The following is a 57,671-nucleotide window of genomic DNA, read 5'->3' on the forward strand; positions in this document are numbered from 1 at the left end:
CCGCCCAGCGCCAGGCCGAGGTCACCGCCGGTCCGTTGTGGACCAAGCTGTCCGCGGTCGCGGCCGGCCGGGTGTACACCGTGAACGACGAGATCTGGATGACCGGCATCGGCGTCACCGCGGCCAACAAGATCCTCGACGACCTCACCGCCCGCCTGGCGGCGTGACCCCCGGTCAGTCCGCCCAGGTGTGGACGGGGTCGTTGGAGTGCATGTGGTCGACGTACCGGGCGAGCATCGCCCGGAGGGCGTCGTGGCGGTCGAGGTTGTGGTCGTGTTCGAACCGCGCGACCTGGGTCACCTGCCAGGCGGATCCGTTCCGGCCGGTCAGGCAGCGCTGTTCGATCACGCCCAGTAGGCGGTCCCGCTCGGCCGGGGTGACGCCCCAGCGGTCCAGGCCTTCGTGGGCCAGCGGGAGCAGGCGGCGCAGCACCAGCTCGGCCGCGGGCACGAAGCCGAGGCCGGGCCAGTAGATCTGGGCTTCCATGCCGTTGCGGGCGCCGCTGTGGAAGTTCTCCTCGGCCGCGCTGAACGACATCTGGGACCAGAGTGGACGGTCGGCTTCGGCCAGCATCCGGACCGTACCGAAGTAGAACGCCGCGTTGGCCAAGGTGTCCACCACGGTCGGGCCGGCCGGCAGCACCCGGTTCTCCACGCGCAGGTGCGGGCGGCCGTCGACGACGTCGTACACCGGCCGGTTCCAGCGGTAGATCGTGCCGTTGTGCAGGCGGAGTTCGCCCAGCGCCGGGGTATCACCGCGGGCCAGGACCTCGAAGGGGTCCTCGTCGTCCAGGATCGGCAGTAACGCGGGGTACAGCCGGACGTTCTCCTCGAACAGGTCGAACACGCTGGTGATCCACTGTTCGCCGAACCACACCCGGGGCCGCACACCCTGCGCTTTCAGTTCCTCCGGCCGGGTGTCCGTGGCCTGCTCGAACAGGGGAACCCGGGTCTCCTGCCACAGGTGCTTGCCGAACAGGAACGGCGAGTTCGCCGCCAACGCCAGTTGCACCCCGGCGATCGACTGGGCCGCGTTCCAGTAGGCCGCGAACTGGGACGGGCTGACCTGCAGGTGCAGTTGGGCGCTCGTGCACGCGCTCTCCGGGGCGATCGAGTCGCACGTGGTGTGCAGGCGCTCCACGCCGTCGATCGCGATGTGCAGGTCCTCGCCCCTGGCCGCGAAGATCTGGTCGTTGAGCAGGGCGTACCTGGGGTTGTCGGACAGCGCCTCACGGGTCACGTCGGCGGCCCGGAGGGTCGGCAGGATGCCCACCATCACCATGTGGGCGCCTTGCTGGCGGGCTTTGCCCTCGGCCGCGTTCAGGCTGGCCCGGACCTGGTCCTCGAACTGGGTGATGCCGCCGTCGGCCAGGCGCCGGGGCTGCACGTTGATCTCGATGTTGAACTGGCCGAGTTCGGTCACGAAGTCCGGGTCCGCGATCGCGCTGAGCACCGCCACGTTCCGCATGGCCGGCTCGGTCCTGGCGTTGACCAGGTTCAACTCGATCTCCAGCCCGGTCATCGGGCGTTCGAAGTCGAACCGCGACTCCTGCAGCATCTTGGCGAACGCGTCCAGGCAACGGCGGACCTTGTGCCGGTACCGGGTCCTGTCCTCGCGGGTGAATGTCCGCCGCTCGACGTCCTGGCCCATCCGGCACCGCCCTTTCGCCCGGGGTTTCATCCTCCAACAGGGGTGCCACGTGCGGCTAGTCCGGCACGGTTTGCGAGGGCGAATGTCGGGTAGTCCAATGAGCAGTGGAGGACTGACCAACCCGTGGTAGTACGAGGAAGGCAGGAGTTTCCTATGCGAGTACGACGGCTTGTGCTGGCCGCGATCGCGCCACTGGCCCTGTTCGCTGGGACGGCGTTGCTGCTGCCCGCGACCGCCGAGGCGGCCCAGGCGACACCGTGCGGGCCGGCGGCGAAGGCGTGCCTGAGCCTGTCCGGCCACCAGGCGTGGCTGATGGACAACGGCAACGTCCTCTACGGCCCGGTGCCGGTGACCACGGGCAAGAGGGGCTTCGAGACGCCGCCGGGCACCTTCCACGTGACGTTCAAGGACCGCAACCACCGCAGCAGGGAGTTCCACAACGCGCCCATGCCGTTCTCGGTCTTCTTCAACGGCGGGATGGCGTTCCACCAAGGCAGCCTGCGAGCCCAGTCGCACGGCTGCGTGCACCTGTCGCGGGCCGCCGCGCAGGCGTTCTTCAACACGCTGCGGGTCGGTGACGTCGTCCAAGTCGTGCGGTGACATGACAACGAGCCTGGCCGGCCTCGAAAGGCCGGCCAGGATTGTCGGTGGTGTGCCGTAGTGTTTGTTTTGGGGGACCCCCTCCGGGTTACCTCCGTCGCGGCGTGGGTGCCGTTGTTGTGTGTTGGCCCGGCTGTGTTGGGTCGGCGGTTTGGGCCGGGCGGCGTCGGTGCCGGAGCGGGTGTGCCTGCCCGGGTGATTGGCAGGCGCTGTCAGGCGACGGTGGCTGTGTCCCGTTGGGCGAGCAGGCTCTGGTGGGTCGGCGCGTCGGGCACCGCCGCCGGCCGGTCCTTCGCGAATTCCTTGCGCAGCACCGGGATGACGTGTTCGCCCAGCAGGTCGATCTGGTCGAGAACCGTCTTGCGTGGCAGGCCGGCGTGGTCGACCAGGAACATCTGTCGCTGGTAGTCACCGAAGTGCTCGCGGAACTTCAGGGTCCGCTCGATCACCTGGTCGGGGGTGCCCACGGTCAGCGGTGTCTCGGCCATGAAGTCCTCCAACGACGGGCCGTGTCCGTAGACGGGCGCGTTGTCGAAGTACGGCCGGAACTCGTTCACCGCGTCCTGCGAGTTCTTGCGCATGAACACGTGCCCGCCGAGGCCGACGATCGCCTGGTCCGCGGTGCCGTGGCCGTAGTACTCGAACCGTTCCCGGTACAGGCCGATCAGCCGCATGTAGTGCTCCTTCGGCCAGAAGATGTTGTTGGCGAAGAAGCCGTCGCCGTAGTACGCGGCCTGTTCGGCGATCTCCGGGCTGCGGATCGAGCCGTGCCACACGAACGGCGGCACCCCGTCCAGCGGCCGCGGCGTGGACGTGAAACCGTTCAGCGGGGTGCGGAACCGGCCTTCCCAGTCCACCACGTCCTTGCGCCACAGTTCGTGCAGCAACGAGTAGTTCTCGATGGCGAGGCTGATGCCCTGCCGGATGTCCTTGCCGAACCACGGGTACACCGGGCCGGTGTTGCCGCGGCCGAGCATCACGTCGACGCGGCCGTCGGCGAGGTGCTGCAGCATGGCGAAGTCCTCGGCGATCTTCACCGGGTCGTTGGTCGTGATCAGCGTGGTCGCGGTCGACAGGATCAGCTTGTCGGTCTTCGCCGCGACGTAGCCGAGCATGGTGGTCGGCGACGACGGCACGAACGGCGGGTTGTGGTGCTCGCCGGTCGCGAACACGTCCATGCCCACCTCCTCGGTGTGCACGGCGATCTCGACCATCTGCTTGATCCGCTCGTGCTCGCTCAGCGTCCGGCCGGTGGTCGGATCCTGGGTGACGTCACCCACGCTGAAGATCCCGAACTGCACCGTTCTCACCCTCTCACCACGAAGTAGTTGAACACTCAACCTTCGTAACCGCCGACCGTCCAGGGGTATTCCCCGAGAAAGAAACGATCCGTGATAGTCACTAAAGTTGACTATATGGACCACGGGTTCGGACATGCAACGCCAGGTGGGACATAACACAGGTTTTGGTTCGGCGTGAAAGGTCTGGGCCGGTCCGAACGGCCGTGGCTACCTTGGCCCGATGAGACTCTCTCGACTCGTTCCAGCGCTGGTGTTCGCCCTGGTCGCGGCCCTTCCGGCGACCGCGGACGCGGCCCAGTTCAAGCCCGAGCCGTGGCGGCCGTTCCATTCCACCCCGGTGACCCTGCCCGGCGGCCTGTACTGCGCCTTCGACCTGAACCTGGACATCGTCGCGGACGACGAGCAGATCCGCGTCGACTCGCGCTACCCGGACGGGACCGTGCACGTCAACGAGTACCGGGGCAAGCTCATCGTCAACTTCGTCGGGAACGGCAAGTCGGCCGAACGCGACCTGTCCGGCACCGGGTGGGAGGAGCTGTACCCGGACGGCGTGAACCGCAAGTCGTTCACCGTGGTGGGGCCGTTCGGCGCCCGGTTCAAGACCGGTGACGACTATCCGCAGGGGTACTACCGGTTCGACGGGTTCACGGTGATCACGTTCGACCCGGACGGCCGCCGGCACGTGCCCGTCCATGTCGGATCCCGTGAGGACATGTGTCACACGCTGAGCTGACCGAACGCGACCGCGCTCTGTCTGGGGGTCGGAGCGCGGTCGTGCGGGCGGTCACCGGATGGCGTTGTGCGGCAGGACCGCGTGGACACCCCAGGTCTCGTTGGCGATCTGGGTGACCCGCAGGTCCACGGTCGAACTGGCCAGCGCCAGGGCCGGCGACTTGGCCAGGCCGTAGCGGGACTGCATCCAGACGAGCATCGCGTCCAAGGCGTCGGCGGTGGCCGCGTTGAGGTCTTCGTCGAAGCCGAACGTGATCCGGCCGCTCGGCGTCACCGCGTGCACCCCGGGGATTTCGGCGGCGACGAGGTCAAGGGTCACTTCGGTGGTCATCGGGCATTCGATGGCGGTTCCGGAGACCTCGCCGTCGCCTTGGGCCGCGTGGCCGTCGCCGAGGTGCAGCAGCGCGCCCGGCACGTTCACCGGTAAGTAGAGGGTGGAACCGGCGACCAGGTCCCGGCAGTCGATGTTGCCGCCGCTGGACGGGCGGGGCGGGACCGTGGAGTGCTCGCCGGGTTCCGCCGGCGCCACCCCGGTCACGCCGAGAAACGGTGCCAAGTGGACAGTGTGGCCGAGGTTGTTGGTGGCCGTGTCGCCGTCGATGTCCCACAACAGCCAGGACACGTCTCCGGCCACGCCCAGGCGTCGGGTCAGCGCGTTGTCCTTGGCGCCCGCGATGGTCCAGCCCCAACTGCCCGGGGTCAGCGAGGTCATCCGCACGGCCAGCGTGTCCCCGGGTTCCGCGCCCCGCACCGCGATCGGGCCGGTCAGGCAGTGGCCGCGCCGGTCCGGGAACATGATCGGCGGCCGCTCGCCTGGTGCCCGCATCGGCTCCAGGTGCCCGCCGGAGTCCAAAGAGGACACGACGACCGTGTCACCCGGATCGACGGTCAGCACGGGTGGGGTGTCCCGGCTGAAGTAGTTGATCGCGGTGTCCCGGGTGACGGGCAGGGTGTGGTCGGCCATTCAGGGGCGCTCCTTGTCGTTGGCCACCGCCCACTGCGCCAGGCGGAGCCGGGACGTGATGGTCAGCTTCCGGTAGCTGTTGCGAAGATGCGACTCCACGGTCCGTTCGCTCAGGAACAGCCGGGCCGCGATGTCCGCATTGGACAGTCCGTGGCCGACCAGCCGGACGATCTCGTGTTCGCGTTGGGTGAGGTCACCGCTCGTCCTGGCGATGGCGACGGTGACGTTGTGCTTGCGCGCCAGGCTGCGCGCCCGGTCCAGCCACGGTGTCGTGCCGGCGTCCTGGAATCGGCGCAGGCACCGCACGATCACGTCCTGGTCCGGGTCCAGTTCGCTGGCCTCCAGGTCGGCCTGGGCGGACAGCAGCGGCGCGCCCATGTCGGCGAGGCGCCGCGCCGCGCGCCGCAGCAACTCGGTCGAGCCGGTGAGCAGACCTTCCTGGCGGTCGGCGAACGCGTCCAGCAGGGGCGCCGTGCGGCCGATCCCGCGCAGGAACTCCAGGATGTCGTGGGCCCTGGCTTCGTCGTTCGCGGCAATGGCGGCCTGGCCAGCGACGAGGACCCGCATACAGTTGACGATCGGGTCGCGGAACGAGAACTCCGGTGTGTCCAGCGGCGGCGCCTTCTCCGGGTGGCCGGAGTGCACCGCGATCATCGTCGCCGCGATCTCCCAGCCGTAGTCCTTCCCGTCCTGCAACAGATGCAGCCACGGCCGCGCCTGGTCCAGCGACGCCGACGCCTCGTCGAGACGGCCCAGCTCGGCCAGGAGGAACGCGCGGTGGGTGAGCATCCGTGACCGGATCCGGTCCAGGCCGGTCGCCGAACTGCTGGCGATGTGCGCGTCCACGTCCGGCAGCGAGCCGAGCACGTCACCCGCGAAGTACCGGGCGGTGGTGTGCACCATGATCATCGAGTGGGTGGCCGCCGGCAGCACGAAGTTGGCGCTGACCGCGGTGCCCTTCTCCGCGCAGTCGAGCGCGCCGGGGATGTCGCCCACGAGCACGCGCAGCCCGGCCAGGATCCGTCGGGGCTGGAACTTCAGGAACATGCTGTCGTCGTTGAACCGGTCGGCCAGGTCCGCCGCCTTGGTCAACAGCCGGTGCGCCTCGCCGATCTCCATGTCGATGGACGCCAGCACACCCCGGGCGTACGTCGCCAGCGACCGCGCGGCCGGCCGCGGGCTGGCCGCCAACGACTCGCTGACCGACTGGTACAGCGCGCGGGCCCGGGGGATGTCCCAGTGCCGGGCCGCGATCGCCATCCGCTGGCCCAGGGACTGGATGTCGTGGTCGCCCGCCCGGCCGAGCACCGTCGAGATGTGCGCGTCGGCCCTGTCCGGATTGCCCCGGTCGGACTCCAACAGCGCCAGGTGCAGCCGCAGGCTGGTCTGCTTGTCGACGTCCGTCTCGGTCGCGAGCCGCTCCTGCCAGACCTGGGCGGCCGCGTCGAGCATCCCGGCGCCCTGGTAGGCCGGTCCCAACGAGTCGAGCAGGGTGGGAACGGCGTCGCGGCGATCAGTCCTGGCGCGGCTGAGCGCGCGAGCGAGGTAGTCGACGGCTTCTGTCGCCGCGTACACGTTCAAGGCGCGCTGGCCGGCTGAGGCGAGGACATCGATGGCGCGCTGGGGATCGACGTAGTCACCCGCGTCGCGGTAGTGCGGCGCGATGGCCATGATGTTGTCCGGGGCGACGTCGTCGATCGTCCTGGCGAGGGTGGCGTGCAGCCTCCGGCGTTCGATCTCGGTCAGCTCGGCGTACGCGACCTCCGCGTACAACGGGTGGATGACGCGGTAGAACACCTCGTGGTCGTTGAGCTGCTCGTCGATGTGGCCCTGCCGCAGCAGGTCGTGCAGTTCGGTCTCGATGTCGGCGGCGGCCGCGGCCTTGAGGACGTCGACGGTCGCGCACATGCCGGCGACCGCGATCAGGTCGATGAGGTCGCGTTCGGACTCGTTGAGCGTCTGCAACCGGCTCATCACCACGTCACGGACGATCGTCGGCAACGGTCCGCGACCGGTGTGCTGGGCCAGCGCCGTGACGAACAGCGGGACGCCTTTGGTGCGGGTGGCGAGCTCGGTCAGCATCGCGGGTGGCGGCTGGGTGCCCAGCACGTCCTGGGCGAGCGACTTGGTGTCGGCCTCGCTGAGCGGGCCGAGGGCGAGTTCGGTGCCGTGGTCGTGCCGGCGGACCAAGGTGGCCAGGTCCGCCAGACGGGACCCAGCCGGCGGGGTCCTCGCCGCGCCGATCACCACAAGCCGATCGCCGGCCGTGCCGTTGCCCAGGTAGTGGACAAGTTCGATGGTGCCGTGGTCGGCCCAGTGCAGGTCGTCGACGAACACCAGGACCGGGGTCCGCGCGGCCATCCGGCGCAGCAACTGCAGGACCGCCTCGAACATCCTGGTCCGGTTCAACGCCGCGTCCCCACCCGGTTCGGGCACCGGCAACCGAGGATCCGGCAGCAGCCGCCCCAAGTCAGCCAGCCCCACCAACAGATCCGTGTCGAGCCTGCCGCGCAACGCAGCAACAACCGGCGCGTACGCCAACCCCGTCTGCAGCGGGTCAGCCTGACCCACCAACACAGCGAACCCACGCTCACGAGCGGCGCGCAACGCGTGACCCGCCAGTCGCGTCTTGCCGATCCCGGGCTCCCCAGACAGCAACACCAGCTGGCCCACACCTCGTTCGGCCTCGTCGAGGACGCCCGCGAGGATCACTGTCTCGCTGTCCCGCCCGGTCAGCCGCGGCTCCATGTGCTGCCCTCCCGACAGGTGAGCATCTCACGAAGCCAGGCCCGTGGCCGAACATTATTCGCGCACCGCCACGATGCCCAGCTCGCGGGCGATGTGGTGGCCACCTTGGGTGGCTGACGTCGGCCAGGTGGCTGATGTTCCAGTCCCGACGGGTCGCGAGACTTCTGGTCAACACCGACTGAACAGGAGAAACTCTGATGCGCAAGGTCATTCTGTACGTGAACGTCACCCTGGACGGCATGCTCGCGGGCCCGCACGGCGAGCTGGACTGGATGCTCCCAGACCCGGAAATGAACCAGACCCTGTCCGACGAACTGCGCGACCGGGTAGACACGATCCTCACTGGCCGTAACTTCTACTACGGGGCCGACCAGTCGTTCCGTGCCCAGGCCGCAGACCCAGCCAGCCCACCAGAGCTGGTCTCGTTCGCCAACTGGGTGGTGGACACCCCAAAAGTCGTGTTCTCCACCACCCTCACCACACTGGACGACGGTTCGCGGGTAGCCGCCAACATCCCAACCGAGATAGCAGCCCTGCGGGACAAACCAGGCAAGGACATGGTGCTGTTCGGCGGCTCCAGCACCGCGCAGCAGTTCATCCAGCACAGCGTGGTGGACGAGTACTGGATCAAGCTGTACCCAGTGGTGCTGGGCGCGGGCCAACCGATGTTCACCGACCTGAGCCAGCGCGCAAACCTGGAGTTGGTGCACAGCAAATCGCACACCTCAGGGATTGTGACGCTCCGGTACTACAGCCGCTGAATCAGGTACACGGACGGGGGGTGACGGTGGGCAGCGATGGAGTTGGGTGGCGGTCAAGATGGCCGGGGTGGAGATGGCCGATGGTGGAGATGGCCGGTGGTGAGGGTGAGGGTGGCGAGGTTGGGGGGCAGTGGAGATGGCTGGGCTAAAGGGTGGCGGTGGCGATGGTGGGCGAGGGAGAGGCTGGTGGAGGTGGGCAGGGAGAGGGTGGTGAGGGTAGGCGGGGGAGAGGGTGGTGGGGGAGAGGCTGGGTGGTGGTGGGTTGGAGTGGATGTGGCGGCGGTGGGGTGGAAGGTGGTGACAGTGGACGGTGACAGTGGACCGTAGTGAAAGTGGATGAAGGCGGATGGCGGTGAAAGTGGGCAGTGGCGGCGGACGGTGGTGAAAGTGGATGGCGGTGAAGTGGGAGGTGGCGGTGAGGGTGTGCCTACGAGGTTCGGTTTTACACGGGGCGCGGTGGGTTTAAGCTGGCTATGGCGGCAGGCCCAAAGCCGGCCCCGCTGAAGGGCCTGTGGCAATGAACCGGAGAACCCTTGGCCTGCCGGCGTAGTCGGCTTGCACCCGCCGCGGGGGTCCCCGTGTCAAACCGAACCGAAAGCGAGTCGTCACCCCACGAAAGGCGAGCGAAAGACCCACGGAAAGCGAGCGAAAGCCCGCCGTAAGGCGAGCCGAAGGCCCACGGAGAGCGAGCCAAAGGGCCAAGGAGAGTGAGCCAAAGGGCGAAGGAGAGCGAATCACCCCACCGAAGGCCCGAGCCCCAGAGACTGAGGAGTGCTGGCATCCGGAGAAGGCTGGTGCAACCCCTCATCCAAAGGCCCGAACTCGGTCATCAAAGCCGAACTCCCACCCCACGGAGTCTGCTCCTCGGCGATCAACGAGTTCGTGGTCAACAGCAACCCCGCCACCGAAGCCCCGTTCTGCAACGCGGACCGGCAAACCCGAAGCGGATCAACGATCCCCATCGAGATCATGTTGCCATACCGGGAATGCAGCGCGTCGAATCCCTCATCCAGTCCCATCTGTTGGGTCTGGGCAAGCACGTCCGCGGCCTGGTGTCCGGCGTTGGCGGCGATCAGGAAAGCGGGCTCAGGCAACGCCCGGCGCACGATGTCCACACCGATCGCGTAGTCACCCGAAACCGTGAGATCGTCCAAAGCGTGTACCGCGTGCAGCAAAGCTGCGCCACCGCCCGCGACGATACCTTCGGCCATCGCGGCCCGGGTCGCGGACAGGGCGTCCTCTACACGGTGCTGTAGTTCTTTCAACTCCGCCGGAGTTGCTGCCCCCACGCGGATCACGGCGACCTTCCCGGTCAACGCGCCGATTCTCTCGGTGAGCACGTCCTCGTCCACGCCGAACTGGGCGCGTTCCAACTCGGCGCGTAGTTGGGTGACCCGGAAGGAGATGTCCTCGGCGGAGCCGTAACCGCCGACGATTGTTGTTGTGTTCTCGGTGACGCGGACCTGCTTTGCGCGGCCCATCTGGTCCAGTGTCATGTTCTGCATCGTGAAGCCGGATTGGCGGGACAGTACTGCGCCGCCGACCACCGCGGCGAGGTCTTCGAGTTTGTGCAGCCGTCGGTCGCCGAAGCCGGGGGCGCGTACGGCGACCGCCTGGAATGTGCGGTTCACGTGGTTGTGCACGAGCATGCTCAGGGCTGTTCCCTCGACTGTCTCGGCGATCAGCACCAGGGGGCGGGGCGCGCGCATGATCTTGTCCAGTACCGGCATCAGGTCCTGGACTCTGGTCACTTTCTCGCTGCACATCAGGATGTACGGGTCGTCCACGACCGCTTCCAGCCGGCCGGGGTCGGTCACCAGGTACGGCGAGATGTAGCCGTTGTCGAATTCGAAGCCTTCCACGAAGTCCACGGACATCCCGATCCGCTGGGATTCCTCGACCGTCACCACACCGCCGTCGCCGACGGTGTGCAGCGCCGTGGCGATGACCTCGCCGACCGTGTCGTCGTCGTTCGCGGAGATCGCGGCCACGCGGGCATAGTCCTGTTCGGACGAAACCGGGTGCGCCACACTCTCCAAATAGGACACTAGGTGGCCGATGGCCATGTCGATGCCGCGCTTCACCAGGACGGGGTTCGCGCCGGCGCTGATGGCGCGCATGCCTTCGCGGACGATGGCCTGGGCCAGCACGGTCGCGGTCGTCGTGCCGTCGCCGACCACGTCGTTGGTCTTGATCGCCGCTTCTTTCACCAGTTGGGCGCCCATGTTCTCGAACTGGTTCTTCAGGTGGATCTCGCGGGCTATTGTCACGCCGTCGTTGGTCACCACGGGCGAGCCGGTGATCTTCTCGATGATCACGTTGCGCCCCTTCGGCCCCAGCGTCGACTTCACCGCGTCGGCGAGCTGGTCGACCCCCGCGAGCAGCAGGTCTCGGGCTTCCGAGCCGAAGCGCAGTTCCTTGGCCATGTCATGCTCCTACGGGGTGAGGATGGCCCGGCCGCGGACCCGGCCGGCGTCGAGGTCGGCCAACGCGTCCAGCGCGGCGTCCAACGGGTACTGCCTGGTGTGCAGGGTGACCTTCCCGGCCTGCGCCAGCACCATCAGCTCGGCCAGGTCGTTGTACGTGCCGACCAGGTTGCCGACGATGTTCCGCTCGGTCGAGATGATGTCGATCGTGGGGATGTCGACGTTGCCGCCGTACCCGATCACGAAATGCGACCCGTCGCGTCGGGTCATCGCGAACGCGTCCTGTTGCGCCCCCTCTTCGGCGACGAAGTCCAACACCACTTCGGCGCCGTTACCGCCGGTGAGGTCCAGCACAGCCGACACGTGGCCGCCATCAGCCAGAACCGTGTGGTCAGCGCCCAACGTGGCGGCCAGCTTCAACGCGTCCGGGTTGCGGTCGACGACGACGATGGTGGTGGCGGTCATCGCGGCGAGCGCCTGGATGCCGATGTGCCCGAGCCCGCCGGCGCCGTTCACCACGCACACCGTGCCCGGATACAGCAACGGCACAGCCTTGCGGACCGCGTGATACGCCGTGATCCCCGCGTCCGCGAGCGCCGCCACATCCGACGGACGCGTCGCGGGATCCAACTTGATGCACGCACGAGCCGAAGTCAGTAGATACTCGGCCATGCCGCCGTCCGCGTTGATCCCCGGGAACACGCTGTCCGTGCAGTGCATGTCGTTGCCGGCCCGGCAGGCGGGGCAGAGGCCGCACGTCGACGTCGGATGCAGGATCACTGTGTCCCCAACGGCCACATTGGTCACCGCGGAACCGACTTCGTGCACCCAGCCCGCGTTCTCGTGACCGATCGTGTACGGCAGGGACACGCCGGACCGGGAGGCCCATTGTTCGTCGATGATGTGCAGGTCGGTGCGGCACACCCCGGCGCCGCCGATCCGGACGACCACGTCAAGCGGGTTCTTCGCGGTCGGCTCCGGGACGTCCTCGACCACGGGCCGCTGGTGGTAGGCGTGCAGCCGGACGGCCTTCATGTCGTCTCCTCCGAATAACGGGCGGCCAGCATCCCCCGGCACACCCCCGAGTTGGCTTCCTGACTGACCCTGGTCACCCGCGCGAACGCCAAGTGACGACGCGGATCCCGGACAGGTTCACCTGACAACGGGTCGATCAGCAACGGCGACGAGTCCGCGCACGGCAACCCAAGCTCCCGTCGACGCGCCCGCAGCCTTTCCACCGCCGGACCAGGCGGAACATCCCCGAGCGTCAAGCCGGGCAGCGACGAACGGTCAAGGCCCCGGCACACCCGGTCGGTGCCCGCCAGGACCGCCCGACGCAGGAAGTCGGCCCGCAGCGAGTCCAGTTCCTGAACGGCCTCACCCGAGAAGGACGCCACGAAACCGGCCCGCCGGGCCACGCCGTTGTTGATCACGTCGGCCGCGAAGTGGTCCACCAACCGGACATCCACCGACGTGACGCCTGGGAGCGCGCTGACCGCGTCGTAGGCGTCCGCGACCATCAGGAACGCGAAGTTGGGCGCGCAGAAGTACGTCGGCAGCCGCAGCCGGACCACGGCGTGCCCGCCGACCACCCGGCACTCCGCGACGAACCCCAGGTCGGTCAGTGGTTCGTCGAGTTCCGGGTCGAGCACGGTGCCGAGCGCGGACCAGACCGCCTCGCGGGAAGCGGTCTGGTCCTGCGGCTCCCTCATGAGGGAACGCCGACCGGCTGGGGCGAGGCCGGAATCTTGATGTCGTAAAGCCGGGCCGCGTTCAGGCCCAGGATCTTCTTCTTCTGGTCGACGGTGAGCTTCGCGTAGTCGGAGAACTCGTCGCCGTCCGGCATCTGCCAGTCCACGAACCCTTCCACCTGCCACTTCGGTTCCCAGATGGCGTAGTCCGCGCCGAACACGAGCCGGTCCTCGCCGAGCCAGAACATCAGCTCGCCGATCACCTTCGCGAAGAACCGCGGCCGGGCGTGCATCAGGCCGCCGACGACCACCGACAGGCCCGCGTACACGTTGGGCTCCTGGGTGGCCATGAAGCAGAAGTCCTCGATGCGCGGCAGGCCCACGTGTTCGACGATGAAGTTCAACGCCGGGAAGTTGGTCGCCGCGTAGTCCACATCGGACACGTCGAACGCGTCCTTGTCCAACGGCCAGATGGTCGGGCCCTTGTGCACGTGGATGTTCGTGACACCCAGCTCCTGGCACTTCTCCAGGTACCGGGCGGCGTCCGCGTCCCGGAGGCTCCAACCCCGCGAGTCACCACGCCACTCCGCCGTGTAGAGCTTCACACCGCGGCAGCCCCACCGCCGCACCCGTTCCTCGAACGCCTTGAGGCCCGCTGAGCCCTCGCGGGGGTCGAAGTTGGTGTTCACGATGAACTTCCCCGGGTGCCGCTCGGCCATGGCCCCGTTGACCTCAGTGGTGTTGAACCCCTCCTTGTACCACTGGCGCAGGTTGGTGGGCTGGAAGACGGCGATGTCGACGTGGCCGTCGTCGAACACGTCCGTCATCATCCGTTCTTCGGAGTATTTCATGAAATCGTCGATCGACCAGTGCGTCTCGGCCGGGCCGAGGCCCTGGTAGGCGTGGAAACACTCGATCCAGCCCTGGGCGAACTGCTCCTGGCCGGGCACCCAGTTCGCCGGGCTCGCGTCCCAGAAATGGGTGTGGCCGTCCACCACGAAGTACTTCTCGCCATCCTTCTCGTACACGGCAGTGACCCCTTTATGAGCGCGCGATCAGGTCGAAGTCGAGATATTCGGCGGCGTCCTCGGGGTTGGCGAACATGATCGTCCGGTCGTCCTCGTGGATCATCCGGCCGTAGTGGGTGGACATGCTCTCCTCGAACTCCGCCGCGTTGAACCAGCCCTCCTCCTCACCGGCCGCCTCGTCGATCTCCGCGTAGACCACGTCCATCCGGCCCTTCGCGTCCACCCTGATCATCGACGGCAACGGCGTGATGGTCACGTTGTCCTTGTGCCGCATCACCTCCGCGACGATCGCGCCGACCTGGTTGTTCATCAACGTGAAGCCGCACATGTTCGACGCGGTGCTGTTCTGCTGGAATGTCACGGTCACTGGGCCAACTCCTTCGGTGCTTGCAGGTCCAGGTCGGCCAGCACGGCCGAGAACCGGCTCTTCGCCCGGTCCAGGCCGTCCTCGAAGCGCGGCGGCTTCGCGTCCGGCTGCGACCACAGCGGCTGCAACGTCCTGGCTGCCTTGAGACACCGCGGCACCCACGTGGCCAGCCACTGCTGTAGGACCTTGCGGTTCTCCGCGCCGAACTCCCTGTCGTCGACCAGGAGCCGGAACATCGGCTTGGTGTACCGCAGGTCCCGCTCGGCGAAGTCGTACTCCTCCGCGCCGATCAGCGTCGGCGTGATGAAGTCCCCGTTGGCCGGTGCCGCCTGCTGGACCAGGTTGCTCCGGAACAACTCGCCGACCAGCGGCTCGAACACGACGTTCGCCGCGAACACCGCCTCGCACCAGTCCCAGATCCCGGTGAGCTGCTCGGCCGTCTCCCGCACGCCCTGCCACACCGGGTCGTCGTTCCACGTCGCCAGGTGTGCCGTGCCGTCGAAGTCGGTGAGCTCCTCGGACAGCGTCAGGTTGTACAGCGCGAGGTCCTGGGCCGCACGGATCCGGTGCATGCTGTTCACCGAGATCGCGTTGTTGTGCATGTTCGTCGGCGCCCTGCGGTTGGCGTTGGCGAACAAGTAGAGTCCCAGGCCGTGGTCCACGTGCATCCACGCGCCCACGTGCTGCGAAACGAACTGGACCCAGTTGCGGTTCCACTGGTCGAACGCCTTCGACTGGCGGGCGGCCTCGATGTTCTGGTTCAGCTGCCGGACCACGTTCGAGTTGTACCGGTAGAGCGTCAGCTCCCACTCCTCGTTCGGGTCACGGAACTCGTGCCACCCCAACGCCGGCCAGTCGTAGCCCTGGCCGCCCGAACCAGGCCCGCGCTCGGGTTCCGGCCGGTCCGAGCCCCACGCCTTGAGCGCGGTCCATTCGAGCGGGTAGCCGCCCTTGCCGTCGGCGAACCCGTACAGCCAGCCCTGGGACAGGTAGTGCCGTGGGTCGGGCTGGACCTCGACGGTGACGTCCTCGTAGTGCGACTGCTTGCGCTTGGCCGGCGTGAAGTAGTTGAACCGGCGGGCGTCCGAGTCGGGGAAAACCTTCGCGCCCGCCTCCGCGTCGGTGAAGACGGGCTTCGGAACGCTGCGTTCCTGGGTGGTTGTCATCGGTCCTCCGCTGCACCGGTGGTGGTGAACTTGTCATAGAAGATTCGCTTGTCCGCGACACCCAGCGAGGGCAGCAGGTCCAGCGCCGCCGCCACCATCGGCGGCGGTCCGCAGACGTACGCGTCCGTACCGTCCAGATTGGACTCCAACCGGCGCACCACGTCCGTGATCAGGCCGGTCTCGCCCGCCCAGTCGTCCTCGGACAGGGCCGGGACATAGCGGAAGTTCGGCAGTGTCTCGGCCAACGCGGCCAGTTCCTTCGCGAAGCACAGATCCTGGCGGCGCCGGGCGCCGTAGTAGAACGTCGCCCGGCGATGGATACCGCGCTCGGCCATGGAGCGCAGCAATGCCAGGATCGGGGCCATCCCGGCGCCGCCACCCAGGAACAGGAGATCGGCGTTCGGGTTGTCGCGCAAGGTGAACACCCCGAACGGCCCGGTGATCTCCACGATGTCACCGACCGCGACCTCGGTGTCCAGGAAACCGGAGAACAGGCCGCCGGGGTAGATCCTGATCACGAACTCCAGCAGCCCGGCCGGGCCGCTGGACGGGTTGGCCATCGAGAACGACCGGGTCTCGGCCGTGCCGGGGACCGCGAAGTCGACGTACTGGCCGGGGAAGAACTTCAGTGACGTCGGCTCCACCAGCCGGACGACGAGATGCCGCATGTCGGGGGTGACGTGGTCGTTCGACACGACCTCCACCCGGGCCTGCTGGATGGGCAGGCCCGAGCGGATCATCTCCTCGTCGTAGTTGAGCAGCTCGATCGTCAGGTCCTCGTACGCGTGCGCCCGGCACAGCAGCGTGAAGCCTTCCTCCTTCTCGTAGTCCGGCAACGCGAACGTGGAATACCGGTCGTGCTCGACGTCATCGCCGTCCAGGATGAACGACTTGCAGGACGCGCACTGGCCCTCCTTGCAGCCATGCATGAGCATGACGCCCTGCTCGGCCGCGGCACGCAGGATCGTCTGGTCCTCGTCGACCTCGATCTCCACACCGACCGGCTCAAAGCGGACGCGATGCTTCTCGCCCATGGCGCTACTGGGCCGGGGCGGGACGGCCGGCCGGGCCCTGCCGGTTGTAGTCGGCGACGAACGCGGCCCGTTCCTCGTCGGACATCTGGTTGAGCAGCACGTTCGGGCTCTGCACCGCGGGCATCCGGCGCAGGTGGTCCAGGGTCCACATCTTCTTCGGATCCAGGTCCAGGTGCGGCTGGGCGACCATGGTCTTGCCGTCGTCCCGCACGAAACCCATGTCGGACACGACATCCGCCCAGTTCCAGCCGTGGTACAGGGTCTCCCACTCGCGGGCGCCGATCAGCTGGCCCATGTTCGGCGTGTTCCGGCCCTGGTAGACCGGGCGGAACGCCTCCGCGTCGGTCCAGCGGCAGGCCTCGTGGCAGTACGTCCGCCACTGACCGTCCACTTTGTCCACCACCATGTCCTCGCGGACCAGGCACGGCACCATGCAGACCCAGCAGCGGTGCGGGTACACGTAGTCGACGCTCTCCGCCACGATCGGGTGGTGGCCGTTCGGCCGCGACAGCCGGTTGTAGTTCTCCCACCACTTGCCGTACCGGTCGTACCAGCCCGGGTACTTGTACTCGAACCACTCGAAGTCCGCGTCCGTCATCGGGTCGATCCGCCAGTAGTTGGCCAGCCAGCCGGTGGCGAAGAACTGGGCCACCTCGTGCACGTAGCCCTTGTTCCAGATCTGGTTCCAGGCCTCTTCGATGAGATCATGCGGGATGACCAGGCCGTACTTCTCCAACGGGACGAGGTAGCTGCGGTAGTAGTCGTCGTAGATCCACCGGCGCCACATCTCCGCGTAGCTCTCGCGGTCCTTACGGCGGTCCTTCGTGCCGTACTCGATAAACGTGCCGATGGCCGCGTCGACCACGCGGTGGTTGTTCCACCACGCGTAGCGCAGGTCGCGTTCCAACAGCTGGTGGTTCGACTCGTCCGACAACGCCATCAGCAGCGTCGCGTACCCGTTGCTGATGTGCCGGGACTCGTCGGACTGCACCGAGTGGAACACCGTGGGCAGCAGGTAGTCGCCGTTGGCCGCGGCCTCCGCCGGCATGGCGACGAACAGCGTGTTGGTGAACGCCGTCTCGGCGACGATCGTGAGGTAGATGCTCGCCGCGGTGATCGCGTCACCGGTGATGAACCCCTCGGCGAACTGCCGGCCGATCGTGCCGCAGTAGTCGTTCTGGAAGTTGCGCAGACTGGAGTTGAACCCCGCCGGGTCGATGTAGTTGTTCATGTACAGGCGCTTGAGGTTCTGCTGGATCGTCGAGTGCCTGACCTCGTCGATCATCTGGATCGCCTGGCCGTTGTGCAGTTCCGGGTTGGGGACCGTGCGGAACAGCAGCGGCATGGCCCGCGCCGCCGAGATCTCCGGCAACGGGATGATGCTCAGGAACAGCTTCTGCCACTCCAGCCAGCGTTCCTGGACCTGACGGAACATGTTGCCGCGGATCGCGCCGTCCTCGGCGCCGTACACGCGGTGGTCCTTCTCCTCCTGCATCGGGAAGTACGAGCGCAGAACCTGCTTGAGCGGGTCCTTCTTCTTCGCCTTGCGGAAGGTGTAGTCGGTCCCGTAGTGGGACACCGGCTGGTGGTAGGCCGGTTCCCACGACAGTTCCTGGATCTTCTGGTGGGCACGTGCCACGCTCTGGCGGCTCATCTCACTCCCTCCATCGAAGCCCGCATCCGCGCCAAGTGATCGTGGATGTCCTGGGCCATCCGGATGTCGCCCTCGGCGCGGGGCTGGATGCCCAGCGCCCGCAGCAACTGCGCGGCCGGCTCGCCGGGATGGCCTGTCTCCCCGAGAACCGGGTGCAGGCCCTGGTCGGCGAGGTGCTGGAACACGACGTTCACGATGGTCCACGGGTTGTACGTCTCCTCGGCCATCACTCCATGACACGCCATCCGCCCCCGGATGGCTGTCTCAATTTGAGACACCATCCCGGCGTGGTCGGGCCTACGCTGTGTCCTGAGGCGCACCTGCTGCCTGTGACCGAGGGTGTTCGACGTGGATGAAGCGCGGCTTGCGGACCGGCCTGTCCCAACGGACGACCCTGGGCTAGCGCGTACCCGCGTCCAGTTCCTGACCAGCGAGTCGGTCGAACCGGACCAGGTGCGGGACAGCATTCTCGCGTCCTGGCTGCGGTCCCGGCGCAGCAGCGTCCCGGCCGACCGGATCAGCCTGCCGTACGTCACCGACCCGAACCTGGACACCCCGTTGATCCGCGCCACCGAGCCGGTCCTGGCGCGGCTCGGCGAACAGTTCGACGGCCAGCCGATCAGCCTGATCCTCACCGACCCGAACGGCGTCGTCCTCAAGCAGTACACCGGTGACCCGGACCTGCACCGGCACCTGCAGAGCGTGGAACTCGCGCCCGGCTTCAGCTACGGCGAGCAGTTCGTCGGCACGAACGGGATCGGGACAGCCCTCGCGGACGGGCGGCCGACGCACGTGTTCGGGCACGAGCACTACGCGGAGAACCTGGAGAACCTCGCGTGCGCCGGAGTGCCGATCCACGACCCGATCTCCGGCAAGACCATCGGCGCGGTCGACCTGACGTGCTGGCGCAAGGACGCCGGCCAGCTGCTGGTGGCGCTGGCCCGGACCACGGCCGAGCAGATCCGGCAGGCGTTGCTGGGCAACAGCGACATCCGTGAGCTGGCGCTGTTCCAGGCGTACCTGAGGGCGTGCCGGCGGACGACCGGGATCCTGTTGGCGTTCAACGAGGACGTCGTGATGATGAACGACCGGGCGCGGCGGCTGCTGGACCCCGCGGACCAGTCCGTGCTGCTCGGGCACGCGACCCAGGTCCTGGCCGAGGGGCGGGGCTCGGCGACCGTGGCCCTGCCGACCGGCAGCAAGGTCCGGATGCAGTGCCGGACCGTGCCCGGCCCGCGCGGCGGCGACATCGCCGGCGGCGTGGTCCGGGTGCGGCTGATCGAGTCCGACGAGGAGGAGAGCACGGCGGCGCCGCGGCTGCCGATGTTCCTGCCGGGTGTGGTCGGATCCGCGCCGGTATGGTTGCGCGCCTGTCATGAGGTGGACGCGAGCTATGCGAAAGCGGAATGGGTCGCGCTGGCCGGCGAACCCGGCGTCGGCAAGTGCACCCTGGCCCGGTGCGTGCACCAGCGGCGCAACCCGATCGGCCGGGTGCACGTGCTCGACGTCGCGCACATCGCCGACGTGCGCCGGGAGCTGATCGACGACCCGGTGGACACGTTGGTGATCCGGCACGTCGACCAGCTGGCCCCGGCGGCCGTCCAGTCCCTTGTGGCCGTTCTGGCCGAGGTCCGGTCGGCGCCGAAGCCGCCGTGGGTCGCGGTCACGTTGACGTCCGACACCGAGGACCTGGCCCCGCTGCTGGCGTTGTTCCCCCGGACCGTGCAGATCCCGCCGCTGCGCCGGCACGTGGAGGACCTCAGCGAGCTGGTTCCGTTGCTGCTCAGCAGGTTGAGCGGGCAGCTGACGTGTTCGCCGGCCGCCATGCACCTGTTGATGCGCGCCTCATGGCCGGGCAACGTGCCGCAGCTCTGCCAGGTGCTGAAGTACGTGGGCCAGCGTCGGCGCGTCGGCCCCGTTCAACCCAGTGACCTGCCGGCGGAGTACCGCGCGGTGGCGCGGCGACCGTTGAACCGCCTGGAGTCGATGGAACGCGACGCGATCGTGCACAGCCTTGAGGACACCGACGGCAACAAGATCAAGGCCGCGCGGCTGCTGGGCATGTCCCGGGCGACGCTCTACCGCAAGATCCACGAGTACGGGATCGTCACGCCTGCCAGGTGACCGGCAGCGCGTGCAGCCCGTAGATGTCGGCGTACGTGCGCAGCGGCACTTCTTCCTGGGGCACGGCCAGTTCCAGGGTCGGGAACCGGTCGAGCAGCGCGGGGAACGCGACCCGCATCTGCACGCGCGCGAGTTGCTGGCCGAGGCACTGGTGGATGCCGTGGCCGAGGGAGACGTGGCCGTTGGCCTGACGGGTCAGGTCAAGGACATCGGGGTCGGGGAACCGTTCCGGGTCGCGGTTGGCGGTCTGGACGGACACGGTGACGCACTCGCCTTCCCTGATGAGCTTGCCGTCGAGTTCGACGTCCGCCAACGCGGTTCGCGCGCCCGTGTGCGCGATGCTCAAGTACCGCAGCAACTCCTCGACGGCCTGGTCGATCACGCCCGGGTCGGTGCGCAGCCGGGTGAGCTGGTCGGGGTGGACGAACAGGGCGAACATGCCCAGCGCGATCATGTTCGCGGTGGTGTCGAAGCCGGCGCCCAGCAACAGCGTGCCGATGTTGCCCAGCTCCTCGTCGGTGAGGTCCTCGGTGGTGAGGTCGCTGAGCAGGTCGTCGGTGGGGTCTTTCCGCTTGGCCAGCACCAGGTCGGTCAGGTATCCCTGCAACGCGGTCAATGCCTCGTACTGGTCCTGTGGCGTGGTGTCGTGCGAGCTGTTCATGGTCGTCGCGTGCTTCTGGAAGAACTCGCGGTCCTCGTAGGGCACGCCGAGCAGTTCGCAGATCATCATCGCCGGGATGGGTTGCGCGTACGCCGACACGAGGTCCACCGTGGGTCCGTGGTTCGCCATGGCGTCCAGGTGGTCGGCGGCGACCTGTTCGACGCGTTCGGTCAGCAGGCGCATCCGGCGGACGGTGAACTTGCCGGTCAGCAGGCGCCGGTACCGCGTGTGGTCGGGTGGGTCGACGCCGATGAACATCCCAGGCGGCGCGGGCGGCATCGTGCCCACCATCGCGCCCGCGCCCGGCAACGGTGAGTGCATGAGTTCCTGGCGTGAACTGAATCGGAGGTCGGCGAGGACGGCGCGGTTCAACGCGTAGTTCGTGACCAGCCAGCCGAGGTGGCCGTCGGGATAGGTCATGCGTGCGAGCGGCCGTTCGGCGCGGAGCCGGGTCAGCTCCTCGGGCGGATCGAACGGACGGCCAGCCGGACGGTCCATGGGCAGTTCAGCGATCGGCGTCTCTTCGGTCATGACTGAAAGCTACGTTGCGTTTCCATACTGCTCAACTTAAATCGACCTTTTTCCTGGGAATCATTGCAATGGCGATGACACTGAACGCAACGACCGTTGCAATGAGATGGTCGTGAACGCACAATGGGCGGGTGCCAGGAGGCAGGTTGACCCCGGCGGACCGGGAACAGATAGCCGCGGGTCTCGCGGCCGGGCTCGAGTACGCGGAGATAGCCCGACGCCTGAACCGACCGACATCGACGGTCACCCGCGAAGTGGCGCGCAACAGCGGGCCCCACGGCTACCGCGCCGACCTCGCCACCCGCGCGACACATGCACGTGCCCGCCGCCGTAAACCCGTACTGCCCGCGGTGGCTCCGCTCGACGACAACCACGGACGCGACGCGACCGCGGTGGCCGCGTTCGAAGAGCAGTTCGTGGCGATGGTCGTGGAGACGGGTCTGCAGAGGATGGCCGCGCGTGTGCTCGCCCGCCTGTACCTCACGGACTCAGGCAGCTTGACCGCGGCGGATCTCGCGCAGTCGCTGCGAGTGAGCCCGGCCTCGATCTCGAAAGCAGTCGCGTACCTGGAAGGTATCGACCTGCTGCAACGGAAACGTGACACCCGTCGACGCGAGCGGTACGTGGTCGACGACGACTTCCAGCTGCGCGCGTGGACAGCGAGCACGCGAACCAACGCGATGTGGGCGTCGGCCAGCCTGCGGGGAGCGGAGATCCTCGGCCCGCACACCCCCGCGGGCGCCCGCCTGGAATACCTGGGCCAGTTCTTCGAGCGCCTGCACCAGGACATGCTCAACGGAGTGACAGCGGCCACGGTCGGCGACGCGCTGACCGTACTCGCGGCCCTTGTGCACGCCGGACGCCCACTGTCCGCGCAAGAACTGGCCACAGCGCTGGGTTGGACAGCCGACCGCGTCGGCGAAGCGTTACGAAGCGCGGCGGACAGCCCAGGTATGGCCGATCCGGTGGCCCTGCGCCACACCGAAACCGGCGCCTACGACGTGATCGCCAGACCGGAACGGCTCACCACACGGCAACGCGAGGCACTGTCCTCGTTGTGATCAGATCTTCGCCGCTACGACGTCGAGCGCGAGGCTGATCGCCGCGGCCGCGTTGGGCACGAGCAGATCAGACCGCAGCGTCTCCTGGCCGCCGATCGGCCGGAGATCCGTGTCCAGTGACAGCACCCGAGCGAACGAGTGCCCAGGGGGCATGTCGCGCTCGCGTTGGACGATCTCCCACCCGTAGTGCATGGGACGCCCACCGCGGCCGCTGAGCTCCGCGGCCGTCGCGGTCTCCCGTTCCAGCCACCCTGGATCGGTGATCAGCAGCAGCAGGCAGATCTCCGGACGCAGCGTCAACAGGTTGAGTGACACACCCGTGTAGTACAGCTTGGCGGAAGGCTCGTCGCGCAGTCGCTGGATCTCTGGTTCGTTCGCGGGAGTGAGGATGGGTTCACCGCCCACGTCGGCGTAGTTCTCGGCATCGAAGAGCTCTTCGATGTACTCGCGCTCGAAAGTCCTGCGTACCGTGAACTCCGCGTCGACGAAATGGTCGGAGAGGTGGCTGCCGCCGGGTTCGAGCGGTTGGAAGATCCCCGCCGGGATCACGTGGTTGAAGAACTTGTGTGTTTCGACGTCCTCGGAACGCGGAGTGAGCAGAACGTCGTAGCCGTGGGCGCGGCGCATGACAACAGCGGCCGCGACGGACACCGCGGCACAGCGGTGCCGCCCGGTGAGCAACGCCGCGTCCGGGCCGCCGGCCTGTTGATGAAGCCACGCCCGCCGAGGAAGACGCTCGAGTCCGACGGGACGGTCCGGGTCGTCGGCCACCGCGTTCATCAACTCGGCGTCCAACAGTTCGCTCGTCGCCAGGGATCGGTAGTAACGGCCCGGGACGCAGTCGATTCGGACCGCCCCTGTGGCCGAGTCGATGTGCATGGTGTCGAGCGCCCAGGTCGGACCGTCCCAACGCCGGTTGTTCTCGCCAGCGGCGACCAGTTCGGCGTAGCGGTCCCACCCCCGCTCGTCGTAGTCACCGGGCCACCGCGACTTGTCTCGTTCCAGCCGCGTGGGCACGTCGCGTCCGAGAAGATCGCCGACTGCGGACTCGACGTCGTCCCAGCGGTCGGGTGGGGTGGGGAAAGCACAGATCGGCATGTCCGCGCCGAACAGGTGTAGCAAAGGGAAGCGCTGCTGGTTGTACAGCTGGCGCAGTGTCTCGAGGTATCCCGCGCCGCGCAGTGCCCTGGCCCGCTCGTCGGGTAGCGCCGAAGGTGCCTTGCTGGATCGCTTCAACTCCCGCGCGGCCTCGTTCCGCAGCCGGACAGCCTCGCGGATCTCGGAGTCGGTGGCACCAACAGTCGCGCACATGCGTTTGACACTGTTCCAGCTCACGTTCTCGCCACCGAAGATCGTCGTCAGGGTGCGTTCGGACGGTCCGCCGGCCGCGGCGATCTCGGCGTACGTCATGCCGGCGGTATCCCTGAGCCTTTCCAGAAACTGAACGAAGGCGTCGACCGCTGGGGTGTTCCGGCCGTCTGGCTTGGTCGGCACCAGGAATCTCCTCGCAGATGGGGCGCGAATGACACGCGAACAGGCCGCAACACCTGTCTCGGGCACGATTCTCCACCTATAACGGACTCAGGAACATCACCAGTGACAAGAAAGGTGTGGCGATGAAGCACAAAGGAAGGCGAAGCGAGGTACCGGCGCACTTCTCCGGGCCCGTCCAGCTGATCATGCTCGTCTGGCGGACGCTGATCGCGGCGGTGGACGTCGCGGTCAGGATATGGGGTCAGTAGACGCAGTACCAGCTGTACAGGTCGTTGAGTCCACCTAGTCCAGGTCGCGTTCCCGTAGGTACGTCGTATGGTCGGTCTGCTGCTGGATGTCCTTGTGGTAGAAGGCTTCCGCGATTCGGTGGGCTTCTTTTTCCAACAATGCCAGCTGGGTCAGGAGTTGGTCTCGGCTGGCGAGCCAGCGGGGGACGTTCAGGTGGGACTGGATCGATGTCGGCAGGTCCTGGCGGGCCAGGCGGATCACGTTGTGCAGGACTTCCGGGTCGGCGGTGAGGTCACCTGGGCGGTCCAGGAGGCCGTCCAGGATCTCGATGACGTTTCGGATCGTGTCCAGGGCTGTGGGTGGGAGGCGGTTCGCGTGGGCGTTCGCCTGGGCCAGGAGAGTGGCGAGGTCGGCGCGCAGTTGGGAGATCTCCTGGCTGGAGCTCAGCGGGAGCAGACGGACTCGCTCGGGTGGGGCGAGCAGGGCGCCGGCCGCGTACAGCGCCACCACGACCACGGGCCAGTAGGGGCCGAGGACGCCGACCAGGCGCAGCAGCACACCCAGCAGGCCGAGGGCGCAGCCGGCCAGGTTCTTGGTGGAGCCCAGATATCTCATTGGTAGCCGCGGATCTCCTGGAACACGTTGGCCAGCGGGGTGTTGCGGGCGTCGAACACCTTACCGCCGGTCAGGGTCGCCACCTGGTTCAGCTCGTCCGGGCTGCCCTCGCCGAACAGGACCGTGAACACGGGGATGTGCCGAGCGGCTTCGGGCAGGGCCTGGAACGTCGACTTGAAGCCGCTCAGGCCCGTTCCGTTGGTGTTCTCGCCGTCGGTCATCAGGACGATCGACGTGAAGTGGTCCGGGTCGGCGCCGCCGAGGATCTGGTACGCGCGGGTCAGGCTGTCGTAGATCGCCGTGCCGCCGGCCGCGTCCAGGCCGGCCGCGAAACCCTTGACCTTGCCGAGTTCGGCTTCGGGCGCGGTCTCCGGGATCGTGAACGTCTGTGGCGCGGACGGTTTGCTGTTGAACGGGAGCAGCGTGATCTCCTCCCGGTTGTGGAAGCTGCGGTACCGGCCGACCAGGGTGTTGTCCGCGCCGGTCAGTCCAGTCAGCGCGGAGCGCAGGCCCTTGATCCGGTCGCCTTCCATCGAGCCCGAGGTGTCGAGCACGTACAGGGTCCGCGAGGGGCGGCGGATCTTGTTGAAATACGCGGAAAGCAGCGCGTCGATCGCCTCGTGGCCGGTGGGGAAGGGGAGTTCGATCAGGTCCCGCTGGACGAACTGGTCCGACAGTGTGACGCCGGGGACCGCCGGCCGACGGCGGGTGGTGTCCATGACCTGCCGCTGGACGTCCGGGGTGCGCAGGTAGTCCGTGAGGCGCTGGTGGGCCGACCGGGCGTCGTCGTTCGCGTCCGACAGGAGAGTGAGCGGGTAGTCGGCGGTCACCACGCCGTCGCTTGGGTACACAATGGACAGTGGTTCGGACAGTTTCCCGCCCGCGTTCATGGACAGCAGCACCGACTCGTAGTTGACCAGGCCGTCGACCTTCTGGCCGGGATCCGCGCCGGTGGTCCGCTTCGTGTACGCGTCCGACAACCACCCCGACGAACCCGCCGACAACGCCTGCGCGCTGAAGAACTTCGTCAGCGCGGGGGAGACGGCCGCGATCTGGTCCGCGGTGACCGCGGTCCCGGTTCCGGCGAGCGCCGAGGCGACCCCGACCAGCGCGGAGAAACCCGAGTTGGACGCGGACGGGTCGGTCATGCCGTACGTGAACGCCTTGCTGCCGGCGGCTTCGGCGATCTGCCCCCACGTGACCTGCTTGCCCTCCCAGCCCAGCCGCTGGACGACCGAGCGGGACAGGCCGAGCACCACCGGCGAGTTCATGATCTTCACCTGGTTGCCCAAGCGCTTGTTCGCGTCCGGCACGGACTGCAGGTACCGGTTCGACGAGAACCAGGTCGCGTCGTACTTGCCCGCCGCGGTGCCGCTCGCCAGCTGTTCGGCGCCCTCCAGCGTGCCGGTGAACGTGAACGTCACCTTCACCCCGGTCGCCTGCGCCGCCTTGTCCAGGATCGGCTGCATGTCGGCGAGTTCACTGCCGGCCAGGACCCGAAGCGTTCCGGGAACGGGCGGACCCAGCGGCTGGGGCGCGTCGGTCGACGAACAAGCCGCGAGAACCAGGCAGGTCAGTACGGTCAGGAGCTTCTTCATCCAGCTCTCTCAGCGGTGTGGGAACGTCGCAGGTAGTCCTCGGCGCGGCGCAACTCCGAGGACAGCGCGGACACGGTCAACGCCATGTTGTGCACGGCGCCTGTCTTGAAGTCGTCGATCGCGTCGATCGCCTGGAAGATCTGGTCGAACGACGCCTGGATGGTCCGTACACCCACGGCCGGGTCGCTGCTGGCGCGGCGGATCTCCTCGGACTGCATGGTCAGCAGCCGGGCGTTCGAGTCGATCAGACCCTCCGTTGTGGACTGAAGGGCGGCCACCTCGTCCAGCACGTCCCGCTGGTGCGCCAACGCGCCGCTGATCACCAGCGCGATCCGCAACGCGGACACCGTGGTCACCACCGCCCGTTCCACGCCACGGATCAGCTCGTCGTTGTTGCGCCGCAACAGGTCGAGCGCGAGATAGCCTTGGGCGGACACCGCGAGCTGGGTGAGGATGTCCTGCTGGCGTTGGCGGATCGGATGCAGGATGTCCGCGCGCAGCGCCTTGGCCATCGCCGGATCGGCCAGATCGAGGATCGCGGCCTGCCGGTCGACGGCCTCGTCCACGGCACTGGCGAACGCCGCCGACTCGGACAGCTTGCTCATGTTCCGCCACAGGCGTTCGCGTTCGTTCTTGATCGCCGCGTTGTCCCGTTTCAGCAGGTCCTGGCGCATCTTCAGGTGAACCACGAGAGCGTTCACCGGTTCGCTCGCGGCCTGGTAGCGGGACAGCAGCTTGCGGGCCTCGTTCGCGACCGGGATCAGGCGCAGCAGCTTACGTCCGGTGATCGGCAGCTTCGTCGGATCCAACTCGCGGACCGTCTTGCGTAACTCCGCCAGGCTGAGCGTGATCTCCTGCTGCGCGGACACTTTCTCGCCGCGGGCACCGGCCAGGGCCGCGGCGGAACGGTCGAGCAGAGCGCCCGCGATCGTCGCGGCCATCCGCATGTCTGCCGAGCCGACCGTGAGTACCTCGTCGAGCATGGTCCCGAAGTCCGGGGAACGCGGGTCCAGTGCGGCGAGTTGCCGGGTGAACTCCTCGGCGCGGGCGGTGATGTCCTGCTGGACGTCCTCGCCCAGCGGGATCAGGCCGGCGGCGCGGGTCGCCGGGATCGGCTCGACCGGGTCCGGCGGGGTGAGAGTGAAGTCGCTCATCGGTACTGTTGTCCGATCACGTCCAGCATGCGTTCCAGGGTCTCGTAGGACGGCGGCTCGATCACGTCCACCAGGTCCGCCGGCACGGTCAGCTGGTGGTCGGCGACGGTCTGGCCGAACACCCGTGGGTCGTTGGTGCGGAAGCCGAACGTGGCGGCCAGCCGGCTCAGCTCCGGGTCGGTGGTGAGCAGCTGGCCCACCTGGTCGCCGGCTGGTTTGAGCGGCAGCAGCGTGTGCTTCGAGTACACGGTCGGCGACAGGTACAGCATCCGCATGTCCGGCCGGATCGAGCCGTCGGCCCGGATCTGCCGGTCCAGGAACTGGGACTCGTAGATCAGCACGATCGGGGTCTTGCCCATGCCGGTCGCGAGGTAGTCACCGAACGGGCCGTCCGTGCTGCCCTCGGTGTACCCCTGGCCCAGGAACAGCCGGGTCAGCTCCGGCAGCAGCCGGGCCTCCGCGTCCTGTGTGGACACAACGTTGTTACCGTTCGCCACGAAGGACGTGATCGCGAGGTACATCGCGGCCGAGTTCGAGTCGCGTGGGTCGGTCGTGGTGACCAGCACGTTCTTGCGGGCTGGGAAAGCCGTGTTGTTCGGCAGCTGGTCCCACCGGGTCCCGGCCTTGGCCATCGCGAGGTACTTGCCGACGTCCAGGACGCCGTTATGGACGACCCCGTTGGCCGTCAACAGGTTCACGATCGGCTCGAACGTCGCCACCGCCATCGGCGACTGGAACGGCGTGTACGCCGTGGTGATCTTGCGGTCCCGTTGGATCTTCTGCGCCGCCGGCGAACTGGACGGGAACACGAAGTCGTACTTGGCGAGATCGACCGTGGTGGCGATCTGCCGTGACCCCGCCGAATCCACCTCCACCGTCAAACCGTGTTTGGCGAAACTGTCGATCACCCGCTGGTCACGGAAGAACGCCACCTTCTCCGAGCCGATCACACCACGTACCCGCTGTGTCGCGGGTGTGCTGGCACCGTCACTCCGGTCCAACACGATCACCACGACCACCGCGACCAACAGCACCACCGCGAGTGCTATCGACAGCCGCCGCTTCACCCTGCGGTCGCCTCCCCAGTCACCATGCCCACAGTCCAGCTTGGATCATCCTGCGTTTGTGCCTCATTTGACGCAGTGCGCAGTGAACTGTTGGTGAACGGGTCCTTACGACCGCTTGAGGTACAGCACGGCCGGGCCGGTGAACGGCGGTGTGAACCGGTCGTCGTCGACCTCGGCCCGGGTGGTCTCCCGGCTGTCCAGGCTGAACCATTCGCCGGTGTAGCCGCGGACGTTCACGTCCAGCGCGAATCCGCCGTTCGGACTGAACACCAGGTATTCGTCCGGTCCGGCCAGGCAGAACCGGGTCGAGCACAGTTCGGGTTCGGGCACGGCCGTCAGCAGGTCCATCTTGAGGGCGTACCGGCGTACGTACCCCAGGTTCGCGCGGATGGCGGTCGCGTTGTTGTCGGACAGGCTGCCGCCGATGCCGTAAGCGCCGTCGTAGGCGTCCATGTAGATCGGGTTCTCACCTCGGGTGAACGACTTCCACGGCCATTCCCGGTCGCCGCACAGGCCGCACAGGTGGTCCGTGTCGGCCAGCACGACCTTGGCCCCGGTGGTCGGCGGCGGGTTGTCGAGATCCCCGTTCGGGGAGATCCAGTCGGCCGGCGAGGCCAGCAGGTCCTGGTTGTGCCCGTCCGGGTACGTCGACGTCATCCCGACCGGATGGGCGTCGCGGGCCTTGATGAAGTCGATCATGTGGTACTGCCAGGCCACCGAGTCGGGCGGGCCCTCGTTGGTGATCTCGAACAGGACGTTGCCCAGGTCCTTGACCGTGTCGAGGACCTTCTGGACGTACGCCTCCTGCCGCCGGGTGACCGCCGGGTTCGCCAGGGTCTCGATCCCGGCGCTGCCGCCGTCGACGCCGTTGACGTTGTTGGCCGGGTTGAACGGATGCCCCCGCCACGGATTGTTCTTGCACTCCTGGCCTTTGCACGCCTCGATGCTCCAGCCGTTGAACAGCATGACCGACACGTAGACGCCCTTGGCCCCGGCCTGTTGGACCCGGTCCCGCAGCCGGTCGAAGTACCGCTGGTCGAACCGGTCCACATCGAACTTCGGCCGACCGTCCACAGCCGTCCCCGGGCCGGTGCGCGGGTACGGGAGCGGCGAGTAGAAGTAGTCGTCCGACTCGATCTCGTTGCTGTAGCGGGCCTGCTCCCAGGTCCAGAGTCGGAAGAAGTTGTGGCCGTCGAGCCGCAGGATGTCCAGGTACTTCCCGTAGTCGAACGTGGGCGGTGGGTCGGACCTGCCGGTGTCCTGCAGGTTCTGCCACGTGTGCGCGCCGGTCAGCAGCACCGGCTGGCCGTCGGGGGTGGCGAAGTAACGGCCGTTCTGGCTCACTTTCAACGGCCCGAGCGCGGGCCGGACCGGCGCCGAAGGCAGGGAGGTCGTGGAGGTCGTGGTCTCGCCCACGATCGTCACCCCGATCAGTAGTAGACAGATGGCGAGCGCCACGATGCCGGGGCGGCGTCTGGGCATGATCCCAACGTAGCGGTCCGGGTGTGAAGTCCGCCTGACATATGATCAAGAACAGCTGTCACGGACGGTAACCGCCGGGGTTGCGCCGGGCGGCGTCCGCGGCCTCCTGACCCGTGGTCAGGGCGCGGACCATCACGATGGCGAGCAGCGCGGCGACCACATAGATGATCATCGCGACGGCCGCGGTCCGGTCCCCCTTGGCGAGCTCCGCGAAGAACCTGTCGACTGAGGCGACGGTCGCGACGGGAGGCTCATCCGGCAGCTGGCGGTTGGCCGTCCCGTAGGTCACGCTGCTCGCAGCGAAGACAACGGCCCACACGACTACTACAGCCGGCGGCCGGAAGCCGGACGCGCGAGCGGACCCGCGCATCTGCAGCGCGGGCATGATGAAGTTCGCCACCGGGATGAACCAGGCGCCGATCGCCCACCCGGGGCCGAGTCCCAGCTGACCCGTCGCCTGCGCGTTCATGGCCAGCCGGTACTGCCAGATCATGAACACGACGGCGGTGGCCAGGAAGACCGCGATGAAGAGCACGGCGAACACCGCGACCCGGCTGTCCGCCGCGTCCGCCTCGGCGATCGAGCCGAGGTACTGCCGGTAGTCGGCCGCGAACGAGGCGCGGCTGAAGCGCATGAACGCGCCCCCGACTGACACCAGGGCCGCGGCTCCGAGCAGGACGTACAGCGCTTTCGCCAGGCCGCCCAGTGGGCGCGGTGGATCGACGTACACCGGGTACACCGGGCCACCCGGGTACTGCGCATAGGAGGGTGGCTGCTGGTGGCCTTCGTCGAAGGGCATCAACGGCTCGGGGACGTCGGATGATGGGGACATAGCCACGAAGTATGGTCACTCAGCGCCGCCAGCACATGCCCTTTTTGGCCTACTTTCCCGCCGGATGGCCGTGTTCAGCGACCGCTTACCCCCATAGAGTGACCCCCTTCAGTGGGGTTATGAGGAGGGAAAGTGGCTAGAAGACTGCGCGTGCTGATCGCCGGCGTCGCGCTCGTGGCGCCCATGATCACAGTGTTAGCCGGTCCGGCGACGGCTGTGGACTCGGCGGACTCGTCGTACAAGATCCCGTCCATGCTGCGCCAGCAGGCGGACCAGGTGGCCCGGGCCAAGGCGTCGTCGCTCGCGGCCGGCGGCCTCGGGGTCGAGGTGTACGCGACCGGATCCGTCGGCGCCCGGGAGACCGACCAGCTGCGGTCACTCGGCGCGACCATCAGGACCAGCTCGGCCGACTTCGCCGCCGTGCCCGGCGTCGAACTGCCGGACGTCGGCCTGGTCAGCGCGGTCGTGCCGGCCGACAAGCTGGACGCCGTGGCCGCGTTGCCGTGGGTGGCCACGCTGCGGCCGGTCATCCGCCCGGCCGTGGACGTCGGCCCGAACACCGCCGAGGCCGTGGCGCTGCACAAGACGGACGTCGCCGGGCGACGCGGGCTGACCGGCCGCGGCGTCAAGGTGGGCGTGATGTCCGGGGACGTCGACCACCTGGCCGACTCGATCGCCCTCGGCGAGCTGCCGCCGGACGTCCAGGTCATCAACCGTGCCACCTATGACGACGACGAGGGCACGGCGATGATGGAGATCATCCACGACATGGCGCCGGACGCCAAGTTCGTGTACACCTCCGCGCAGGACACCACCGCCCAGTACGTCCAGGGCTTCCACGACCTGGCCGCCGCCGGTGCCACGATCATCGCCGAGGACCTCGCGCTCGACGACGAACCCGCCTTCCAGCAAGGAATCGGCGCGACCACCGCGGAGAACCTGGCCAAGCACGGCATCTGGGTCAGCTCGTCCGCCGGCAACCTCGGCGCCCGGCACGCCCCGCGCGTCCCCGCCGCCGGCACCGGCCGCACCCCGGACGACCAGGCCAGTTCGTTCACCGGCTGCCCCGGTGCGATCCACAACACCGTGAACCTGCGCGGCACGGACAACACGTACAACCTCAACCTGCTGCCCGGCGCGTCCGTGATGCCGACCCTGCAGTGGAGCGAGCCCCGCGCGGTCTTCCCGACCACCGGCCAGGGCGGCTTCACCGACCTCAACCTGTACCTGGTCGACGCGGCCGGCAACTGCCTCGCGTACAGCAACGCCAAACAGGCCAACGGCGTTGGTGACACCATCGAGCAGTTCACGTACACCAACACCACCGGTGTCGCCCAACCCGCCCGCCTGGTCGTCGACGTGGCCGGCACCTCCACCGCCAAAGCCATCCCCACTTTGGACCTGCGGTGGCGCGCCCTCGCAGCCGGCGTCCAGACGCTCGACCCAGGAGACCGCGACGGCTCCCTGAACCCGGACTCCAACTACCTGGGCTTCGCCACCAGCGCCGCCGCGGCCAACGCCAGCGTCTCGGTCGACCCGGCGGCCATCCCACTGGAGACCTTCAGCGCCGCCGGCCCCGTCCAGGTCATGAGCACAACGCGTTGCCCCGGCAACGGAATCGGCCCGTGCAAGGGCGTGCCCGGCCACCGGCCGCGGACCGCGCCCGCTCCGAACTGGACAGCGTCGGACGGCGTTCAGGTCAGCGGCATTGGCCCGTTCGGCGCAGGCACCTGCCCGGCCGTGAAACCCGGCGACTGCCGCTTCTTCGGCACCTCCGCCGCGGCCCCCAGCGCGGCCGGTGTGGCAGCGTTGGCGAAACAGCAGTTCGGCCGCTGGGCGCCGCCGGTGCTGCTGAGCTTCATCCTGTCGGCCCGGTCGGTGCACCGGGACGGCGACGGTTGGGGCGCCGGCATTCTCAGCGCGATCTGACCTGAGCGGCCTGGCCACCTTTCCCGGACGGCACCCCGTCCGGGAAAGGTGGACGCGTGGGTGACGAATGCTGAACGTTGTCCAAATGGCTCTTCCGGTTGCGCGTTCGGGAACATAGCGTCCTCCAGGTTGCCTTGTCCCCGTCGCCGCTGGAGTCGCTGTGCGTTCGTCCTTACGCCGTTCACTTGTGGGTTCGGTGGTTTCGTCGCTGGTGGTGCCGTTGGTGGTGGTGGCGGGTGCCGCGCCGGCCCAGGCGGTCGGGTTCAGTCCCGGTGACGTCGTGGTGGCTCGGGTGGGGGCTGGGGATTCCGCGTTGAGCAGTGCGGCCGCGGCCGTTTTCCTGGACGAGTACACGCCTGCCGGGGATCTTGTGCAGTCGGTGCCGTTGCCGACCGCGGGTTCGGGTGTGAACAAGCGGTTGACGATGAGTGGCTCGGCGACATCCGAGGGCGCGTTGGCGCTCTCGCAGGACGGCCGTTACCTCACCCTTGCGGGTTATGACGCCGATCCGGGGACGGCCAGTGTGGCCAGTTCCACGACGAGCGTGGCGAGCCGGGTTGTGGCGCGAGTGGACGGAGTCGGCGGGGTCGACACGTCCACGGGTGTGACCGACGCGTTCAGTGGTAACAACGTTCGCGGTGCTGCGACGGACGACGGCAGCAGGTTCTGGGTTGTGGGCGCGAACGGCGGCGTCCGGCTGGCGAACCTCGGGGCGGGCACGACCACTCAGATCAACTCCGCGGCGCCGACCAACATCCGCGCGGTTTCTGTGAGCGGCGGTCAACTGTCCATCTCGACGGGCAGTGGCACGACCGGTGTGTACGCGGTCGGCAGCGGGTTGCCGACCACCGGTGGCCAGACGCCGACGTTGACGGCCGCCGCGCCGAGCCCGTACGGGTTCGTCGCGTTGGACCGCGATCCCGGTGTCCCTGGTGTGGACACGTTGTACGTCGCCGACGACTCCGCGAGCGGCGGCATTCTCAAGTTCTCCTTCGACGGCACCACATGGACCGCGCGCGGATCGTTACGACCGAGCGGCAGCGGAGTCCGTGGCATCACCGGCCAAGGCTCGACGCTGTACGCCACCACGACCACCAACACACTGGTCAAAGTGGACGACACCGCCGCGTTCAACGCGCCCATCGCGGGCACCACAACCGTCCTGAAGACCGGTGCCACCAACACGGCCCTGCGCGGTGTGGCGTTCGCGCCCGCTACGGCACCGACCGCGCCGACCATCACCACGCAGCCGCAGGACAGCACCATCAACAGCGGCGGCACGGCCACTCTGACCGTCGCCGCGAACGGCACCGCGCCGTTGAGCTACCAGTGGTACGCGGGCGGTGACACTAGCAACCCCGTCGGCACTGGGGACACGTTCACGACCCCCGCGCTCACCGCGACCGCGACCTACTGGGTCCGCGTCAGCAACGCCGCGGGCCACGTCGACAGCCGTACCGCGACGGTGACGGTCACGTCCGCGCCCAACACGCCGCCGACGATCGGCCCGAACCCCGTTCCCGACCTGGCGTTGACCATCGGCGACCCGGACAATCCGCCCGCCCTGCGCACGGTCGACGTCCACGACGCCGAGACCACTTCGCTGACCGTGACCGTCACCAGCAGCAACCCGGCTGTCGCGACCGGCGGGACGACCGGCACAGGCACGACGAGGACCTTGACCGTCAACCCAGTCGGCGTGGGCCACGCGACCCTCACGGTGACGGTGTCCGACGGCAGCCTCACGGCCAGCACGCCGTTCCCTGTCTCAGTCTCCGGCGCGCTGCCTGCGGGCACGCACAACTTGTACGGCGCCAGCGACGCGAGCACAGCCGTCGACCTCGGTGACGGCACGATGGTCGTCGCCGACGACGAAACGAACGTCCTGCGCGTCTACGACCGCAGCCACTCTCGTTATCCCGCGCAGGAATTCGACGTACGTGCCGCCGGTTTGGCTCTGCGCGACGACGACGTGACGCGCGAGATCGACATCGAGGCGTCCGCGCGCAACGGCAACACCATCTACTGGTTCGGTTCGCAGGGCCAGAACTCGTCCGCCAAGACGCGCCTCAACCGGCAGGAACTGTTCACCACCACGGTGAACGGCACCACGCTCGCCCTCGGCGGCAGCTACCAGCACCTGCGGGACGACCTGGTCGCGTGGGACGTCGCCAACGGCAACCCGCTCGGCCTGCAGGCCGCAGCGACCAAGGCGCCCGAGCCGGACGGCGTCAACATCGAAGGCGCCGAGTTCGCACCGGACGGCCGGACCCTGTACCTCGGCTTCCGCGGTCCGGTGAACAACGGCAAGGCGATCGTCGTGCCGGTCACCAACATCGCGGACCTGGTCGCCGCCAACCCGACGACCGGGGTGACCGCGACCTTCGGCCCGGCTCTGCTGTGGGATCTTGGCGGGCGGGGCGTCCGGGAGATCCGGAAGAACGCGGCGAACCAGTACCTGATCATCGCCGGCCCCAGCGGCGACGGCCCCGCCGATTTCAGGTTCTACTCCTGGGACGGCAACCCGGCCCACCAGCCGCTGCTGCGCGCCGGCTCGCTGGATTCCGTCGCAGCGGCCGGAAAGCCCGAGGGAATCGTCGACGTCCCGAGCCCGCTGACGAACGCCAGCGCGATCCAGGTCGTCACCGACTCCGGCGACACTGCCTGGTACGGCGACGGAACCGCGGCGAAGGACCTGCCGCTCCCGATCCGCAAGGCCACCACGGTCACCGTTCCGGTCGGCGCGCCGCCGGCGTGCTCGACGGACGTCGTGCCGATCGGCTCGGTGCAGGGAACGACCGACACCAGCCCGGTCGCCGGCCAGACGGTGTCGGTGCGGGGCACGGTCGTCGGTGACTACGAAGGCCCGCAGCCCGCGCTGCGCGGGTTCTACCTACAGGACACGGGTGACGGCAATCCGTCCACCTCGGACGGCATCTTCGTCTTCGACAACGGCGCCAACCTGGTGTCCGACGGGGACGTCGTGCAGGTGACCGGTCCGGTGTCGGAATTCCAGGGCCAGACGCAGATCACGGCGTCCACGAGCGGCGTCGAGTCGTGCGGCCGTCAGGCGACCGTGACACCGGCGGACGTCACGCTCCCGCGCGCGTCCGCGACGGACCTTGAGCCGTACGAGGGCATGTTGGTGCGGTTCAACCAGACCCTGACCGTCACCGAGCACTTCCAGCTCGGCCGGTTCGGCCAGGTCGTCGTGTCGGCGAACGGCCGGCTGCGGCAGCCGACCGCGGACATCCGCGCCACCGACCAGGCGGCCGTGCAGGCTGCCCAGAACGCCAACAACCTGAACCAGCTGCTCATCGACGACGCCGACAACAGTCAGAACCCGGATCCGATCGTGTTCGGCCGCGGCGGTCAGCCGCTGTCCGCGAGCAACACCCTGCGCGGCGGTGACACGACCACCAACCCGGTCGGCGTGCTGACCTACACGTGGGCCGGGAACGCCGCCAGCGGCAACGCCTACCGGCTGCGTCCGGTGAACGCCTTGGGCGGCAAGGCGATCTTCGACGCGGTCAACGACCGCCCGACCGCCCGGCCGGACACCGGCACCGGTGGCGTGCACGTGGCCAGCGCGAACCTGCTGAACTTCTTCAACACGTTCACCAACTGCCGCTTCGGCACGCTCGGCGGCCCGGCCGACTGCCGTGGCGCCACGAACGACACCGAGTACCAGCGCCAGTTGGCCAAGGAGGTCGCGTCGCTGCGTTTCCTGAACGCCGACGTCATCGGCTACATGGAGATGGAGAACAACGGCTACGGCTCAGACAGCGCTGTCCAGGCGTTGGTGAACGCGCTCAACGCGGCCGACGGTCCCGGCACTTGGGCGTTCATCAACCCGGACGCGGCGACGGGCGTGACGGACGTCGCCGGCTCGGACGCGATCAAAGCCGGGCTGCTGTACAAGACCGCCGCGGTGACACCGGTCGCGGGTGCCACGTTCGTTGACCAGAACGACCTGTACGAACGCCGCCCGATCGCGCAGACCTTCACCACCCCGGCCGGCGCCAAGTTCACGGTCATCGCGAACCACTTCAAGTCCAAGGGATCGTGCCCCACCTCCGGTCCGGACACCGACCAGGGCGACGGCCAGAGCTGCTGGAACCCGCACCGCACCCAGCAGGCCAACGAACTGGCCCGGTGGATCCACGACACCGTGGTCCCCGGCGCGGGCGACCCGGACGTGCTCGTCGTCGGCGACCTGAACTCGTACGCCGGTGAGGACCCGATCGCCGCGCTCGAAGGCGCCGGCTACACCAACCTGGTCAAGAAGTTCCACGGCAACGACGCGTACTCGTACGTCTTCAGCGCCCAGTGGGGCTACCTGGACTACGTGCTCGCCTCGGCGTCGCTGACCAGCCAGGTCACCGGCGCGGGCGACGCGCACCACAACGCGGACGAACCGTCCGTTTTGGACTACAACACCGACTTCAAGTCGCCCGGCCAGGTCCAGTCGCTGTACGCGCCGGACCGCTTCCGCACCAGCGACCACGACCCCGTCCTCGCCGGTCTCGACCTCGGTGTCGCGCCGGCACTCACCGGCACCGCGCCGGGCGGCAAGGTCGGCTCGGCGTACTCCTTCGCGTACACCCTCGGCGGCACCTCGCCCACGGTCACACTGGCCTCGGGAACGCTGCCGCCCGGCCTGACGTTGAGTCCTAACGGGACACTGGCGGGCACGCCGACGGCAGCCGGCGACTTCACCTTCACCCTGGCCGCCACCAACCCGTTCGGCACGGTGTCGGTGAACGGGACAGTGCACGTCGACCCGACCGCGACCACCACGGTCGTGACCTCGCCGGCGAACCCCTCGATCGTCGGCGGACAGGTCAAGTTCACCGCCACGGTCTCCGGCAACGGCCTCGCGGCCACCGGCGGAACCGTCCAGTTCACAGTGGACGGTAAGCCGTTCGGCGGTCCGGTCGCGGTGACCAACGGAACAGCCGCAAGCGCGCCGGCCGCGTTGGATCTCGGCCAGCACGCGGTGACAGCGGCCTACTCCGGCACCGACTCGTTCCTGGCCAGCTCGGGCTCGCTGACCCAGCTGGTGCAGTACGCGGTCAAGGTGATCTCGCCGCAGCCGGGCAGCTCGATCCCGTCCGGCTCGCTGATCCCGTTGAGCTTCCAGCTGACGGACGCGAACGGCAAGCCGGTCCCGCCTCTGCCGGCGGTGCTGCTGCTGGCGTCCGGCCGGGTGAAGGTCTCGGCCACCGGTGCGGTGTCCCTGCCGCAGCTGTTCCCGCTGTACGACCCGTTCGCGGGCAACTTCTTCCTGCCGCTGCCGACAATCTGGCGGCACACCGGCCCGGCGACCCTCAAGATCACGGTCACCTACCCCGGTGCGCCCACCCAGGAGGTGACCATCCCGATCACGGTGCGGTAGCGGCGGCGTACTGCGCCACACCGTCACCGAACGACCAGTCGATCGGCTCGTTCTCGGTCAAGGTGACGAACACGTTCCGCGGCTCTGTACCGGCGTATTCCTGGGCCAGCTCAGTGATCCGCCGGTACAGGGCCTGTTTCTTCGCAGGCGGCCGACCGGAGCGCATGGTGATGGCGACGAAGACGATCCCGTCGTCGCGGTGGACGCCCATGTAGTCCTCGCCGTAGCGCAGTGTGCCGCTGGTGCCGTCGTGGCTGGTCAGGACCTGGAACAGATCGTCCACCGGGATGTCGATGGTCTCGCGCATGGCGTCGTACACGGCTCGGCCGAGCGCTTCGAGCCGTTCCGGGGCGGCACGCAAAGCATCAATACGGACAAAAGGCATGTCAGGCTCCCCTGTGCGTGTCTGTACATACTAGTAGTTACAGAACCTATCAGATACGTAGAGTGGAAGCATGGAATCCCGCCTCCGGGTGAGCGCGCCTGTCAAAACCATGACCACAGACGTGGTTCTGCTCGGCCACACCGGTGGGGCGCACTCAGTCGCCTTCCATCCGGACGGCCGCACCCTGGTCAGCGCGGGAGGCGTCACTGCCCGAGTGTGGGACCTGACCACCCGACAGGGTGTCTCGGTCCTCACCGACGAAGTCCACGTGTCGTCGGTGGCCCTCAGCCCGACCGGACACGACCTGGCCGTGGCGGACGCAGACGGAGTGGTGTCGCTGTGGACCATCGCGACCGGGCAGATCACGACCCTCCCGACAGTGACGGGCGACATCCGCTTGGTGGCCTTCAGCCCCGATGGCCGCACGCTCGCCACCAAGGAGCGGCAAGTGGTTCGGTTGTGGGACGTGGTCACGGGTGAGAACACCGTTGTGTCGTCCTTACCCGACGGCTACGGCGAGGGGCTTGCCTTTCATCCGGACGGACACACCCTTGCCGCCAGCGGCGGACGCGACACAGTGCAACTGGTGGACTTGGCGAGTGGTGAGCGCACCCTGCTCACCGGCCACTCCAGTGGCATCCACGCGGTCGCGTTCAGCCCGGACGGCTGTCTGCTGGCCAGCGCGAGCGCGGACACCACGATCCGGGTGTGGGACGTGGCCACTGGACAGACCACCGGCGTCCTGACCCCGCACGGCGGCTACGCGGTCTCGGTCGCTTTCAGTCCAGATGGACGCGTCCTGGCCAGTTCCAGCACAGACAGCACTGTGCGGCTGTGGGATCCGACGACGGGTCAGCCCACCGCGACTTTGTTCGGCCACGCCGAGTTCGTCAACTCGGTAGCGTTCAGCCCGGACGGCCGCACGCTGGCCAGCGGCAGCCAGGACCGAACCGTGCGGCTGTGGCGTCTCAGTTCTCCTTGAGCCACAAGCCGATCAGGCCACGGAAGTGCGCGACGAACTTGTCGTGCTCGGCCGCCGGATAGGTCGCGCGGACCGTGTCGACCAACAGTGCGTCGAACGCGGCCGAGTCGACCCAGTCGCGGACCATGTCGTCGACTAACGCCAGGGAGGTCGCGCAGAAGTCCAGGTAGTGCTCGGTGTCGAAGTACTCGTCGGCCAGTTTCAGGTACTCGGCGAGCTTCTCGGAGTATGTCCGGTCGGAGTCGGCGACCTCGAAGTAGCGTCGGGTGTCCAGGTCGACCTGGGCGCGCCGGCCGGTGACCGCGCAGAACACCGACCATTTCAGCAGGGCGCCGATGGCCCACGGGAAGTAGTAGTGCAGGGACGTGATCGAGATGTCCGGGCACGCGTTGGCGTAGTCGATCGGGTACACCTCGGAGGAGACCACCAGGCTCTCGCAGGAGTTGAACTCCCACCGGAAGAAGGCGTTGATCAGCCGCGAGATCGCGACGACCTCGGCGCCGGACTCGGCGGACAGGAAGTCGTGCTGCACGGCATACCGTTCGTGCATCGGCATTTCCGGCCGGAACCGCATGGCCATCACGTCCGGTCCGATGGTCAACGACCGCGCGAACGAGTCGTAGTTCTCCACGGACGCCTGCAGGTGCATCAACATCTCGCCGGACGCGTCGTACGCCTGGTGCAACGCCCGCGGGTCGCCGATCCGGGACACGCCACGCCACGCGCCGCCGTCGTAGGGCTTCATGAACAGCGGATACCCGACGTGCCCGGCGACCTCCTCCAGGTCGAACGGCTGGTTGTACTTCGCCGCCGTGTAGGCGTATTTGGCGTGGTCGACCGGGTTCTTGTACGGCACGAGCCAGGTCGGCGGCACCTTCAGGCCGAGGCGCATCATCGCGCAGTACGCCGCGTGCTTCTCCATGGACTGGAACGTGAACGGGCTGTTCAGCAGGTACACGTCGTCCATCAGCGCGATCTTCTTCAGCCACTCGCGGGGCACGTAGTACCAGTACGCGAGCCGGTCGATCACTAGGTGGTAGCGGGGTTTCGCGCGCAGGTCGAACGGTTCGATGGTGATCCGTTCGGTGGCCAGCGTGTGGTCGCGGCCGTTCGCGCTCACCGGACCGAGACGGCGGACGAGCTCCTCGAAGGCGCGCGGCCAGTCCTCCTCGGTGCCCAACAGCAGACCCAGCAGATGCTCAGTGCGCACTTGTCCTCCTCAGCAAAACCGGGGCAGGTGATGGGCGAGCTGGGCTCGCCAGGACGGCCAGTCGTGCGGGACGTCATGGCCCCACACGTCGAGTTCGCAACGCAATCCCTTGCCTTGCAACACACCCGCGAAATGCCGGGTGGAGCGCAACGAGCCCGTGGTGTCCTCCCACTGGCCCTGGCCGACGACCAACAGGACCGAGAGCCGGGACTGTAACCACGCGAGGTGGTCGCCGTGCAGGTTCGGGACGAAGTCCATCGGGTTCGCGAAGTACATGGCGTCGCCGCGGTCGCCCCAGCCGTACCAGGTCGACGGGTCGTAGCTGCCGGAGAAGCCCATGGCCAACGGGAAGAGGTCGGCCCGCCGCAACGCGAACAGCACCGAATGGAACGCGCCCAACGAGCACCCGATCGTGCCGACATCCTGCCGGCCGTCGCAGTCGGCGTAGATGAACGGCAGGACCTGCCGATGGATCCACGTCTCGTAGTCGCCGTGCCGGCGGGCGCGTTCCTCCAGGGGGATGTCCCGGTTGGACCAGGTCGCCGAGTCTCGGGAGTCGACGCAGTAGAGCTTCACGCGGCCGGCGTTGACCAGGTCCGTGACCGCCGAGACCATGCCGTTGTTCTCGAAGTCCCACGCCCGGCCCTGCTCGGCCGGGAACACCAGGAACGGACGGCCGTAGTGGCCGTACGCGATCACTGTGCCGCCCGGCAGGTCGACGTGCTCACGTCGCATCCCACACCTCCTGCAGCAGATCGGTGAGCGCGGGCTCCCACGCGTCGCGCCACCCCACATAGTTGTGCGCGTCCGGGTTCTCCACCAGCCGCACGGGATATCCCCGGCGCCGCAGCACCTCGGCCATCCGCCGGTTGTTCGCCAGGTTCTCCTCGGCCAGCCCGCACGTGAGCGTGACCGGCACGGGCTGTCCGCGGCCGATGTTCCCGGCGAACCGGACGACCCGGGGGAACCAGGCGAACCCCTGCTCCTGTGGGTCGAGCCGGCGGGTGAAGAACGACGCGGACTGCAGGAACAGCCCGCCGAACAAGCCAGGGCGCCGTCGTTGGGCGTGCAGCATCGCCAAACCGCCCAGACTCGCCCCCATGCCGACAACGGGACCTCGTACCGCGACCGCCCGCCGTACCGCGGTGATCACGCCGGCCAGGCTCCGGGGGTATGTGGGATTGGCCGAGTACTCGTCGTTGCGGTCGCCTGGTTGCAGCAGGGCGACGCGGTGCCGGAGGTGGGTGGCCGTGTACCGGGTGAGCGCGGCGAGCCGGTCGTACTCGGGTCCGTCGTGGGCCACCAGCAACGGTAGGGGCTCGTCGGGGTCGCCGGGGGACCAGACACTCACTTGGGGCGTGACCTGGACGTACGAGCCGGGAACCGGGTCTGCGCCGAGCCAGGCCGGGGCCTGGTAGTCGGGGAACTCGACCACCGACTTGTCGCCGAACGCGCCGGGTGCCCGTAGCGGATTGTCCGGGTCGCAGATCTCCTCGGTGCCGCCGTCCCGATGGCGCAGTTGGAGCTTGTACTCCATCCGCCACACGGGCGGACGTTTCAGCGTGCGCGTCCAGACGCCGTCCACGTGCTCGAACTCAGTCGAAGCGTCGAGGGACAAAGCGGGCAACAGGCGCATACCGGCGAGAACCGGGCCGTCGTCCGGCACCCGGAACGTCACCTCGTCGACCGACGCCTCAACGCTCACAACGCAACATCATTACCGATCGCTACCCTGTCCAGGGACCCCTCCCGGGCAGTAAGGAGGACGCTGACCGACGTGAGCCCTCAAGTTCTGAACCTCAGAGGAAGCTTGGCGCGTGGCGTCCAGTCCCGTCCTGGCGCGCTGAGCGCGTTGGCCGTCACCGGCGGCGTGATGGCGTTGCCGACGGACGGGCCCGTGCGGTTCGGGCGCAACCGGCCGTCGGTGGACGTGTGCGTCGGCGAGGACGACCTGCGGGTGAGTCGCCAGCACGGCCTGCTGACCCACCAGGGCGGGCAGTGGTGGGTCGCGAACACCGGCCAGACCCCGATCCGGCTGCCGAACTCACTGATGCTGCACAAGGAAGGCGACCCGGTCCCGCTCGCCACCGGGTACACACCGTTGTTCCTGCGCGGGTCAGCGTCCCGGGAACACCTGCTGGAGCTGTACGTCGCCGACGCCGACGGCGGCCAGCCGCCACTGCTGCACGGCGCCGTGACCCAGCCGCCGCAGCGGTGGCGGCTGAGTGATCAGGAACGGTTGGTCCTGGTGGTCGTCGGCCAGCGGTACCTGCTGCATGAGGCGCACCCTCAGCCGCTGGCCCGCCAACGCGCGGCCGACCAGCTGATGGAACTCGAGCCGGCGGAGAAGTGGACCGCGAAGAAGGTCGAGCACATCGTGGCGGACGTGCGCGACCGGCTGTCCAGAGGCGGTGTCTTCGGGCTGCGCCGCGAGGAACTGGACGAACCGGTCGGCAACGCGTTGAACGAGAACCTGTTCAAGGAACTCGTCACGTCCACCACCCTGGTGCCCCCGGACCTGGAATTGCTTGACTAAGGCAGGATCCCCTTGACGATGGCGGCTTGGCCGGCGTGCTGGAGGTCGTCGGAGATGACGCTGATCAGGCGGACACCCAGGGTGACCGGCGGGTCCCAGTTGTAGTCCACGATCCGCGGCATGTCGTCGTCCCGCAGGTCCTTGATGTACGCGACCGTCTCCGCGTACACCTCGTCGTGGTAGCCGGTCAGCAGGTCGCCGGCCGGGACCCGGACCTGGGCGACCTGGTCGCTGGTGTGGCCGTAGCCGGTGTCGGTCGGGTCGAGCGGCAGCCCGAACCGGTCGAACCACCCCTTCGCCGTCCACACCTGGGCGGTGTCCGCGACTTCGGCGATGTGGTCGTCCTGGATCCGGGTAAGGTGCCAGACCAGCCAGGCGATCGAGTTGGCGTCCTCGTCGACCCGGTACGCGAGCTGCTCGGCCGTCAGTCCGTCGACGACCTCGTGCACCACGTCACGGACCCGACCGAAAGCGTCGATGAGCAGTTGTGCGCTTGTCACTGACGCGACACTAGTCATCCCGTTAGAGTGACGCGAGGCGGAAGGAGTGCCGATGGCCAAGCTCATCGCGACCCTGTTCACCACCGTCCTCGCCGCGTTCGCCGTCTCGCCCGCCAAAGTCGCCACGCTCACCCCGCGCCAACTGGCCGGACAGCGGGTCATCTACTCGTACGCGGGGCTGACGCCGCCGGCTTCGCTGCTGCGGGACATTCGGAACGGCGAGGTCGCCGGGGTGATCTTCTTCAAGGAGAACATCAGCAGCGCGAGCCAGGTCCACTCGGTGATCGACCAGTTCGCCGCGGCCAACCAGCAGAGTCCGGTGAAGGCGCCGCTGCTGATGATGACCGATCAGGAAGGCGGGTTGGTCCGCCGGCTGCCTGGCGCGCCCGCGTTGTCGGAGAAGCAGATCGGCCAGTCCGCCGATCCCATTCCGGCCGCTGAGGAGGCCGGCACGACGGCGGGGGAGAACCTGCGCGGCGCCGGGATGAACGTCAATCTCGCGCCGGTGCTGGACGTCTACCGCCAACCCGGTGACTTCCTGGACCAGTTCCAACGCTCGTACAGCCAGGACCCGTCGGTGGTGCAGACGCTCGGCCGCGAGTTCGTCAACGCGCAGCAGAAGATCACCGGTGTGGCCGCGACCGGGAAACACTTCCCGGGCCTGGGGTCCGCGTCCGCGCAGCAGAACACCGACAACGGGCCGGTCACCCTGAACGTGCCACTGTCCACTTTGCGCGGTGTGGACGAGAAGCCGTACACCGCGGGTGCCAAGCTCGTCATGCTGTCCTGGGCGGTCTACCCGGCGTTGGACGGGTCGCTGCCGGCGGGGCTGTCACCCACTGTGATCCAGAACGAGCTCCGCGGTCGCGTCGGGTTCCTGGGTGTGACCATCTCCGACGCGATTGAAGCCGGCGCGCTCCAGGCGTACGGCACGACCGGGCAACGCACAGTGCTGGCCGCCAAAGGTGGGATCGACCTGGTGCTGTGTTCGGCGCGGAACGTCACGCAGGGCGAAGACGCCGTGACCGCTCTCGCGAACGGACTCAGCTCCGGCACGCTCGACAGCGCGACGTTCAACAACGCCGCCCAACGAGTCACCGCGCTGCGCGTCAACGTTGGGTAGCGTCGTGCTCCTGCTGGGCGGCCAGGATCGCTGACCCGTTCGCCACGATCCAGCCGAACAGCCCGGTCAGGTGCTGGGCCAGGCTTTCCCCGAGGTCGCTGAGCGCGTAGCTGACCTTCGGCGGGGTGGACGGTTCGACTGTGCGCTCGATCAGGCCGTCCCGGACGAGCGTGCGCAGCTTCTGCGACAGCACCTTCTCGGTGATGCCGCCGATCTTGTCGCGCAGCTCGAAGAACCGCAGCTGCCCGTCGAGGAGCGCGGTCACGATCAGCGGCGCCCACCGGCTGGTCACGTGCTCGACGATCATCTGGCCGGGGCATTCACTGTTGTATACGTCACCCACCGGGGTCGACGCGTCCCATCCCATCAGCTCGCTAGCCTTCACGCACTGAGCTTACCTGAAGGTATGTCCTTACCAAAAGAAAGCTCAAATCCTAATGTCAGCGCCATGACTCGGACAGCACTCATCAGCGGCGCCGGCCGCGGAATCGGCGCGGCGACCGCACGCGAACTCGGCCGGCGCGGATACCACGTGATCGTCAACTACCTCGCCAACAAAGCCGCCGCGCAGCGGGTCGTCGCCGACATCGAGGCGGACGGCGGCACCGCCGAGGCGATCCAGGCCGACGTGACCGACGCCGACCAGGTCGCGGACCTCGTCGGCCGGTTCACCACCCTGGACGTCCTGATCTGCAACGCCAACACAGTCATGCCCCCGTTCGAACCGTTCGAGGCGCTCTCCTGGGACGCGTTCGCCGGAAAGATCAACGGCGAACTGGCCGGCGCCTACCACCTGACCCAACGCGTGCTGCCGCTCATGCGCGCCCAACGGTCCGGACGGATCGTGTACGTGTCGAGCACAGCCGCCGACCACGTCGGCACCGTCATGGCCCACTCGATCGCCAAATCCGCGCTCAACCTGTTCAGCCAGCACGTCGCCGCCGACGCGGGCCGTCACGGCATCACCGTCAACACCGTCGCGGCCGGAGCGGTACGGACTGACGCCACCGCCGACGTCTTCAACGGCTCGCTGCTGACGTACCTGAGCGACCGGTCGGTGTCCGGCCGGATCCTGGAGCCCGAGGACATCGCCCAGGTGATCGTCACCCTGGCCGAACCGGGTGTCGCGGTCACCGGCCAGATCGTCCGGGCCGACGGCGGCCACGGCGTACTCGACCAGCAACTCGGCGGGTTCGCCGCGAACCTGGGCGACGGCTCCTGACCGAGCGGTAGCGGCATTGTTCTCGGGCACCCGGGCGGCTATCATGCCCGTAATAGTTAGGAAAGTTCCCTAACAATTATCCTTGCCACTCCGCCGCCGCGTGGTGCCCGAGGAGGCGCGCCTGTGAGACCCCGGATCCCCCTGCGAATACTGACTATCGGCGCGGTGGTCGCCGCGGCCTGCGGTGTGGCCGCGGCCCCGGCCGCGATCGCGCAACCGTCGGTCGCGGTGCGTGCCGCCGGCACCGCCACCGCACTTCCCGGCTATCTCATCCAGAGCTCGAAGCAGGTCTCGGACGACTCGGCGGTGTCGAAGCCCGGGTTCCCGACGGCCGGGTGGTACCCGGTCTCGGCCCGGTCGACCGTGTACGCCGGGCTGCTGCGGAACGGTGTCCACCCGGACCCGTTCTACTCCACCCGGATGAAGGACGTGCCCAAGGCCGACTTCTCGGTGCCGTGGTGGTACCGGACCGACGTCACCCTGGACGACACCGGACAACGCACGTACCTGGACTTCAGTGGCGTGCTGTCGATGGCCGACGTGTGGGTCAACGGCACCCTGGTCGCCAACAAGGACGCGGTGACCGGCGCCTACACCCGGCACGACCTGGACGTCACCGCCCAGGTGCACGCGGGCGCCAACAGCGTCGCGTTCAAGGTGTACCCGAACGATCCGAACAAGAACCTGACCATGGGCTGGATCGACTGGGCGCAGACCCCGCCGGACCAGAACATGGGCATCGTGCGGGACGTCCTAGTGCGCCGCAGCGGCCCGGTGGCGGTGCGCGGCGCGCATGTGGTCACCAAGCTGGCGACCAACTTGGGGCACGTGGACCTGACCGTGAAGGCCGACGTCCGCAACGACTCCACCGCAGCGGTGTCGACGACCGTCTCGGGCACGGTCGCGGGCGTCCCCATCACGCAGACGGTTTCCTTGGCCGCCAAGGAGAAGAAGACCGTCACGTTCGGCAACGTCGGCATCGACAACCCGAATGTGTGGTGGCCGGCCGGAATGGGTGGTCAACCACTGTACAACTTGGACATCAGCGCGGCGGTCTCCGGCACCGAATCGGATGTGTCGCACACTCGGTTCGGGGTCCGGAACGTGACCGCGACCCTCAACTCCAGCGGCGGCCGGTCGTACACGATCAACGGGCGGCCGTTGCTGGTCAAAGGCGGTGGCTGGTCGCCGGACCTGTTCCTGCGCTGGAACCAGCAGTACGTGTCGGACAAGCTCAAGTACGTGCTGAACCTGGGTCTCAACACGGTCCGGCTGGAGGGCCACATCGAGCCGGACGAGTTCTTCGACCTGGCCGACCAGTACGGCGTGCTGACCCTGCCCGGCTGGGAGTGCTGCGACAAGTGGGAGGGCCAGGTCAACGGCAGCGAGCCCGGCGACAAGTGGACCGCCGCGGACTACCCGGTCGCCAAGGCGTCGATGACCGGCGAGGCCGAGCGGCTGCGCGACCACCCGAGCGTGATCTCGTTCCTGATCGGCAGCGACTTCGCCCCGGACGCGACCATCGAGAAGAACTACCTGGACGCGTTGAGCGCGGCGGACTGGCCGAACCCGGTCGTGCCGGCCGCGTCCGCGAAGCCGTCGCCGAAGCTGGGCAACTCGGGCATGAAGATGAACGGCCCGTACGACTGGATCCCGCCCGGCTACTGGTACGACAAGGCGCACAGTGACGCGGGCGGCGCGTGGAACTTCAACTCCGAGACCAGCGCGGGCCCGGACATCCCGACCATGGACACGCTCAACCGGATGATGTCGCCGAGCGAGCTGAACACGATGTGGAGCAGCCCGTCCACCGCCCAGTACCACCGGTCGCAGTCGACGACGTTCAACAACCTGAAGCTGTTCGGCGACGCGTTGAACGGTCGGTACGGCAACGCGGCGAACCTGGACGACTTCGTCCGCAAGGCCCAACTGGCGCAGTACGAGAACGTGCGGGCGGAGTTCGAGTCGCACAACCGCAACTTCACCGACGGCTCGAACCCGTCGACCGGGCTCATCTACTGGATGCTCAACAGCGGCTGGACGTCACTGCACTGGCAGCTGTTCGACTACTACCTGGACCAGAACGGCGCCTACTTCGGCGCCAAGAAGGCCAACGAGCCGTTGCACGTCCAGTACTCGTACGACAACCAGTCGGTCGTCGTGGTCAACCAGAACCACGCGGCGGCAAGCAACCTCACCGCGACCGCCAAGGTGTACAACATGGACGGTACGGAGAAGTTCAACCAGAGCAAGACCTTGTCCGTGAACGGTGACGGCGCCAAGGCGACCGCGCTCACCATCCCGGCGATCAGCGGCCTGTCCACCACGTACCTGGTGAAGCTGACGCTGGCCGACTCGTCCGGCACCGAGGTCAGCCGGAACGTGTACTGGTTGTCCACCAAGCAGGACGTGATCGACTGGGCCGGCAACGACTGGTACTTCGTGCCCACGTCGTCCTACGCGGACCTGTCCGGGCTGAAGGGCATGGCTCAGGTCACGGTCGGCGCGACCGCGAGTTCCACGAACAACGCCGACGGCACCACGACCACGTCCGTCACCTTGCGCAACACCTCGTCGGGCAAGGTGCCGGCGTTCTATGTGGACACTCACGTCGTCGGCGCGGGCGGTGCGCCGGTGCTGCCGATCACGTGGAACGACAACGAGGTCAGCCTCTGGCCCGGTGAGTCGACCACGCTGAGGGCCACCTACCGGACGGCGGACCTCAAGGGCGCCGCGCCATCGGTGCGGGTCGCCGGCTGGAACTCCGGGACGCAGACCATCCCGGCCGGCGGCGGAGGCGGTGACAACCAGGCGCCGACCGTGCCGGCGAACCTGCACAGCACCGGCGTCACGGCCAGCAGCGTGTCGCTGGCATGGGACGCGTCCACCGACAACGTGGGCGTGACCGGCTACGACGTGTTCGTCGACGGCGCGCAGGGACCGACGGTCTCGGGCACCACGGCGACGGTGTCGGGCCTGGCGGCGTCGAGCACCCACACGTTCACCGTGCGGGCGCATGACGCGGCGGGTAACAACTCCGGGCAGAGCAACCAGATCAGCGCCACCACGTCCGGTGGCGGTGGCGGCCCGGTCGACTACCAGGCCGAGGACGCGGTCGTCACCCAGGGCGCGGTCGAGTCCAACCACGCCGGCTACACCGGGACCGGCTTCGTCAACTACGACAACGTCACCGGCAGCGCGGTGGAGTGGACGGTGAACGCGTCCGCCGCGGGTGGCGCGGACGTCGTCATCCGGTTCTCCAACGGCACGACCACGAACCGGCCGATGACCATCGCGGTGAACGGGACCGTGGTGGCGACGAACGTGGCCTTCGCGTCCACAACTAACTGGGACACCTGGAAGACGGTGACCGTGCACGTCACGTTGTCCGCCGGTGCCAACAAGATCAAGGCGACCGCGACGACCGCCAACGGCGGCCCGAACGTCGACAAGATCACGGTGTGACCTTCCGGTCCCGCCCCGGGGACGGGGCGGGACCGGGAACCCGAATGGCCGATAGGAACGCTAGGTCGTTCAGCCTATCGTGGGCGCGTGACGAGCGATCTGCAGCGACGCAAGATCACGACCGTGTTCACGGCGATGGACGCGGACGCCGACGGTTTCCTGACCGAGTCCGACTTCGTGGCCCTGACCGACCGGTGGCTGGAGTTGCGCGGCACCCCGGACGCCGCCGTGCGGTCGGTGATGATGGGCTGGTGGGCGACCCTGCTGGCCGCGTCCGACCTGGACCGGGACAACAAGGTCACGTTCGATGAGGTGCTGTCGGTGGTCGACCGGCTGCCCACCATGACCGACGTCGTCGAAGCCACCGCGGACGCCATGTTCACCGTGGCCGACGAGAACGCCGACGGACTGGTGGACGCGGGCGAGTACCGCCAGATGATCGAGGCCTGGCGCGGCGTGGACACCGACACCGACACGGTCTTCCCGTTGCTGGACGGCGACGGCGACGGCCGACTGTCCCGTTCGGAGTTCCGCGAACTGTGGTACGAGTTCTGGGCGGGTGACAACGCGGCCGCACCTGGCACCCTCGTGTTCGGCCCGCTGGCCTGAACTGCGCGGACGCGGGTGCCGGGTTAGCATCCGGACATGATTCCCAAGCCCGTGCAAGTACTGCTCGACGCGGTCAACGCCAACGACATCGACGGTTTCCTCGCGGGGTTCACTCAGGACGGTGTGGTGGACGACTGGGGCCGTGAGTTCCGTGGCGCCGAGAAGATCCGCGGCTGGAGCGACGCCGAGTTCATCGGCAAGCAGGTCAGCCTGGACGTCGACAGCTCCACGGAGCGCGACGACGGCGAAACGGTCGTCACCGCGCAGGTCGGCGGCAACGGGTTCAACGGCCCCAGCCACTTCATGTTCCGGGTGGACGGCGATCTGGTGTCCCGGATGACGATCCGGGCTTAGGTCGGGCGGAGGCGTTGCACCGCCATCACGACGAATCGGTTCAGCAGCAAGGACAACAGCGCGTAGTAACGCACCTGCGGCACCGCGATCAACAGGATCAGGCCGGCGAGCAACAGGCCGGTCGCGCTGACCGCGCTGACCACCGCCGACGGTTTCAGCTTGTTGTCCTCGACCTGGATGTCCGGGTTGCGGTCGATGATCCAGACCAGCACGGTCTGGCAGACGCTGCTGGCGAGGATCGTGCAGAGGTAGAACACCGGCGGGAACGGGTCCGTCGACCCGGGCTGGTTGATCATCTCGGTGGGGAACGGCAGCACGACGACGGTGAACAACCAGACCATGTTCCACACCACCAGCGCCGGGGTGTAGGCCCGGACGTGCTGGAACATCCGGTGGTGCACCAGCCAGAGCCGCGCGATCACCGCGAAGCTGAGCAGGAAGCTCAGGATCGGCGTCCAGTTCTCGGTGATCAGCTCGATCGCGTGCGCCTTGGGCTCGCGCGCCAGGTCCACCAGGGGCAGGACGAGCAGGGTGATCGCGATCGCGGCCACCGCGTCGGTGAACAGGACAAGCCGGTCGGGATCGCGGGATATCGTTGCCACGCGCGCAACCTAGCAGCCGTGGGTAGGGGTCGCGGACAAGTCCGGATAGGACGGCCGGGGGACTGGGGTCGCGATCGGGGTGGCTGTCCAGCCGCTCTCACATCATGGGACACCCAACTGTGGAGGAGAGCGGTCTGAGAGACCGTCATTTGCTGAGCTACCAGCGAATCCTCAGGTCAGCGGACAGGCACTGGCCGACCCGGGCGGCAGGCGCCGCGGCGGCACAACTGCTGACCACACATCAGGCGGGCACCGGGTAACCTTTCGAAAGGTCGAGAGGCGCTGCAACGGGCGTGACGCCCGCCACGCTCGGCTGTACACCACCGAACAAGGGCGCCTCCTATTCGTGGGAGGGTTGCCTGGTGAAGTCCTTGCAAGAGCTGCTGGACCAGCGGATCGTCGTGCTCGACGGCGCCTGGGGCACGATGCTCCAGAACGCCAAGCTCACCCCCGAGGACTACCGCGGCGGCCGCTTCGACAACCACACGCACGACGTGACGGGCGACCCCGACCTGCTGAACATCACGCGGCCGGACGTCATTCTCGATGTGCACCGGCAGTATCTCGCCGCGGGCGCGGACATCACCACGACGAACACGTTCACCGCGACCGGCATCGGCCAGGCCGACTACGGCCTGCAGAGCCTGGTGCGGGACATGAACCTGCAGGGCGCCCAGCTGGCCAGGCAGGCCGCTGACGAGGCGGGCGGCCGGTACGTCGCCGGCTCGATCGGCCCGCTGAACGTCACCCTGTCGCTGTCGCCGCGGGTGGAGGACCCGTCGTACCGCGCGGTCACGTTCGACCAGGTCCGGGACACTTACGCGGAGCAGATCCAGGCGCTGGCCGAGGGCGGCGTCGACCTGCTCATGATCGAGACGATCTTCGACACGCTCAACTGCAAGGCCGCGATCGCCGCGGCCCGTGAGGTCGCGCCGCACCTCCCGATGTGGATCTCGGTGACCATCGTCGACCTGTCCGGCCGCACCCTGTCCGGGCAGACGGTCGAGGCGTTCTGGAGCTCGATCGAGCACTCGAAACCCCTGGTCGTGGGTGTGAACTGCTCGCTGGGTGCGGCGGAGATGCGGCCGCACGTCGCGGACCTGGCCCGGTTCGCCGACACGTACGTCGCCTGCCACCCGAACGCCGGCCTGCCGAACGCGTTCGGCGGCTACGACGAGACGCCGGCCGAGACCAGCGCCTTGGTCGGCGAGTTCGCCGACGCGGGCATGGTCAACGCGGTCGGTGGCTGCTGCGGGACGACGCCCGCGCACATCAAGGCGATCGCCGACGTCATGAAGGACAAGCAGCGGCGTGAGGTCGCCAACCCGCCGCACGCGACCCGGTTCAGTGGGCTGGAGCCGTTCTCCATCGGCAAGGACACCGGCTTCGTGATGATCGGTGAACGCACCAACGTCACCGGCTCGGCCAAGTTCCGCCGGCTGATCGAGGGCGACGACCACCAGACCGCGGTGGACGTGGCGCTCGAACAGGTCCGCGGCGGCGCGAACCTGCTGGACGTGAACATGGACGCCGACCTGCTCGACAGCGAGCGCGCCATGGTCACGTTCCTGAACCTGATCGCCACCGAGCCCGAGGTCGCCAGGATCCCGGTGATGATCGACAGCTCCCGCTGGACCGTGCTCGAAGCAGGCCTGAAGTGCGTGCAGGGCAAGGGCGTGGTGAACTCGATCAGCCTCAAGGAGGGCGAGGAGGTCTTCCTGGAGCACGCCCGCCGGATCCGCGACTACGGCGCGGGCGCGGTCGTGATGGCGTTCGACGAGCAGGGCCAGGCCGACAACGCCGACCGCAGGGTGGAGATCTGCGGACGCGCCTACGACCTGCTGACCCAGCGAGTGGGGTTCCCGGCCGAGGACATCATCTTCGACCCGAACGTCCTCGCGGTCGCCACGGGCATCGCCGAGCACAACGACTACGCGAAGGCGTTCCTCGACGCGCTGCCGCGGATCAAGGAACGCTGTCCGGGTGTCCGGATCAGCGGCGGTATCTCGAACCTGTCGTTCTCCTTCCGTGGCAACGACGTCGTCCGTGAGGCGATGCACTCCGCGTTCCTGCTGTACGCCGTGCGCGCCGGGCTGGACATGGGCATCGTCAACGCCGGCCAGTTGGCTGTGTACGAGGACATCCCCAAGGACCTGCTCGAACTGGTCGAGGACGTGCTGTTCAACCGCCGCGAGGACGCGACCGACCGGCTGGTCAGCTTCGCCGAGACGGTGAGTGGCAAGGGCAAGCAGCGGGTCGTGGACCTGTCGTGGCGCGAGGGCACGGTCGAGGAGCGCCTGTCGCACGCGCTGGTGCACGGCATCGTCGACTACATCGAAGACGACACCGAGGAGGCACGGCAGCTCAAGGACCGTCCCCTGCAGGTGATCGAGGGCCCGCTGATGGACGGCATGAAGATCGTCGGCGACCTGTTCGGCTCCGGCAAGATGTTCCTGCCCCAGGTCGTCAAGAGCGCGCGCGTGATGAAGCGGTCCGTTGCCTACCTCGAGCCGTACATGGAGGAGGAGAAGGAACGGATGCGCCTGGAGGGGCACGTCGACGTCTCCCGGGGCAACGGCAAGGTCGTGCTCGCGACCGTCAAGGGCGACGTGCACGACATCGGCAAGAACATCGTCGGCGTGGTGTTGGGCTGCAACAACTACGAGGTCATCGACCTCGGCGTGATGGTGCCCGCGTCGGTCATCCTGGACACCGCGGTGGCCGAGGGCGCGGACGCGGTCGGCCTGTCCGGGCTGATCACGCCGTCGCTGGACGAGATGGTCTCGGTCGCGGCGGAGATGCAGCGCCGCGGGCTGAAGCTGCCGCTGCTGATCGGTGGCGCGACCACGTCCCGCCAGCACACCGCGGTCAAGATCGCCCCCGCCTACGACAAGGCGACCGTGCACGTGCTCGACGCGTCCCGGGTGGTCGGCGTGGTGTCCGACCTGCTCGACCCGGTCCGCGCGGAGACGTTGGCCCAGAACAACTTCGCGGACCAGGAGCGGCTGCGGGAGCAGCACCACGGCCGCCAGCAGAAGAAGTTGTTGACGATCGGGCAGGCGCGCGCCAACCGCGAGAAGGTCTCGTTCGAGGACCTGCCGACCCCGGCGTTCACCGGGGTCCGGGTGGTCCGGCCGGCCATCGCCGAGCTGCGCGAGATGATCGACTGGCAGTTCCTGTTCCTGGCCTGGGAGCTGAAGGGCAAGTTCCCGGCGATCCTGGACCAGCCGGTGGCCCGCGAACTCTACGACGACGCGAACACGCTGTTGGACCAGATCATCGCCAACGACCAGTTCCACGCGGCCGGCGCGTACGCCTACTGGCCGGCGCACTCGGAGGGCGACGACATCCTGCTCGATAACGGCGTGCGCTTCCCGATGCTGCGCCAGCAGACCGAGAAGCCGACCGGCCGGGCGAACCGCTGCCTGGCCGACTACATCGCCCCGGCGGGCGACCACCTGGGCGGCTTCGCGGTGGCGGTGCACGGCGCCGAGGACCTCGCGGCCACGTACGAGGAGCGCAACGACGACTACCGGGCGATCATGGTCAAGGCGTTGGCCGACCGGCTCGCCGAGGCGTTCGCCGAGTACATCCACCTGCGGGCGCGTCGCGACTGGTTCGAGCCGGACGCCCAGCCCGCGATGGAGGACCTGCACGCGGAGCGGTTCCGGGGCATCCGGCCGGCCCTCGGCTATCCGGCCAGCCCGGACCACAGCCTCAAGCAGGACCTGTTCGACCTGCTCGGCGCCACCGACCTCGGGATGGCCCTGACCACGTCGTTCGCGATGACCCCGGCGGCCAGCGTCAGCGGCCTGATCTTCGCCCACCCGGAGTCCCGGTACTTCACCGTCGGCCGGGTCGACAAGGACCAGATCGACGACTACACCGCCCGGCGCGGTCTGCCCAAGGCGGAGGTCGAGCGCTGGCTGCGGCCGAACCTGGCGTACGACGCCTGATGTGACTGACTGGGGGCTGTCCCCCAGGCGGCGCTGGGGGCGCTCTGGCTGTCTGAGACGTGCTCCCCGTTGGGATCGTGATCAAGTCACGAACCAACAGGGGAGATCACGTTGCACACCAACCAGGGGCCGCTCACTGTCGACTCCGTCGTCGCGCTGTACGAGAAGTACCTGGACGACCTGCGCGCGGTCCGTACCGCGCAACGGGCCTTGCACGGCACGGGAATGAAGGCCCAGCTCGACGACATCGAAGCGGAGATCACGTACCTGCGGATGCGGGCGGCCCGGCCGGAGTCCGTCGTGGAGATCGGCGCACTGCACGGATGGTCCACCTCGTGGATCCTGCATGCCTTGCGGGACAACGGAAGTGGGCAGCTGTTCTCGTACGACGTGGTCGACCACGCGCGCTACGCCGTGCCCAGGGATCTCGCCACGCGGTGGACCTTCGTGCACGGCGACGTCCGGAACGCGCTGCTGCCGTCGGATATCGGCTACCTGTTCGTGGACGCGGCGCACACAGCCCCGTTCGCGCGGTGGTACACGGCCTCGGTGTTCTCCCGGATAACGGCCGGGACGCCGGTGAGCGTGCACGACGTCTTCCATGGCCGTCGTGCGATGCCGCTGAGCGAAGGGCCGGTCGTGCTGCGCTGGCTCCAGGAGAACAACATCCCGTACTTCACGTCCGCGAGGAAAGCCGCACCGGACGCGTACGAGGAGATCATGTGGGCGCGTGCGCGGCTTGATCTGACCGAGCCGATCCATAGCGGAACAGACAACCCGATGATCTTCTTCACCCGCTGACGTAGCGGGCGACGAGTTCGGTGCCGAGGCGGGCCAGTTCGGCTTTGACCGGTTCGGAGTCGACCACTTCGACCAGCGCGCCCCAGCCGGCTAGGTGTTGGGCGATGCCGATCGGCATGTGCGCCGCCACGCGGACCCGGGCTCGACCGTCCGGTTCGATGGCTTCGACCTCGCAGTGCCGGCCGAACTGATCGCGCAGGACACGAACGTACCTCTCCTCGATCAGGACGGTGGCCGCGACCGTGGATCGCCGCTGTTCCATCTCGGCCACCACCTCGTCCCAGGCTTGGGCGAGATCGAAGTCGTCCGGACGGTCGCCGGGCAGATCCGTGGGTTCGACGCCGGTCACCCGGTCGAGCCGGAACGTCCGCCGGCCGTTCGGGGTGCCGGCGATCAGGTACCAGACCTGGTGTTTGTCGATCAGGCCCCACGGGTCGACCAGTCGCCGCCGGTCCTGGTAGGTGATGTGCACCTGGCGGCGGTGGATCACCGCCGACTGGAGACTGCCCAGGTGCACCGGTCGCTGCCGGTCGGGATCGCCCCAGGTGGCCGGGTCGATGACGACCGCGTTGGCGGCGGCCTCGGCCGTCGGCCGGAACGTGTCGGGCAGCGCGCGGACGAGCTTGCGCAACGCCGCCTTGGCCTCCGGCGCGACCGCGGCGGCCGGGCCGACCAGCAGGAACAGCGCCTGGGCCTCGGTCGCGGTGAGTCCGCTGAGGTCGGTGCGGGCCCCGCCGAGCAGCGACCACCCGCCACCCCGGCCGGACTGCGGATACACCGGGATGCCGGCTGTCGAGAGTGCCTCCAGGTCGCGGCGAGCGGTCGCCACCGAGACCTCGAGTTCCTCGGCCACCTCGGCGGCCGTCACCCGACCGCGCGACTGCATCAACAGCAAGACGGCTACCAACCTGTCGGCGCGCATGTCGGAAGTCTCGCAGGAAAAGTGCTCAGTTGGTGAGCACTTTAGCCGGCAGGATCGTCCTCAACACCGAATCGACGGAGGACGAGATGTTGCGAGGCATGTGCACGATCAGCCTGTTCGCGGACGACCTGGCCGAGGCCAAGAGGTGGTACACCGAGCTTCTCGGTGTTGCACCTTACTTCGAGCGGGACGGCGGCTACATCGAGTTCCGGATCGGCGACCGCCAGGACGAACTGGGCATCGTCGACGGGAAGTACCGGCCGCATCCCGCCGGGCTGGGCGGCGTGGTCACGTACTGGGCGGTCGACGACGTCAACGCGGCGATGGAACGCCTGCTAGAGATGGGTGCCAAGGAGCACGACCCGATCCGGGAGCGCGGCGAGGGGTTCGTGACCGCGTCCGTGGTGGACCCGTTCGGCAATATCCTTGGGGTGATGTACAACGCGCACTATCTGGAGATGCTGCCGTAGTGGCGGAGTTCTTCTTCGTCCCCTACTCCGCCCACGGGCACGTCAACCCCATGCTGCCGGTCGTCGCGCGGCTGGTGGACAGCGGCGAACGGGTCCGGGTCCTGGTCGGCCGTGCGTACGCGGCGGCCATGACCCGGGTCGGCGCCCAGGTCATCCGGCTGCCTGTCGACTTCGATGTACACGTGCCGGACGGCTTCGCGGGCGTGACGCGGTCGCTCGTTCTCGCCCGGCGGGTGGC

49 protein-coding genes and 1 riboswitch (2 of these 50 running past the window's edge) are annotated in these 57,671 nt (G+C 68.0%); of the genes, 20 read left to right on the forward strand and 29 right to left on the reverse strand.

The features are described 5' to 3' along the window. Window positions 1–167, forward strand: the final stretch of a protein-coding gene (locus EV192_RS34220; RefSeq protein ID WP_132122735.1) for an ABC transporter substrate-binding protein. The gene continues 748 nt to the left of window position 1, outside the view; 167 of the gene's 915 nt are visible here — the last part of the coding sequence; its start codon lies beyond the left edge, outside the window; it ends in the stop codon at window positions 165–167. A 7-nt stretch (window positions 168–174) separates the two neighbouring features. Here the strand turns inward: EV192_RS34220 and EV192_RS34225 are convergent, their stop codons facing one another. Next, window positions 175–1,650 carry a glutamate-cysteine ligase family protein gene (locus EV192_RS34225; RefSeq protein ID WP_132122736.1) on the reverse strand — a complete coding sequence of 492 codons (1,476 nt, stop codon included), beginning with the start codon at window positions 1,648–1,650 and terminating at the stop codon, window positions 175–177. A 153-nt stretch (window positions 1,651–1,803) separates the two neighbouring features. Between EV192_RS34225 and EV192_RS34230 the strand changes: the two genes are divergently transcribed. Further along, on the forward strand, window positions 1,804–2,250 hold the full coding sequence (locus EV192_RS34230; protein ID WP_132122737.1) for a L,D-transpeptidase: 447 nt from the start codon (window positions 1,804–1,806) through the stop codon (window positions 2,248–2,250). 212 nt (window positions 2,251–2,462) lie between these two features. Here EV192_RS34230 and EV192_RS34235 read toward each other — a convergent pair whose 3' ends face one another. Further along, window positions 2,463–3,551, reverse strand: a complete 1,089-nt coding sequence (locus tag EV192_RS34235; protein ID WP_132123009.1) for an LLM class flavin-dependent oxidoreductase — start codon at window positions 3,549–3,551, stop codon at window positions 2,463–2,465. Window positions 3,552–3,771: 220 nt separating this feature from the next. Between EV192_RS34235 and EV192_RS34240 the strand changes: the two genes are divergently transcribed. Further along, window positions 3,772–4,284, forward strand: coding sequence for a hypothetical protein (locus tag EV192_RS34240; RefSeq protein WP_132122738.1), 513 nt, complete (start codon window positions 3,772–3,774; stop codon window positions 4,282–4,284). A 51-nt stretch (window positions 4,285–4,335) separates the two neighbouring features. On the opposite strand, the gene EV192_RS34245 is transcribed toward EV192_RS34240, so the two are convergent. Together EV192_RS34245 and EV192_RS34250 are read right to left on the reverse strand one after the other, a co-directional pair. Continuing rightward, window positions 4,336–5,247, reverse strand: coding sequence for an acetamidase/formamidase family protein (locus EV192_RS34245; RefSeq protein ID WP_132122739.1), 912 nt, complete (start codon window positions 5,245–5,247; stop codon window positions 4,336–4,338). Continuing rightward, entirely contained in the window at window positions 5,248–7,995 is a 2,748-nt protein-coding gene (locus EV192_RS34250) for an ATP-binding protein (RefSeq protein ID WP_132122740.1), read from the reverse strand. It lies immediately after the preceding gene. Between the two features lie 197 nt (window positions 7,996–8,192). Between EV192_RS34250 and EV192_RS34255 the strand changes: the two genes are divergently transcribed. Continuing rightward, window positions 8,193–8,756 (forward strand): dihydrofolate reductase family protein, encoded by a 564-nt coding sequence (locus EV192_RS34255; protein ID WP_132122741.1) that lies wholly within the window; start codon window positions 8,193–8,195, stop codon window positions 8,754–8,756. 734 nt (window positions 8,757–9,490) lie between these two features. Here EV192_RS34255 and groL read toward each other — a convergent pair. The 9 genes from groL to EV192_RS34300 are packed head-to-tail and all read right to left on the reverse strand — an operon-like array spanning window position 9,491 to window position 18,349. Next, window positions 9,491–11,182 carry a chaperonin GroEL gene (groL, locus tag EV192_RS34260; protein ID WP_132122742.1) on the reverse strand — a complete coding sequence of 564 codons (1,692 nt, stop codon included), beginning with the start codon at window positions 11,180–11,182 and terminating at the stop codon, window positions 9,491–9,493. Between the two features lie 9 nt (window positions 11,183–11,191). Beyond that, entirely contained in the window at window positions 11,192–12,217 is a 1,026-nt protein-coding gene (locus tag EV192_RS34265) for an NAD(P)-dependent alcohol dehydrogenase (protein ID WP_132122743.1), read from the reverse strand. Beyond that, window positions 12,214–12,894 carry a metal-sulfur cluster assembly factor gene (locus tag EV192_RS34270; RefSeq protein WP_132122744.1) on the reverse strand — a complete coding sequence of 227 codons (681 nt, stop codon included), beginning with the start codon at window positions 12,892–12,894 and terminating at the stop codon, window positions 12,214–12,216. The genes EV192_RS34265 and EV192_RS34270 overlap by 4 nt, the downstream gene beginning before the upstream one ends. Next, window positions 12,891–13,901 carry an amidohydrolase family protein gene (locus tag EV192_RS34275; RefSeq protein ID WP_132122745.1) on the reverse strand — a complete coding sequence of 337 codons (1,011 nt, stop codon included), beginning with the start codon at window positions 13,899–13,901 and terminating at the stop codon, window positions 12,891–12,893. Before EV192_RS34275 ends, EV192_RS34270 begins: the two co-directional genes overlap by 4 nt. A 13-nt stretch (window positions 13,902–13,914) precedes the next feature. After that, a complete protein-coding gene (gene mimD, locus EV192_RS34280; protein ID WP_424923411.1) occupies window positions 13,915–14,268 on the reverse strand; it encodes a propane 2-monooxygenase effector subunit MimD in 354 nt (117 codons plus the stop codon). Further along, window positions 14,265–15,434, reverse strand: a complete 1,170-nt coding sequence (locus EV192_RS34285; protein ID WP_132122746.1) for a ferritin family protein — start codon at window positions 15,432–15,434, stop codon at window positions 14,265–14,267. The genes mimD and EV192_RS34285 overlap by 4 nt, the downstream gene beginning before the upstream one ends. Beyond that, the gene (locus EV192_RS34290) at window positions 15,431–16,468 is read right to left on the reverse strand and encodes an NADH:ubiquinone reductase (Na(+)-transporting) subunit F (RefSeq protein WP_132122747.1); all 1,038 of its coding nucleotides are present in this window, start codon (window positions 16,466–16,468) and stop codon (window positions 15,431–15,433) included. Before EV192_RS34290 ends, EV192_RS34285 begins: the two co-directional genes overlap by 4 nt. A 4-nt stretch (window positions 16,469–16,472) precedes the next feature. Next, entirely contained in the window at window positions 16,473–18,122 is a 1,650-nt protein-coding gene (locus EV192_RS34295; RefSeq protein WP_132122748.1) for a ferritin family protein, read from the reverse strand. Next, window positions 18,119–18,349 (reverse strand): hypothetical protein, encoded by a 231-nt coding sequence (locus EV192_RS34300; RefSeq protein WP_132122749.1) that lies wholly within the window; start codon window positions 18,347–18,349, stop codon window positions 18,119–18,121. The genes EV192_RS34295 and EV192_RS34300 overlap by 4 nt, the downstream gene beginning before the upstream one ends. Window positions 18,350–18,470: 121 nt before the next feature. Between EV192_RS34300 and EV192_RS34305 the strand changes: the two genes are divergently transcribed. Continuing rightward, window positions 18,471–20,246 carry a sigma-54-dependent Fis family transcriptional regulator gene (locus tag EV192_RS34305; protein WP_132122750.1) on the forward strand — a complete coding sequence of 592 codons (1,776 nt, stop codon included), beginning with the start codon at window positions 18,471–18,473 and terminating at the stop codon, window positions 20,244–20,246. Here EV192_RS34305 and EV192_RS34310 read toward each other — a convergent pair. After that, window positions 20,230–21,438 (reverse strand): cytochrome P450, encoded by a 1,209-nt coding sequence (locus EV192_RS34310; RefSeq protein ID WP_132122751.1) that lies wholly within the window; start codon window positions 21,436–21,438, stop codon window positions 20,230–20,232. The genes EV192_RS34305 and EV192_RS34310 overlap by 17 nt on opposite strands. Window positions 21,439–21,569: 131 nt before the next feature. On the opposite strand from EV192_RS34310, the gene EV192_RS34315 reads away from it, so the two are divergent. Next, window positions 21,570–22,499 carry a helix-turn-helix domain-containing protein gene (locus EV192_RS34315; RefSeq protein ID WP_132122752.1) on the forward strand — a complete coding sequence of 310 codons (930 nt, stop codon included), beginning with the start codon at window positions 21,570–21,572 and terminating at the stop codon, window positions 22,497–22,499. Here EV192_RS34315 and EV192_RS34320 read toward each other — a convergent pair whose 3' ends face one another. Further along, complete coding sequence (locus EV192_RS34320; RefSeq protein ID WP_132122753.1) at window positions 22,500–23,993, reverse strand: helix-turn-helix domain-containing protein; 1,494 nt, start codon at window positions 23,991–23,993, stop codon at window positions 22,500–22,502. Window positions 23,994–24,115: 122 nt separating this feature from the next. Between EV192_RS34320 and EV192_RS56960 the strand changes: the two genes are divergently transcribed. Further along, window positions 24,116–24,241, forward strand: a complete 126-nt coding sequence (locus EV192_RS56960; RefSeq protein ID WP_279494713.1) for a hypothetical protein — start codon at window positions 24,116–24,118, stop codon at window positions 24,239–24,241. 34 nt (window positions 24,242–24,275) lie between these two features. On the opposite strand, the gene EV192_RS34325 is transcribed toward EV192_RS56960, so the two are convergent. The 6 genes from EV192_RS34325 to EV192_RS34350 form a co-directional block, all read right to left on the reverse strand. Continuing rightward, complete coding sequence (locus tag EV192_RS34325) at window positions 24,276–24,836, reverse strand: hypothetical protein (RefSeq protein ID WP_132122754.1); 561 nt, start codon at window positions 24,834–24,836, stop codon at window positions 24,276–24,278. Beyond that, entirely contained in the window at window positions 24,833–26,434 is a 1,602-nt protein-coding gene (locus tag EV192_RS34330; protein ID WP_132122755.1) for a vWA domain-containing protein, read from the reverse strand. The genes EV192_RS34325 and EV192_RS34330 overlap by 4 nt, the downstream gene beginning before the upstream one ends. Next, entirely contained in the window at window positions 26,431–27,588 is a 1,158-nt protein-coding gene (locus EV192_RS34335; protein WP_132122756.1) for a toxic anion resistance protein, read from the reverse strand. The genes EV192_RS34330 and EV192_RS34335 overlap by 4 nt, the downstream gene beginning before the upstream one ends. After that, complete coding sequence (locus EV192_RS34340; RefSeq protein WP_132122757.1) at window positions 27,585–28,655, reverse strand: solute-binding protein; 1,071 nt, start codon at window positions 28,653–28,655, stop codon at window positions 27,585–27,587. Before EV192_RS34340 ends, EV192_RS34335 begins: the two co-directional genes overlap by 4 nt. Window positions 28,656–28,760: 105 nt before the next feature. After that, window positions 28,761–30,137 (reverse strand): DUF6298 domain-containing protein, encoded by a 1,377-nt coding sequence (locus EV192_RS34345; RefSeq protein ID WP_132122758.1) that lies wholly within the window; start codon window positions 30,135–30,137, stop codon window positions 28,761–28,763. Window positions 30,138–30,195: 58 nt separating this feature from the next. Next, a complete protein-coding gene (locus EV192_RS34350) occupies window positions 30,196–30,969 on the reverse strand; it encodes a DUF4328 domain-containing protein (protein WP_132122759.1) in 774 nt (257 codons plus the stop codon). A gap of 132 nt (window positions 30,970–31,101) precedes the next feature. Here EV192_RS34350 and EV192_RS34355 point away from each other — a divergent pair, with 132 nt between their 5' ends. Next, on the forward strand, window positions 31,102–32,898 hold the full coding sequence (locus tag EV192_RS34355) for a S8 family serine peptidase (protein ID WP_132122760.1): 1,797 nt from the start codon (window positions 31,102–31,104) through the stop codon (window positions 32,896–32,898). Window positions 32,899–33,058: 160 nt separating this feature from the next. Next, on the forward strand, window positions 33,059–38,296 hold the full coding sequence (locus EV192_RS34360; RefSeq protein ID WP_132122761.1) for an ExeM/NucH family extracellular endonuclease: 5,238 nt from the start codon (window positions 33,059–33,061) through the stop codon (window positions 38,294–38,296). Here the strand turns inward: EV192_RS34360 and EV192_RS34365 are convergent. Then, a complete protein-coding gene (locus EV192_RS34365) occupies window positions 38,283–38,681 on the reverse strand; it encodes a tautomerase family protein (protein WP_132122762.1) in 399 nt (132 codons plus the stop codon). The genes EV192_RS34360 and EV192_RS34365 overlap by 14 nt on opposite strands. Window positions 38,682–38,751: 70 nt before the next feature. On the opposite strand from EV192_RS34365, the gene EV192_RS34370 reads away from it, so the two are divergent. Further along, window positions 38,752–39,663: a WD40 repeat domain-containing protein gene (locus tag EV192_RS34370; protein ID WP_132122763.1), complete on the forward strand. Its 912-nt coding sequence runs from the start codon at window positions 38,752–38,754 to the stop codon at window positions 39,661–39,663. Here the strand turns inward: EV192_RS34370 and EV192_RS34375 are convergent. The 3 genes from EV192_RS34375 to EV192_RS34385 are packed head-to-tail and all read right to left on the reverse strand — an operon-like array spanning window position 39,650 to window position 42,578. After that, window positions 39,650–40,873: an ATP-grasp domain-containing protein gene (locus tag EV192_RS34375; RefSeq protein WP_132122764.1), complete on the reverse strand. Its 1,224-nt coding sequence runs from the start codon at window positions 40,871–40,873 to the stop codon at window positions 39,650–39,652. The genes EV192_RS34370 and EV192_RS34375 overlap by 14 nt on opposite strands. A 9-nt stretch (window positions 40,874–40,882) precedes the next feature. Then, window positions 40,883–41,608, reverse strand: a complete 726-nt coding sequence (locus tag EV192_RS34380) for an esterase family protein (protein ID WP_132122765.1) — start codon at window positions 41,606–41,608, stop codon at window positions 40,883–40,885. Beyond that, entirely contained in the window at window positions 41,598–42,578 is a 981-nt protein-coding gene (locus EV192_RS34385; RefSeq protein WP_207926361.1) for an alpha/beta hydrolase, read from the reverse strand. Before EV192_RS34385 ends, EV192_RS34380 begins: the two co-directional genes overlap by 11 nt. Before the next feature lie 72 nt (window positions 42,579–42,650). On the opposite strand from EV192_RS34385, the gene EV192_RS34390 reads away from it, so the two are divergent. Next, window positions 42,651–43,409, forward strand: a complete 759-nt coding sequence (locus tag EV192_RS34390; protein ID WP_243727251.1) for an FHA domain-containing protein — start codon at window positions 42,651–42,653, stop codon at window positions 43,407–43,409. On the opposite strand, the gene EV192_RS34395 is transcribed toward EV192_RS34390, so the two are convergent. Continuing rightward, window positions 43,406–43,909, reverse strand: coding sequence for a mycothiol transferase (locus EV192_RS34395; protein ID WP_279494727.1), 504 nt, complete (start codon window positions 43,907–43,909; stop codon window positions 43,406–43,408). The two genes, EV192_RS34390 and EV192_RS34395, sit on opposite strands and share 4 nt — an antisense overlap. A gap of 52 nt (window positions 43,910–43,961) precedes the next feature. Between EV192_RS34395 and EV192_RS34400 the strand changes: the two genes are divergently transcribed. Further along, window positions 43,962–45,032: a glycoside hydrolase family 3 N-terminal domain-containing protein gene (locus EV192_RS34400; RefSeq protein WP_132122767.1), complete on the forward strand. Its 1,071-nt coding sequence runs from the start codon at window positions 43,962–43,964 to the stop codon at window positions 45,030–45,032. On the opposite strand, the gene EV192_RS34405 is transcribed toward EV192_RS34400, so the two are convergent. Further along, complete coding sequence (locus tag EV192_RS34405; protein ID WP_243727252.1) at window positions 45,019–45,417, reverse strand: winged helix-turn-helix transcriptional regulator; 399 nt, start codon at window positions 45,415–45,417, stop codon at window positions 45,019–45,021. The genes EV192_RS34400 and EV192_RS34405 overlap by 14 nt on opposite strands. A gap of 63 nt (window positions 45,418–45,480) precedes the next feature. Here EV192_RS34405 and EV192_RS34410 point away from each other — a divergent pair, with 63 nt between their 5' ends. From EV192_RS34410 to EV192_RS34425, 4 genes are all read left to right on the forward strand, one after another. Continuing rightward, window positions 45,481–46,254 carry an SDR family oxidoreductase gene (locus tag EV192_RS34410; RefSeq protein WP_132122768.1) on the forward strand — a complete coding sequence of 258 codons (774 nt, stop codon included), beginning with the start codon at window positions 45,481–45,483 and terminating at the stop codon, window positions 46,252–46,254. Window positions 46,255–46,419: 165 nt separating this feature from the next. Then, entirely contained in the window at window positions 46,420–49,719 is a 3,300-nt protein-coding gene (locus EV192_RS34415; RefSeq protein ID WP_424923415.1) for a glycosyl hydrolase 2 galactose-binding domain-containing protein, read from the forward strand. 87 nt (window positions 49,720–49,806) lie between these two features. Then, the gene (locus EV192_RS34420; protein WP_132122769.1) at window positions 49,807–50,328 is read left to right on the forward strand and encodes an EF-hand domain-containing protein; all 522 of its coding nucleotides are present in this window, start codon (window positions 49,807–49,809) and stop codon (window positions 50,326–50,328) included. A 36-nt stretch (window positions 50,329–50,364) separates the two neighbouring features. Continuing rightward, window positions 50,365–50,682, forward strand: coding sequence for a nuclear transport factor 2 family protein (locus EV192_RS34425; protein WP_132122770.1), 318 nt, complete (start codon window positions 50,365–50,367; stop codon window positions 50,680–50,682). On the opposite strand, the gene EV192_RS34430 is transcribed toward EV192_RS34425, so the two are convergent. Next, on the reverse strand, window positions 50,679–51,284 hold the full coding sequence (locus EV192_RS34430) for a TMEM175 family protein (RefSeq protein ID WP_243727253.1): 606 nt from the start codon (window positions 51,282–51,284) through the stop codon (window positions 50,679–50,681). The genes EV192_RS34425 and EV192_RS34430 overlap by 4 nt on opposite strands. Before the next feature lie 268 nt (window positions 51,285–51,552). Then, window positions 51,553–51,630: riboswitch (S-adenosyl-L-homocysteine riboswitch) on the forward strand. Window positions 51,631–51,646: 16 nt separating this feature from the next. Here EV192_RS34430 and metH point away from each other — a divergent pair. Both metH and EV192_RS34440 read left to right on the forward strand, forming a co-directional pair. Next, on the forward strand, window positions 51,647–55,240 hold the full coding sequence (gene metH, locus EV192_RS34435; protein WP_424923412.1) for a methionine synthase: 3,594 nt from the start codon (window positions 51,647–51,649) through the stop codon (window positions 55,238–55,240). 111 nt (window positions 55,241–55,351) lie between these two features. Then, window positions 55,352–56,041 (forward strand): class I SAM-dependent methyltransferase, encoded by a 690-nt coding sequence (locus EV192_RS34440; RefSeq protein WP_132122772.1) that lies wholly within the window; start codon window positions 55,352–55,354, stop codon window positions 56,039–56,041. Here the strand turns inward: EV192_RS34440 and EV192_RS34445 are convergent. After that, complete coding sequence (locus EV192_RS34445) at window positions 56,031–56,963, reverse strand: helix-turn-helix transcriptional regulator (RefSeq protein ID WP_132122773.1); 933 nt, start codon at window positions 56,961–56,963, stop codon at window positions 56,031–56,033. The two genes, EV192_RS34440 and EV192_RS34445, sit on opposite strands and share 11 nt — an antisense overlap. Window positions 56,964–57,049: 86 nt before the next feature. Here EV192_RS34445 and EV192_RS34450 point away from each other — a divergent pair, with 86 nt between their 5' ends. Together EV192_RS34450 and EV192_RS34455 are read left to right on the forward strand one after the other, a co-directional pair. Next, window positions 57,050–57,433 carry a VOC family protein gene (locus tag EV192_RS34450; protein WP_132123016.1) on the forward strand — a complete coding sequence of 128 codons (384 nt, stop codon included), beginning with the start codon at window positions 57,050–57,052 and terminating at the stop codon, window positions 57,431–57,433. Then, a protein-coding gene (locus EV192_RS34455) for a nucleotide disphospho-sugar-binding domain-containing protein (protein ID WP_132122774.1) crosses the window boundary here: on the forward strand, window positions 57,433–57,671 show its beginning. 874 nt of this gene lie beyond the right edge of the window; 239 of the gene's 1,113 nt are visible here — the first part of the coding sequence; its start codon is at window positions 57,433–57,435; its stop codon lies off the right edge, out of view. Before EV192_RS34450 ends, EV192_RS34455 begins: the two co-directional genes overlap by 1 nt.

It is taken from the genome of Actinocrispum wychmicini, from assembly GCF_004345645.1.
Lineage (GTDB): Bacteria > Actinomycetota > Actinomycetes > Mycobacteriales > Pseudonocardiaceae > Kibdelosporangium > Kibdelosporangium wychmicini.

Coding starts and splice junctions, on each gene's coding strand:
- EV192_RS34325 (WP_132122754.1), bottom strand. CDS start 24,836: ATGAGATATCTGGGCTCCACCAAGAACCTGGCCGGCTGCGCCCTCGGC.
- EV192_RS34300 (WP_132122749.1), bottom strand. CDS start 18,349: ATGGCCGAGGAGACGTACAACCCGTGGACCATCGTGAACGTCGTGTTC.
- EV192_RS34345 (WP_132122758.1), bottom strand. CDS start 30,137: ATGCCCAGACGCCGCCCCGGCATCGTGGCGCTCGCCATCTGTCTACTA.
- EV192_RS34425 (WP_132122770.1), top strand. CDS start 50,365: ATGATTCCCAAGCCCGTGCAAGTACTGCTCGACGCGGTCAACGCCAAC.
- EV192_RS34330 (WP_132122755.1), bottom strand. CDS start 26,434: ATGAAGAAGCTCCTGACCGTACTGACCTGCCTGGTTCTCGCGGCTTGT.
- EV192_RS34445 (WP_132122773.1), bottom strand. CDS start 56,963: ATGCGCGCCGACAGGTTGGTAGCCGTCTTGCTGTTGATGCAGTCGCGC.
- EV192_RS34265 (WP_132122743.1), bottom strand. CDS start 12,217: ATGAAGGCCGTCCGGCTGCACGCCTACCACCAGCGGCCCGTGGTCGAG.
- EV192_RS34400 (WP_132122767.1), top strand. CDS start 43,962: ATGGCCAAGCTCATCGCGACCCTGTTCACCACCGTCCTCGCCGCGTTC.
- EV192_RS34410 (WP_132122768.1), top strand. CDS start 45,481: ATGACTCGGACAGCACTCATCAGCGGCGCCGGCCGCGGAATCGGCGCG.
- EV192_RS34250 (WP_132122740.1), bottom strand. CDS start 7,995: ATGGAGCCGCGGCTGACCGGGCGGGACAGCGAGACAGTGATCCTCGCG.
- EV192_RS34255 (WP_132122741.1), top strand. CDS start 8,193: ATGCGCAAGGTCATTCTGTACGTGAACGTCACCCTGGACGGCATGCTC.
- EV192_RS34365 (WP_132122762.1), bottom strand. CDS start 38,681: ATGCCTTTTGTCCGTATTGATGCTTTGCGTGCCGCCCCGGAACGGCTC.
- EV192_RS34290 (WP_132122747.1), bottom strand. CDS start 16,468: ATGGGCGAGAAGCATCGCGTCCGCTTTGAGCCGGTCGGTGTGGAGATC.
- EV192_RS34370 (WP_132122763.1), top strand. CDS start 38,752: ATGGAATCCCGCCTCCGGGTGAGCGCGCCTGTCAAAACCATGACCACA.
- EV192_RS34450 (WP_132123016.1), top strand. CDS start 57,050: ATGTTGCGAGGCATGTGCACGATCAGCCTGTTCGCGGACGACCTGGCC.
- EV192_RS34245 (WP_132122739.1), bottom strand. CDS start 5,247: ATGGCCGACCACACCCTGCCCGTCACCCGGGACACCGCGATCAACTAC.
- groL (WP_132122742.1), bottom strand. CDS start 11,182: ATGGCCAAGGAACTGCGCTTCGGCTCGGAAGCCCGAGACCTGCTGCTC.
- EV192_RS34285 (WP_132122746.1), bottom strand. CDS start 15,434: ATGACAACCACCCAGGAACGCAGCGTTCCGAAGCCCGTCTTCACCGAC.
- EV192_RS34240 (WP_132122738.1), top strand. CDS start 3,772: ATGAGACTCTCTCGACTCGTTCCAGCGCTGGTGTTCGCCCTGGTCGCG.
- EV192_RS34230 (WP_132122737.1), top strand. CDS start 1,804: ATGCGAGTACGACGGCTTGTGCTGGCCGCGATCGCGCCACTGGCCCTG.
- EV192_RS34380 (WP_132122765.1), bottom strand. CDS start 41,608: ATGCGACGTGAGCACGTCGACCTGCCGGGCGGCACAGTGATCGCGTAC.
- EV192_RS34350 (WP_132122759.1), bottom strand. CDS start 30,969: ATGTCCCCATCATCCGACGTCCCCGAGCCGTTGATGCCCTTCGACGAA.
- EV192_RS34225 (WP_132122736.1), bottom strand. CDS start 1,650: ATGGGCCAGGACGTCGAGCGGCGGACATTCACCCGCGAGGACAGGACC.
- EV192_RS34295 (WP_132122748.1), bottom strand. CDS start 18,122: ATGAGCCGCCAGAGCGTGGCACGTGCCCACCAGAAGATCCAGGAACTG.
- EV192_RS34270 (WP_132122744.1), bottom strand. CDS start 12,894: ATGAGGGAGCCGCAGGACCAGACCGCTTCCCGCGAGGCGGTCTGGTCC.
- EV192_RS34310 (WP_132122751.1), bottom strand. CDS start 21,438: ATGACCGAAGAGACGCCGATCGCTGAACTGCCCATGGACCGTCCGGCT.
- EV192_RS34335 (WP_132122756.1), bottom strand. CDS start 27,588: ATGAGCGACTTCACTCTCACCCCGCCGGACCCGGTCGAGCCGATCCCG.
- EV192_RS56960 (WP_279494713.1), top strand. CDS start 24,116: ATGAAGCACAAAGGAAGGCGAAGCGAGGTACCGGCGCACTTCTCCGGG.